Consider the following 57,671-nt stretch of genomic DNA (forward strand, 5'->3'; position numbering starts at 1 on the left):
CCAGGTCATGACGATTCAGGAAAGAAACCGCATTCACGTCACCCACTCCGCCTTGTGCATAAAAAGCATCACGAATCACTTTCAGCAGGCGCCGACCCTTGAGTCCGGATATTGCCGAACGTTCTTCCTGAGCCATATAGCCCGAAGCCATTACTTCTTCAGAGCCAGAGAGTTCCGAGCCCTTCAACGTGAACTCATCTGTCTGAGATAAAAGCGGCATTCCAACATCCGGAGGCGGCGTCATGGTCATTTCTGGATGATTACCGGTAATCAGTACCGGCCGCCCGGCATCCTGAACAGGCAGCCCATCGGCTGCAACATAGCGATAAGCCAAGTCCATAAATCGTTGCTTTTGGGGCAGATAAATCAGAAAATGATCGAAGGCAAAGGGATCCACACCCGGATACTCCTTGAAACGGGCGCTCTGTGAAATCATGGCAGGCACAGCCGCTATCCCCAAGGAGTGCAACATGGCACACATCAGCGCTACTTTGGCATTGCTGTCGCCTACGCCGCGCTGCAACGTCTCCTCTGCAGGAAGAGGTTTAAAGCCCGCCGTTTCATAATTCACCGACACTCCGTGGATATTTTGCTGAATCCAATGGTAGATATTCGTGATGGCCTGCTCGCCGTCATGCCCTTCCGCAATTTTTAAAGCAGTCTTATGAATAGTCGGTGTCACCTCGGTGGAAGACGCGGCAAGCTGATTATAGGCATCCGCCAATGCCTTCCAGCTATCCGCCGTAGATAACACCGCCACCCCTGCATATTGAGAAGGTGCAGGGGTTCCCAACGGGGGGACCGCCACATGAGTCATAGCACCGCGGAATTCAGATGCTCCCGACTGCCAGCCATTTCCTGACCTGCCTTCATAGACTTTCAAGTGCTCGTTTCCAGCATGATCCATAGCGATGATGGCCTTGTTAACCAGCATACTCGGATCAAGTACTGCACTGAGAGCATAAATCCCTGGCAAATAGGGATGTGCGTACGTCAGATCATATTGGATGTGGATAGTATCTCCAGGGGAGACCGCCGGGAAAATGATACTTTCATTCACGCCATCACTCAAAAACGGTGCGGCAATAGCACTATGAGTGGATTGTTTAAAGATCTCGGAGGCTACCACCGTATGGCGTGTCCCATCAGGATCTTCCGTATACGCCTTGATGACTTTCAGTTTTGCAAAATTGCCGGGATAGGCGATATTCACCTGGGACAGATTTTGTACTCCGGTGGCATTGAGCGGTTCCACCACGCGCACCACCTGCATGGTGTAGCTACCGTTTCTGTGAATGATCAACGAATTGTGGGCCAACAAAACACGGTAATTGACCTGTGACGGCAGGTTATTCGCTGCGTGGGCGTGGTTGACGGCAAAGAAGCTACAGAAGACGGCTAGTGCAATACCGACTTTAATCATTATATGCGTTCCTCTCTTTTTTGCGGGCGAAAATCAGCTGGCTTTTCTGAGCGGACAGATCTGCCAAAAGTAATGCGCGCAAAGCGGGATATTGTTCTGGATTATAAACCACGCGATTCAGCTTCAGATGGTAATGCACCAGAAGCATATCATGATGATATTGAATTTTATAAGAAAAACTACCTCCCGCATTCCGAATATCCTGATTGGGAGGTAAGAATACCGCCTCGTAACTCGAAGGAATATGTATTTTAGTCGTCCAGATCAGGCCGCCCAGATAAGTCTCTACGCTATGCCTGCGCGCGTTCGGCCCGGCAACTTCCGCCAGATAGGCAATGGGGTTGGGCGCAGCCGACAAGCCGGGCACCAGGAAAGGCCCTGGCGGAACAGGAAAACTCAGATGCCGACCGACCTTCGCAAAATCCGGCGTGGACCATTTCGCGTCAACCTTGAACGGCTTATCCAAAATAGTAGGATCACCAGGGAAGAAGGTACCACTGCCTCCCCCACTCGGAGCAAGAAGCATACTCATTACAGTGGCGTAGTGTGATGGCGGAACGGAAGCAAAAATCTCACGGTACGCCCACGCCCACCATCCTTTGCTGGTCATTTCCCCAGACCCTCTCAAAGTACCATTGCTATGCAGACGGAGGTTGGCCGTGTATACAAACTGATTTTGTTCCGGCTCAGCACCAGGGGTCATCACAATTCGTGGATGAGGTCCGGTCACCACCGTAGGTTTATCCCTCTCTCCGACGGCCAGTTGTCCCGGCGTTTCATATTGACCGGTGCTATCCAGAAACATATGTCTTTTAGGAGCATAATCAATAGCATGGTTAAACCAGAAAGGAGTCGGTAACGGCGGGAGATTGTACACATTGTTCCAATTCATCATGACTGGATATAGCTTGAATCCCTTGGCATTGAACAGGGCTTGTAACAATGTGGAATGCGCCTTGCAGTCTCCGTAACCGGTTTCCAGGGTTTTATTCGCAGCGATAGGCACAAAGCCTCCCACGCCCAGCTCCAGCCCCACATAACGGATGTTTGCAGAATCCCAAGAAAACAAGGCCTTCTGTGAGGTCCAACCGGTGCGTTTTCCAGAAGCCATATCCGCCACTTTCCGCACCAAAGGGGTCACTTTTGCCATTTTGTTCGCTCTGGCCCAATAGGCAGTACCCACCGCCGCCCAAGTTGGGAAACTGGTTACTTCAAAGATCGGGCTGAACTGACGTTCCCCCACCGTCTCCATGCCGGAATATTCTGCATGATGGATCGCCATGCGCGCGTGGATTATTTCCGTACCGCCTTCTATGGAATGACGAATCTCCCAACCACCACGCTGTGCTGCCCGAAGATGCATGGAAACCGGGGCTTCTATTTTTATGGTTTCATCTCGAACAGACCGGCTCTGGGGAATTTCCCAATAATTCGAATACGCATTGGGAAAATACGGTTTAAAAAAATGCTTTTCCGTAACAATATGCAGTACATCACCGACAGCGATCTTGGGCGGAACAATGCCTAGCACTTTGGAATGACTATACATCGGTGCGCCCTGTGCCACTGGAATCGGCCGCACAAATATATCGGCCGCGGGGATAAGGATTTGCTTTCCAGATGGAGTTGCCACCCATGCTTTGACCACCTTAAGGCTTGAAAGCGATGAAGAATAAGTCTCGCTGTAGGGGTTAATCTTGCTTTCACCCTTGAGGTTACGTAGCAGGATGCTTTGGCTGACCTGATCCGTGTAAGTTCCATTTGCGGCTACCTTAACCACCGCATGGTAAGACAATTGACGGGTCATGGCGCCGCTGGCGGCTGTATCAACCGGGACAAAACCTACAGGACTTGCCTCTGCAACAAGTCCGCTAGCGCTCAGCAGCAAGCCAAAAACACCTGAGATAACACCTTTTCGTAAACGATACCTATGCATTTAGGTTAGCAGCCTCTCAACATTGTCATGCGGGCGCCTTCATCGGCTTCGGATGAAAGCATTTTCCGGCAAACCTGGCACCAACTTTTGCCACCATCAGAGCAAGGACAACGGAAGCAATTTTTCTGCCACGGCGCCTCCTGAACTGACTGACATGTCTCCATGCCCAAACGCATAGTGTTTTCAACAGGATATATTTCTGATGCCGAAATCTGGCAGAACATCAGGGCCTAGGCGATAAAGCTTTGCGCTGGCAACGCCTGCCACATTCTGCCCCACTTTCACTGAATGCACCACGCCAGTGCAGCCCATTGCGATTATTCGATCATCCAGCCGATCCTCGAAGACGAGAAATAACTACCTTTCATTCAACAAGATGGATAGATCTCTCGGAAGAACGCCCGATATGAAACTGTCGACTTCGGCAACAGATGGTTTCAGGTACAAATCTTACTTCCCAGATTCTCAATAGATCACCATGAAGTCGAATTAGCATTTACTAATCAACGAACCAGAATAATCAATGATGGTTTTCCAGAATATCGCCACGGTTTGGTAGCAACAGATGCACCAAAATGGAAATCAAACCGATGGTGATGCACCAATAATGAGCAACAACATTGCTTGGCGACGCCATGACAGCAACATTAACAGCGGCCATGGGAAAAACAACATTCGCGAATAAATGATAACTTTCTCATTATTTTTCCGGTAGTTATTGTAACTTGGCCAGCAGACACCATCAGCAACGCCACGCAACTCTCCTGGCTTTCGTCGTATTGGCACAACAGTTGCTACTGTTGGCCCGATTGGAATTCTCTTGGCAAGGTGAAACAACCAATCGCGCTAGAACGTTCCCAAGAGAGACACTTGTACGTAATATAGTTTTATCGGAGATGAAATAATGCCTTCAAAGCCCAGCAATCCTCCCGTCACGGTGACACATGCAGACCATCGTGTGCCCAAGGTCAGCAGATTATTGTTTACGGCCATCCTGTTCGCTCTTTATCCGGCCCTCGACGCTGTTGCTTATGCATCTACCGCAAACAATTCTGACGTATCCAAAAGCACCCCCACTGAAAAAGTCGTCAAACTGCGGGAAATAAAAAAGAAATACGAGAAGATATTGGTCGGTGAGCGCAATATCGCCTCCGCCATGTCCGTCATTGGTCCCGACCAGATCAAACATTCCAGTTCGGCGGAAAGCATATACAGCCTTTTGAAACAAACCCCTTCGGTCAATGAATACCAACAGAATATTGGTCCGGGTACACCAGTGATGACCGTACGTGGGGTGCGCATGAGTCAACTTGCCCAAACCCTGGACGGGATTCCCATGACAGACCTGTTGTCTGGTGGACAAGGTGCTTATCTGAGCAATAATATCGGCACGGTCATCAGTAATGGACAGATATCTGGGATTCATGTATATCCCGGTGTTGCTCCTCCTGATCGTGGAGGCTTTGCGACTGTAGGAGGAACCGTTTCCTATACCACCAAAACCCCACCGAAGAAACGCTACGCCGACATATTCACCAAGGTGGGATCGTTTTCAACGGATACCTATGGTTTTGACGCCAGTTCCGGGAAAATTCCCGGCACGGATGGTCTTCGCGTGTATACCCGCTTGAGCCAGACCCAGACCGACGGCTACATTCAAAATACGCCCGCCCGTTATACGGATTTTCTGTTTACCGCTATCAAGCCTTATGACTACGGCCTCTCCAAAGTTACTGGTACAGTCATTTATAATACCGCACATGGCTATATGATTAGCGCTCCCAATGCAGTGGCGCAATTAGATAAGTACGGAATTTTTTATAACTATCCCTTGTCAGAAGCGAGTACTTTGCAGAGGAACCAGTACCTGACTGCGATATTAGGTGACAGCACCTATATCAATAGTCACCTGGTCATTGGCGCCAAGGCGTTTTATATTCACAAACATAGCTATTTGGCTGGCTATTTGGCGCCAAATTTGATTAGCGAGTCATATCCATATCAGGTGAATTTTAATAATCCTTATTCAGGATATGGGCCACTACCCCCAACTGCCGCGAGCCCTGGTGTCATTCCTCATACATATGATCCTGTGGCCATGTTTGGCAGTTATCCTGCCGGTGAAGCGGCGCAAATCAATATCAGTGGGAACACCACAATTGGCATAGCGCCAAAAGTAAACATCTTTATTCCACACAACGATATCACCATAGGCGGCCTGGTGGCTCAGGAAACTGCGGGTCCGGGAGGAGGTAACTATTTTTATGGAACATTGGATATGCCTAAAATTTATGGATATAATTCCTACGGGAACCCGTCAAGTCCAACCAATAACAAACAACAGCGAACCATTTATAGCGGGTACCTGTCAGACAAAATAAATCTGCTCAATAATAAGCTGCATATTGAACCCGGTGTAACTATAACCGGCGTAAGTACCAGCAACTACGTTCCCGTCAACCAGTATGGAACACCACCACAAGCCTATACTCTTTCTAATTATGATAAAGAGGTGCTCCCCTATTTAGGTCTATCCTATGATGTCACGAACAAGGTCATCGCTTATGCCAGTTATGGCAAGGGTGCTCGCTTTGCCCCGGTAGCTGACTATATTTTGGGTCCATCCGGAAGTACAACTCTTGCTCCTGGACCTGAAACCGTCAATGCGTATGAAACAGGACTGCGATATGTAGGCAAGCATCTTTATCTGAATTTCGATGGTTTTTTGCAAAATATGCACGGAATGTTCTCCTTTTATACAAACTACCTTACTGGTTACTCGCAGTACGCCAACATCGGCGAAGAGCAGATGAAAGGTCTGGAGTTTTCCGGCAAGTATGAGCTCAATCCCGAGTGGACGATTTCCGGTCATGTCTCCTATACAAACGCTCAATACATGAATAGTTTTTCCGCCACTGTAACGCCATTTGAAGGACAGTATGGTTATGTTTTTGCGGGGAATCCATTAGCGTCTGTTCCTAATTGGCTTGCGGGATTACGTCTGGGTTATCACAATCATAACTTCCATGCCGCTCTGATGGAGAGTTACACCGGGCCCCAGGTTACCACTTACGACTTACCACCGACAGAGTCCAATCCACTGCTGCAGGATGCGACCACGCCCAATCCCGGAGTAAAGCTCGCCCCTTACTTCCTGACGAACCTCCAGGCCAGTTACAGGGTTCCTATTCATCAGGATCATTTGTCCTCCATAACCGTCAGCCTGAATATCGATAACCTTTTGGATAATCACTACTATCTGCATTACTACCAGGCCTATAAAGAGTACGCCTTTGCCGGTGTTGGCAATCCTTACGCGGAAGCTTACCCCGGCATGCCCCGCTTTATTGAAGTTGGTCTGTCCGGACGCTTTTCCTAACATAAGTTGTTAGTGCACCATATTCATGGACCCGGGCGATTGCCCGGGTTACATTTCAGAATACCCGATGATGAGATTTTTTTGAATTCCAGCAATATAGAAATATTCATACAAACTCTGGTGACCCTGCTTGTTCTGATGGATCCCATCGGCATTGTTCCTATATTTGTGTCACTTACCAGGGAGCAAAGCACTGATCAACAAAAGACGACCGCAAAGTACATTTCTATTGTCGTCGCTTTGGTGCTTATTATTAGCACGTTATTTGGCAATGATATTCTTCGCTATTTTTATATTGGCATTGCCGAATTCAACGTCAGCGGCGGGCTATTGCTTTTACTCATGTCCATCCAAATGTTGACTACCGATAATATCAGCACCACTTTTGGGCAAGGCCAAGCCAGCGCTTACCACGGCGGGCGACTGGTAACACCGCTAGGCATCCCTTTTCTGGCTGGACCAGGAGCTATTGGCACTGTCATTATTTATGGACAACACGCCCACACCATCTTGAGTTACGGGCTTATACTGATTGACGTGCTTATCGCTTCCTTTGCCGCTTACATCGCCATGCACAATGCGCATCATATTTCCCGGTTTTTTGGTGAAATAGGCATTGAAATCATTACTAAAGTTGCCGGCCTCATTCTGGGCGCAATAGCTGTTCGTTTTATCTGTCAGGGTCTGATCCGTTTATTGCCTGGCCTTAACTAACTGCGAGATCAATAACATATGGATGTATCCATCATTGGCGCCAATGGCAGCACCGGGAAGCACATCGCCAGCCGGATTTTGCTGGAGCGCCTTCTGTTGCCTACAGATCGCCTGCAATTGGTAGGAAGACGCGACGGCAGCAGCGGCAATGCGCTGTATGGATTTCGCCAGGATCTCAAAGACGCTTTCGCCGAGCACTGTCCTATTATTGATATCGCCCTGCAGCCCGAAGAGGTCGTCGCCGATATCATTGTCATGGCTGCCGGGAAAACTATCCAAGCGCATAGCGATCCGGGTAAAGCTCCACCCAGCCGCGATGAATTAGCCATATACAACCAGCAGATTGCCATACCGTACGCAGATGCGTTGGTGCAATATGGTCATGGCCACGAGGTGGTGATTGTGGTGACCAATCCCGTCGAGTTGATTGTGGAAATCTTTTCCCAGCGTTATGACCGGCATAGGATCGTCGGAATGGGTGCTTATCAGGACAGCCTGCGCTTTCGTCGGGAAGTGGCGCGTTCCATCAACGTATCCCGGGAAGCGGTACGCGCCATGGTGCTTGGCGAACACGGTGACGGGATTGTGCCACTCTGGAGCAGCGTCACCATACAGGGTTTTTCGGACAACGAAACGGCGCGCGCCATTAGCAACGTTCGCAGCAGCACCAGCAGTCGCGAATTTCCCGGAACCCTGATTCGGATGCGTAATGAGATTATCAAGATCGCACAACGTGGCGACATAGCCGAAGCTTTCCGGCGTTTTGATACGCTACCCCCCGATGTCAGAATCATGGTAGGACCATTTTTGACGTTGTTTGCTGGCGCCAAGACCGACATAGCAACGGCGAATGCCACCGTGGATCTATTCAAATGCATGTTGAGTGGCAAAGATACGGTGATTGCCGCTCAAGTGTCGCTCGTCAACGAGTTCCTGCAGGTAAGAGGTCCGATTGGGGCCCCGGTGGTCATCAGTCCCAAAGGATGGGATGCCGTTTACCCCATGACACTATCTGATGGGGAACAGCAACTTTTCCTACAGTCGGCTCAGTCCATACAGGAGAAAGTAAACCGATGGATCGTCTAGAAAGTGATGCTTTACCTGAGCAGATCATCACGCTGACAGTAAGAGATGAACCCGGGACACTGTTTCTGATTTCCTCCATATTCTCCAATCGGGGTATTTCCATGCGCAGTATTCAACTCCGTGAAGAGCCTGTGCTGTGTAATGGCATACTCTGTACTCAGTTGGTCATACGCTTCTTCGGTGAGGAAGGTCGCAAAAAAGTCATCCAACGCTTACTTTCAAGACTCGACTGTGTGTTGGAATCCAGAGAGTCTGGATGATTCACAGACATTCATATGGTGTCATGGTTCGTAACTGTTAATATATCAAACAAAATAATAGAGGTGATTTAGTGGGTGACTCTACCCCTCCTGAGGTTCCTGATAAGCCGTCCCGCTGGAGCTATCAGGGTCAATCAAAAAGTTTTCGTTATGCCATTATCAGTGCGTTGGCCGTGGAAATTTCTCTGGTGGCTGGTCTCATCTTGATTACGCATGATCATCCAACACCTAAGAAAACTCCCGAGGTGATCAGCGTAAAAATTGTTCACCTACCGCCACCGCCACCACCACCGCCACCGCCTAAGGTGAAACCGGTGCCGCATCCACCCAAACCGGTAAAAATACCGGTTCCAGTGGTGCATCGTCCTGCACCATTGCCGGTAAAGCCTCCGACGCCTCCGCCACCCCCTAAACAAGTGGTGAAGACGCCACCTCCGCCGGTTAAAACACCTCCACCTCCACCAACACCCGCTCCGGTATATAGCGGAGTCGGAGCTTATGGTTCAGGTGCCAGATCGCAGGTGCGAAACCATGTTCATGTCTCAGCCATTATTAAACGACTGGGTTTGCAAGGTACTGTGGTTGTCAGCTTCCAATTAGGCCCAGCAGGTGGGAAAGCGAAAGACGTGCATGTGGTGGGTGGTTCACATAATCCCCTGCTTCGCAAGGCTGCTCTGGCTGCCGTGTCCAACAGCACGTTTCCGGCATTTACCAGTCACATGCCCCCTCACACTTTATCGTTCACGGTGCCAATAGATATTTCGTGAACTCAATTAATATCGCCATCAAGAGGAACTTGATTTCATGTCATTCCAATATATCATTCATCTCGCCAACTACTCGGATGGCGTGCTTTATGTCTTAGCCCTCCTGTTTCTGATTGAACTGGCGGTCATTTTTGATCGTGCGTGGTTCATGCGCTCGGCCTTACGCAAGGGTAAGACCATCATTCATAAACTCTCAGAGGTGGGCAAACTGACCAGTGAACAACTGGAAGAATTGATGCAAGAGGCAAAAGGTCAACCCGAAGAGCAAATCATCACTGCAGCATATCGTCACATGGATCTGGTTCACCATTATGGCAGTGCCCGTGGAGAAGCCTTTGATAATCGGCTTGACGAAGCTATTTTCCTGACAACGCCTTTCCTGGACAAGCGTTTGTGGATTCTTGATACTACGGTGACTTTGGCGCCTCTTTTAGGGCTGTTCGGAACGATTCTCGGTATGTTCCACGCTTTTTCCATTTTGGCGACCCCAGGGCATGCACCTACTCAGGTTACGGGTGGTGTGGCGGATGCCCTCATTGCTACCGCATCCGGTTTGTTTATTGCCATGGTTGGTCTGATTACTTTCAATGCATTTAACAACGCCATTGATAAAACTATACAACAGCTCGAATCGATCAAGTTGCTGCTGATCAATCGTCTGGACGGGGCACCCAACAAGATTTGATTCTCATTTCAAAGATACTCAGGAGCGCATTATGATTCCGCGTCGAAGAAGCAGCAAAAAGGGTCGCGTCGAAATCATTCCGATGATTGACGTAATGTTATTCTTGCTTGTTTTTTTTATTATGATCACTTTGCAAATGATCACCGATAAAGGCATCAAACTGCAACTGCCCACTTCCAGCACGGCCAAAGAACTGCCTCATCCGCATTTCGTCATCAATATCGAAAAATCCGGCAAGGTCATTGTCAAAGGCAAACAAATGACCCTGGACGAGTTACAGGGTTTTCTCAGTGCCGACGGTGATGTGGAACATACACAAGTGACTATCGCAGCAGATAAAGTGGTTCCATTCCAACAATTCGTGCATGTTATGGACACCTGTCAAAAAGCCGGAGTCACTCAAATTGGTATAGCCACCAAGGCGACCTGACGAAGCATGTCCATGATTGAAAGGAATCACCCATGATTGAAGCCTACCAGGCGGATTACCAAAACGCAGATCATCGTCTATCCATTCTCGAGCTCATTGATTTATATGCAAGAGACAAAATGGGCCAGGGGAGCCCCCTCCGCCGAGAGGTTTGTGAAAGGCTGGTAGATGACCTCATGCGTCGTCCGTGGATTCGTATTTATTTTGCCGCAAATAAGCAAGAAATGATTGGCATTGCTGTTTGTATGGAAGGGTTTTCCACTTTTAACAGCGCGCCACTGGCGAATATTCACGACGTTTACGTCAAGCCAGGCTTTCGCAGACAGGGGGTTGCCCATAAACTCTTTGCCTTTATTGAGCACCATGCACGTGGGATGGGCTTCTGTAAACTGACTCTGGAAGTGCTGGAGGGCAACCTTCCTGCCCAGGAAACTTATCGCAAAATGGGTTTTGAGCCATATACTATCAACGATGATGCAGGTGTGGCACAGTTCTGGCAGAAGCATCTGACCTGAAACCGCTCGAGGACTTGTCATAAACGCCTTCCATGCCCCGGAATCGAAACCTATGATGAAAATTCCCATGAATCCGTCGTTAGGTACATTGCAGGCTTATCCTTTTGCACGACTATGGCAATACCTACCGGGAACGCGCCGCCGGGCAGGGAGCTGATGGATTTTTTTCATCGGTGAGGCGATTACCGCACATCCGGTTGCGGTAAAGACAGTAGTCACCATTGCTCTCCGCACAGATCCGTACGAGAGGAATTATCACATACGGCCCCAACCTCAGGTCATGACGCGAAGACCTTTGCGATTTGAACAGGAATACAGCCTCACGCTGGCAGCCTTGGCGGCGAACCACGAAGCGGATTTACGGGCGGAGTTCTTGCGCGAGCCGAGCCTCCGCGCAAAAGGGCGGCAGGCACTGCCCCCAAAAAATAATAGAGGATCGTGACGGCCATCGAAGGGGCTGATAAACTTCGCCACTATGGATAATGCGAACAACAATCTCCGTGTTCTCATGGAAATGCGCCCTGCCCTGGATGGCTTTTATGGTATCCCGCAGGAAACCCGCCTGCTTTATGGGGTGCTTTCCACCTTGCCGGATTTGGAGCTATCCGGCCTGCTCCAGATGTCCAAACGCAGCGTGCGCGGCGGGGTGTATGGCCGTGTGTCGCTTTCCGAGGCAGAGCGGGTGCATCGCTTTGCGCGGGTGGTGGTATCCCTCAAGGGCCGCAGCGCATTGGACTGGAAAAGCGATGTCGCCGAGTGGCTCGATAACTACTGGCAGACCTGGCGCTTGCGCTGGGGTGCCTGGACCGGGCTGGGGCGGATTCCCTTAGGGCACTTTGAGACCCGGCATTTCCGCGATTTCGTCTGGCAGGAGCTTTATGGCCGGAGCCTGCCCGCTGCCGATCGTGAACAGGTATTGCAAAGCGATTACCGGGTTTGTGCCTATCCGTGGCGGCGCATGCATCTGGTGGGTATCGAGCGGGCGCAGGTCTTGTCCCATTCCCGCTATCCGGTGCTGGATACGCGGGGGCTGGATGTTTTCGTGGCGCAGACGCCTTTCCCTGGACGGGTAAGCGCGGGCACGACGCTGGTGGTGCATTACCACGATGCCATCCCGGTGCTCATGCCCCATACCATCTCCGACCGCGCCTTTCATCAAAGCAGTCATTTTCAGGCCATGGCCGCCAATGTGCGCTCCGGCGCGCACTTCGTTTGCGTGTCCGACGCCACCCGGCGCGATCTGCTGAGTCTCTTCCCCGAGGCGGAGGCGCGGGCCCACACCATCCACAATATGCTGCCCGCCCACTACTATCCCGCAGAGCCTGAGCCCGAGCGGATACCCGACATCGTCCGCCGTCATTTGCATGGCGAGTATGAGGGGAAGGTGCGGGGTACGGTGAAGGATAAGACCAGAATCTATCCGCTGGCCCGCGTCTTCAATAACGAAGAGGAGAAAACCGCCTTTTATGCCCGTGCCCTGGGGCCGGGAACGCGCTTCGTGCTCATGGTCTCCACCATCGAGCCGCGCAAAAACCACGCCCGTCTGCTGGCCGCATGGGAAGCCTTGCGCGGTACGCTGGATCCGGAGCTGAAGCTGATTCTGGTGGGGCATATCGGCTGGGATTACCAGACTGCGCTGGAGGACTTCCTGCCGTGGATCGAGCAGGGTAGCCTCTTCCTGCTGCATGGTATCCCCGCCGACGCCCTGCGTCTGCTCTACCGGCAGGCGGTGGTGACCGTCTGTCCCAGCGTGGGGGAAGGCTTTGATTTCTCCGGCGCGGAGGCCATGCGCTGCGGCGGTGTGGTAGCCGCCTCCGACATTCCGGTGCATCGCGAGGTCTATGGCGAAGCGGCCCGATACTTCGACCCTTACGATACCGCCAGCCTGGCAGGAACCCTGCGTCAGATCATCTACAGTCCCGACGCCGATGCCCTGCAAGGCCAACTCCGCGCCAGTGGCGCCGTCCAAAGCGCCCGCTACCTGCCCGAACGCATCCTGCCCCGGTGGGAAGCGTTTTTGCGGGGAGCGAAACAGGGACAGACCTCATAATCCGCGTCTATCGGACCTTACCATGCAAATCACACATTCCTGCCTGTTTGCAGCGATTGTTGGGTTTGCGCCATAAGCATGGCGCTGACTTGGCCAGCGGCTTCCTGTATTCTTGATAAACTGGTTGAATGGACAAAGTTCCCGGGGCTGAGTCATGCAGATTGTGTATCCAATGGATGGACTGGCCATCTCTCTGAATTTGAAAACTTCGTGAACCGCCTATGAGAAACCAAAAAATTGCCGTCATCGGCTACGCCTCACGCTTGCCGCAAACGTCTGACGCCACTTTCTGGGAGGACTTGCTGGCGAGGCGGGATCTGGTGACTCGGGTCGCAGAGGACCGCTGGGCCACGGCGAATCTGGAGCATCCCCAGCGCACCCATCCGGGGACTTCGGTGACTTTCGCGGCGGGTTCGCTGGGGGACGTAGCGGGCTTCGACGCGGGGTTTTTTCGCATTTCGCCGCGCGAGGCGGCGGCCATGGATCCGCAGCAGCGCCTGTTGCTGGAGATGAGTTGGGAAGCCTTTGCCCATGCCGGAATCGCGCCTTCCTCTTTGCGCGGGAGTCGTTGCGGCGTCTTTATGGGTTTGGCCAGTACCGACTACGCGTATAGGTTGGCCGATGATCTGGCGGCTATCGGGTCTAACTCGGCTACGGGTTCGACGGCGAGTATTGCCGCAAACCGGCTGTCTTACTTTTATGATCTGCGGGGGCCGAGTCTGGTGGTGGATACGGCCTGCTCATCGGCGCTGGTAGCCTTTCATCAGGCCTGCCAGTCGCTGCTGCGCGGTGAGAGCGAGTTGGCGCTGACCGGAGCCATCAGCCTGCATCTGCATCCTTATGGCTTTCTGATTTTTTCCAGGGCATCCATGCTCTCGGCGAGCGGCCGCTGCCGACCCTTTGACGCTGCGGCCGATGGCTATGCGCGTGCGGAAGGCGGCGGGGTCTTCGTGCTCAAGGGCTATGATAAGGCCCTGCGCGATGGCGACCGGATCCTGGCGGTGGTGACCCATACCGCCATCAACACCGATGGCCACAAAGGCGGACTGACGATTCCCAACGTCGACGCCCAGGCCCAGCTTTTGGAAGAGGCCTATGCTGCGGCGGGTATCCACCCTGAGGCGATCGACTACGTTGAGGCCCATGGTACGGGAACCACGGTGGGCGATCCCATCGAGGTGGCGGCCATTGGACGGGCGCTGGGCCGCCATCGCGACCCTCGGCACCCGCTGCCCGTTGGTTCGGTAAAGAGCAATCTGGGCCACCTGGAGACCGCTTCCGGCGTGCCCAGCCTGATCAAGGCCATTCATTGCCTGCAGAAACGCCGGGTGCCCGCCACCATCGGCGTGGAGCGTCTCAACCCACGGCTGGAATTGACGGAAAACCGCCTGGAGGTGGTGACGGAGAACCTCGCCCTGAAAGGGGAGGGACGGCTGGTGATCGGCGTGAATTCGTTCGGTTTTGGCGGCGCCAATGCCCATGTGATCCTCGAAAGCGCTGAGTCGGTACAGGCGGAAGAAGACACTCCTGCGCCCGACGCCCCCCGCCCCCTACCCCTGGTACTGACGGCGGCGACCCCTGCGGCGCTCCAGCAGGTGGCGGGGGATCTGGCCCGGGTTTTGGCGGCGCAACCGGAGACCTCCTGGTACGCCACGCTGTATCAGGCCACTTTTCGCCGGGACTGGCTGCGTCACCGAGCGATTTTTTGGCACGAGGGCCACCATGGCCTTGTGGACCATCTGGCTGCCTTCGCCGCCCATGACGACAAAAGCGGGGGGATCGTCATGGACACCGCCCTGGCAGATCCCCAGGGTCCGGTTTTTGCGTATTCCGGAAACGGCTGCCAATGGTTCGGCATGGGTCGTTCGTTGCTGTCCGAGCCGATATTCCGACAGGCCATCGAAGAGATCGATGCCTTTTTCTTCCCTCTGGCGGGGTATCGTCTCGTCGATGATCTGGCGGGGTCTTTGGGCGAGGATCGCTATGCCCTGACCGGGCATGCCCAGCCGGCCCTTTTTGCCCTGCAGGTCGGCATCACCCAAATGCTGCGCTCCTGGGAGGTGCGGCCGGTGGCGGTAACTGGTCATAGCGTGGGAGAAGTGGCGGCGGCATGGGCCTGTGGCGCCTTGGACCTGGAGGATGCGGTTCGGGTGATTTTCCATCGCAGCCGTTTGCAGGAGCAGAGCCGGGGGCAGGGGCAGATGACGGCGGTGGCTTTGGCTGCCGACGCGACGCGGAAGCTGCTGCGGGAATGGGATCTGGCGGAAGTGTTGCACATTGCGGCCTGGAACAGCCCGCGCGGCGCTACCGTCGTCGGCCCCACGGTGGCCTTGAGCGAGATGGAGGCTCGCCTGCGCGCGCAAGGGACTGCGTGTAAGCGTCTGGACATCGAGTATCCCTTTCATAGTCCCGTGATGGAAAATGTCCGGGAAGAACTTTTCGGTGCTTTGTCCGGATTGCGACCGGGCAGGGCCCATATCCCTTTCTACTCTTCGGTCAGCGGTGCCAGCCTACCGGGGGAAACCCTCACCGCGGACTATTGGTGGGCCAACATCCGCGACCCCATCCGTTTTCAACAGGCCACGGAACAGATGCTGGCCGGCGGCTTCAATGTCTTTGTAGAGCTGGGAGGGCATCCGGTTCTGCGCGGCTATCTACAGGATGGCTTGACCCAGGGCGAACGGGAGGGGCGTATCATCGCCACGTTGCGGCGCGGCGATGATCATCCGCAACGGATTTTGGCGGCGGTCCAACAGGTATTCATTACCGGGGTTCCGGTGGAATGGCCACGTTTTTACCCCAAGCCTGGTCCTTTTGTGGATTTGCCTCATTATCCATGGGAGCGGGAACGCTACTGGCACCCGGTCACCGCAGAATCTGCCGGGACGCTCTATCGATACCCGGTGCATCCCCTCCTGGGGCATCCCGTGCCCCAGCATGACCATGAGTGGGAGCAAGACATCGATACGGCCCGCTTGCCTTTTCTGGCGGATCATCGGGTTGGGGAGGGTGTGATTTTCCCTGGCGCGGGTTATGTGGAGCTGTTTCTTGCGGCGGCCCGTCAGCGGGGCGATGAAAGCGCGCTCCTGGTGCTGGAAGATTTGGAGATATGGGCGCCTCTATCGTTGAACGAGGAAAGTGGCAAGGTTTTGCGGGTGACTTTGGATGCGGCCAGTGGCGAGGTCCAGGCCCTCTCCCGCGACCGCCTCGCCCAGGACTGGACGCTGCACGCCAAGGCCCGCATCGTTGCGGAGCGGACGGATCTGCGCCTGCGTCGGCCGGCCATGGAGAGGCCCGAGGGCGCACCGGACTTTGATGGAGAACAACACTATCGCCTCGCGGAATCCGTTGGGCTTCTCTACGGGCCGAACTTCCGGACGGTGACCCAAGGCTGGGTCCGTGGTGATGCGGTGTGGGCGGCGATGGCCTTGCCCTCGGACATCGCCGCCTTCGAGTCCGGCTTTCACCTGCATCCGGCGCTCCTGGACGGCGCTTTTCAGCTTGTCATCGACCTCTTGCGCGACAATATCGTCGACCATCCGGGAGTGGCGTTCGTACCCATTCGCATGGGCAGGATCACGCTACGGCAACCGCTGACCCAAGTGGCCTGGGCCGGCGCGCGATTGCTCCGCCGTTCGCCCCAATCCATCCTGGCGGAATTCACCCTGATGGATGCCGCGGGAACGGTGGTCGCGCTGTGCGAAGGGGTACGCATGCGGCAGGTGAAGTTGCTGCGTACTCCGGATGAGCCATTGAGACTCATCGGCACGGAACTCGTCGCCATGCCGCGCCGGGAAGCGCTGCAAAAGGCACCCCCCTTGCCCGTCGCGGCGCTGGCGGAGGCATTGCAGGCGGCTCTGGGGAGGGGGGACGTTCAGCATGCCCTGGGCCGCTATCGGGACGAATATGCACCCCTTCTGGACGCGCTGCTCCAGGCATTTCTGCGCGAGAGCTGGGGCGAGGCCGTAGCAGAGACCATGCCTGCATTTGCTGACGAAGAGCCCATTTCCGCCGGGCAGATTTGGGTGACCTTGATTCGGGACTATCCGGAATTCTCTGCCCTCACCCTACAGGTGGGGCGCGCGGGCATGGCGCTTGCCGCCTCTTCCGCGAACGATGGGGACGATGATCGCGCGGCTGCACCGCCCCTGGATCCCGACCTTTGGGTCAGGACTATCCTGCAAACCATCGATGGCCCCATCCACGCGGCAGTCACGCGTTTTATGCAGGAACGATGCGCCCAACTAGCCCCCTCCTCCCGCCTGGGGATCATGGAGATCAACGCCCATGGGCCTGATTGGATAGTGCAGGTGGCGGAGGCCCTTTCCGGGGAAAATCGCTGCGACCTGTACTACGCGGGTCCCGGCGCAGAGATTCTGGAGTCCCAGGCGGAGATGGCCCGCGAGGCCCAATGGCAATCCCTGGCCATTCCCGCGGCGGGCACCTTATCCGCGCCAGACCCACGGCCCACCGTGCATTTCGCCTGGATGCAGGTGGACGGGGATGCGGATACCACCGCACAAATGATCCATATGGCCCAGGACTGCCTTGCGCCCCAGGGGTTGCTGTTTTTGTTGGGCGTGCATCCTGAGCCCTGGATGTCGGCCCTGGCGGAGTGTCGGGATGCCGACGCCGGACAGTCTCTGACCGAAGCCCAACTGCAGGCGAATTTGCAGCAGATGGGCTTCGTGGACGCTCGATCATTGGACCAGGATAATGCGCTGCGCACGGGTCCCTACCTGCTTCTCGCCAGGAAAAGTGAGGATGCCCTTCCGACTGCCCAGACCGAGCCGGGCGGCAAGGGCCGGTGGCTATTGGTGGGGGACAAGGCGTGCGGCGATGACCACCAGTCCCCCTGGATGGCGGCGTTGAAATGGGGATTTGCCCAGCAAGGCTTCAGAACGATCACGCTGGAGGCGGCGAGCGTGCAGGAACTGGAAGATTCCCTGCGCGTTCTGTTCAGGGAAGAGGTGGGTGCTTGGGAGGGTGTCCTGTATTTCCCCGGACTCTTTCCGGCCCCGGACGAGATGTCCGTGGGCCGCTTGCTGGGGGAGCAATGCCAGAGTCTGCGCACCCTCAGCCAGTGGGCCTTGGGCCAGGAGGAGCCACCCCCGGTATGGGTGCTCACCCGTCATGGCCTATCGACACTGTACCCTTCTCCCCTGCCGCCCGCCATGACGGATGGGATGGTGCAACCCCTCCACGGAGCGGGCCTCACCGGCTTTGCGCGAACCCTGCAAAACGAACTGCCGGAGCTCGCCCTGCGCGTGCTGGACCTGACCGAGAGCGGGCCCACCCCCCCATTGCTGGAACATCTCGTGCGGGAATGCGTCTGTCCCGATAGCGAGACGGAAATCGTTCTGGACGGACATGGGGGCAGGTACGCACCGCGGGTGCGGGAGAAACCCGCCCTGGAGATCACGACCAGAGCGCCTCGGCAACTGCGTTTTGCCGCGCCGGGGCAGTTACGCAATCTTCATTGGGCACGTTTTAACCCTCCGGACCTGGCGGAAGACGATGTGGAGGTGCTGGTCGGCGCCACGGGCTTGAATTTTCGGGACGTGATGTACGCCTTGGGGATGCTGTCGGATGAAGCCTTGGAAAACGGCTTTTCAGGGCCGGGCCTGGGACTGGAGTTCGCCGGGACGGTCGGTCGAGTGGGAAAAGGAGTCTCCCATGTAGCGCCGGGCGATAGAGTGGTGGGCTTTGCTCCCGCCAGCTTCGCCACCCATGTGGTCACCAAGGGCTATGCGGTCACGCGGCTGCCCGAGCATCTGGGTGTGGAGGCCGCGGCCACGATCCCGACGGCCTTTCTCACCGCCTGGTATGCCTTGATGGAACTGGCTCGCTTGCAGCCGGGGGAGCGGGTCTTGGTCCATGGCGGCGCGGGTGGCGTGGGTATCGCTGCGATTCAGATGGCCCAGTGGCGGGGCGCCGAAGTATATGCCACGGTGGGCTCGCCCGAGAAGCGGGATTTTCTACGCCTCTTGGGGGTGAGCCATCTGTACCATTCCCGGTCTTACGACTTTGCCGAGGAGATCTGGCGAGACACGAACCAGGAAGGAGTAGACGTGGTGCTCAATAGTCTCTCCGGTGAGGCCATTCGCCGCAATCTGCAGATATTGCGTCCCTTCGGGCGATTTCTGGAACTGGGCAAACGCGACTTCTACGAAAACACGGCCATGGCTTTGCGCCCTTTCCGCAATAACCTCAGTTACTTCGGGATCGACGCGGATCAGTTGATGCAGCTACGCCCCACGCTGACCCAGGAAATGTTTGGCCGGGTCATGGAGCGTTTTGCCGCTGGGGATTTTTTTCCGCTGCCCTATACCTGCTTTCCGGCCCGCTCGGTCGTCCCGGCCTTCCGTCATATGCAGCAGGCACGCCAGATCGGCAAGATCGTGGTGACCATGGAGGAGCCCCTGCTCCCTGTGGTGAATGATAACCGCCTCCGTGGCGAACCGCTGCAGCTTGCCGCGGATGGGGTCTATCTGGTGACCGGGGGGCTTTCCGGTTTTGGTCTGGAAACGGCACGACGCCTGGCGGAGCGCGGCGCCCGCAAGCTCGTGCTGATCTCGCGATCCGGCCGGATGGATGGGCATGCCCAGGAGGCGATGACCCTCATGCGCTCATGGGGCGTGGAGATCCTGGCGTTGCGCTGCGATGTCACCGATCCCACCCAGTTGGCCGATCTTTTTGCGCGCATAGCGCTGGAATTGGGTTCATTGCGGGGGGTCATCCATGCCGCGGCAGTCATCGACGACGCGTTGGCGCAGAACCTCAGCGAGGAACAAATCCAGCGGGTCTTGGCCCCCAAGGTACAGGGCGCGCTCCATCTGCACCACCTCACCCAAACCCTACCCCTGGATTTTTTCGTGCTCTATTCTTCGGTGACGACGATTCTGGGGAACCCAGGGCAGGCCCATTACGTGGCCGCGAACACCTGGATGGAAGCCCTGGCCCGGCAGCGGCGCGCCCAGGGTTTGCCGGCCACCGCCATATTATGGGGCGCCATTGGCGATGTGGGTTTTTTGGCGCGCAACAACAAGACCAAGGAGGCCCTGCAGCAACGTCTGGGCAGCGCCCCCATGTCGTCGCGGGCGGCCCTGGATTGGCTCGAGGAGATCCTGGCCAGGGACGTGAGCGGCGATGCGGTGGTGGATTGGGATTGGCGTGCGATTCGCCGTTTTCTGCCCATCGCGCAGTCCCCCAAGTTCTCCCCGTGGAATCTGGACATGGGTCATGACGAGTCGGCGGATTCCACCGACGAGGATCTGTGCGGATACCTGCTCTCTCTGCCGGATGACGAGGCGGTCTCCGCCATCACGGATCTCCTCCGTCGGGAAGTCGCGGAGATTTTGCGCCTGCCCATGGAAAAGATCGAAGCTGCCCAGAGCCTGTCCCAAATCGGTCTGGACTCCCTCATGGGCGTGGAACTGGCCTTGGCGCTGGAACAGCGCCTGGGCGTCAAGCTCCCCTCCCTGCTGCTCGCCGAAGGACCAACGCCGGCCAGACTCGCCGATCGCGTGCTTCAGGAGTTGCGCAAGAGACAAGGCTCAGGTGAAGATCCGCAGGTCGCGGCGATGGACGAGGAAGATGTGCGCCGACTGGCGGGGCTGCACGGCGTCGAGGCCCAGGCACCAGCCCTGGATGGATGGGTCATGAATGGGGAGGGGCGCTGAGATGGGGCAGGGGGCCAGGGGGTTGACGGCACAGATCAAGGATCGGCTGATCCAGAAAACTTTGGAGAGGCGCCTGACGCAGTTGGAGCAAACGCCGGTACGTACTGTCGTGGAGAGCGGTATTCCGGAACGGTTTTACCGCTGGGATCTGCACCCGGGCTACCAGCAGGTGCGCCTGCTGCAGGAAGGTGCTGCGCGTTTCGGTGTAGAAAACCCGTTTTTCAAGGTGCATGAGGGCACCGCTTCGGCCCACAGCCGGATAGTGGAAAAAACCGTGGTCAATTACGCCAGTTACAATTACCTGGGTCTGTCTGGGCATCCGCTGGTCAACGCCGCGGCTAAGGAGGCCATCGACCGTTATGGAACTTCCGTGTCCGCGAGCCGCATTGTCTCTGGAGAGCGGCCCTTGCACGCGCAGTTGGAGCGGGCCATTGCCCAGGCCTATGGCGTAGACGACGCCATTGTGATGGTGAGCGGGCATGCCACCAATGTCACCAGCATCGGTTATCTTTTTGGGCCGAACGATCTCGTTCTTCATGATGAATACGCCCATAACAGCATTATCCAGGGCATCAGCCTGGCGGGTGCCAAGCGCCTGTGCTTTCCCCATAACGATCTGGAGGCCTTGGAGCAGATCCTGACGCAACAGCGTCGTCAGGCGGAGCGCGTCCTGGTCGTTGTCGAGGGTATCTACAGCATGGATGGGGATTACCCCGACCTGCCCCGGTTTATCGAGATCAAGCATCGGCATCGGGCCTTGCTGATGGTCGACGAGGCCCATTCCTTCGGCGTGTTGGGCCGCCACGGGATGGGGATCCGTGAGCACTTTGACCTGGACCCGAAGGACGTCGATATCTGGATGGGCACCCTCAGCAAGGCGCTGGCGGCCTGTGGCGGCTATATTGCGGGGGCATCGGCCCTCGTCGAAAACCTGCGTTATCTGGCCCCCGGATTTTTGTATAGCGTCGGTATGGCGCCACCCGTGGCGGCGGCCGCCTTGTCGGCCTTGCAGGTGCTTCAGGCGGAACCACAAAGGGTGAGCACCTTGCAGCAGCGAAGCCGGTATTTTTTGGAGAAGGCACGCGGCGTTGGCCTGCAAACAGGCGCCAGCACCGGCAACGCCATTGTGCCGGTCATAACCGGCAGTTCCCTGCGCGCGGTGCGCCTTTCCAATTGGCTGCTGGAGCGAGGGATTCATGTGCAGCCCATCCTGTATCCAGCCGTCCCGGAGCGGCAGGCACGCCTGCGCTTTTTTCTGAGTTCCGAGCATACGCTGGAAGATATTGATGAGACGATGACGATTCTGGCCGAAGACTTGCGTGCCTGACCCGATTGCCGAAGGGGAAGACCGCCGTTTTTTTGAAATGGCTCTGATAGCCCATGCAGGAGCAGCGAATGGATAACCTGCAAGACCACGAAATGCCGTCGATACTGTATGCGGTAGGGTTCTCGCCTTGGAAAAGGCGGAGTCTGCGGGCCTTTTTACCAGGAACCCGGCTCCACTTCATAGAACACATCGAAAGCGCGCCTCCGCACAGCAATCTCTTGCTCTGGGGCAATAGCGATATGGGGGGGCAGGACGAGCGCAAGGTCATCCGGGTAGAGGATGGGTTTCTCCGCTCGGTGGGATTGGGGGCAGACCTGATTCCTCCGATTTCCTATGTCTTTGACCATTCCGGGCTATATTACGACGCCCGTCGCCCCTCGGATCTGGAAACTCTGCTGCAACATTTTGAAATGAATTCCGATCTTTTGGCACGGGCGCAGTGGCTTCGAAAGCACATCGTGACCAGGGGTCTCACCAAATATAATGTTGGGGGCATCACCTGGCGTCGACCGCCTCATGCGCGCCATGTCATCCTGGTGCCGGGGCAGGTGGAGAGCGACGCATCCATCCTTCTGGGGTGTGCTTCCATTCGCACCAACATGCAACTCTTGCGGCAGGTGCGTGCGCAGCATCCCGACAGTTATCTGGTGTACAAACCCCACCCCGACGTGGTGGCGCGCTTGCGCCGCCCGGGCGCGGATGAGGGGGAGGCATCCGGTTATTGCGACGAAGTGGTGACGGATGTATCCATGCATGCGTTGCTGGAGGCAGTGGATGCCGTGCACGTGCTGACCTCTTCCACGGGCTTCGAAGCCCTTTTGCGCGCCAAACCGGTGACTTGCCATGGAGTGCCTTTCTACAGTGGTTGGGGGTTGACCGATGACCGCATTCCGGTGGCGCGGCGTCGCCGCCGGCGATCCCTGGATGAACTGGTGGCCGCAGTGCTGATACTCTATCCACGCTATCTGCATCCCCTGACCAAAACCCTGTGCAGACCCGAGGAGGCCATCGCGGGGTTGGGTGCGCTGCGGGAACACGCCCCTGACCGCCGCACCCCCTTGTGGCGAAAAGGGTTTCGCATGGTCCTGCGCCATGTCGTAGGCGTGAGATGAAAAATTTTCTCTTTCTGCAAGGCGTCGCCAGCCCCTTTTTCGCACTGCTCTCCGATCGCTTGCGCGAACGTGGCCGGAACGTGTTCCGGATCAACTTCTGCGCGGGAGATGTGGCCTACTGGTGGCCTCGGCCAGCAGTAGCGTTTCGCGGCAAGGTGGATCAGCTGGGGCCTTTTCTGAACCGGTATCTTGGGGATCATCACATTACCGATATCGTTCTCTTCGGCGACCGCCGGCCTATCCATCAAACCGCAATCGCCCTTGCGCAGGAACGCGGCATCACCGTCCATGTCTTCGAGGAGGGCTATCTACGCCCCTACTGGATCACCATGGAGCGTGGCGGGGTCAATAAGCACTCCCAGCTTCCCAAAGATCCCCACTGGTACCGCCAAGTGGTGGCGCAAGCGCCCTTGGGCCCGGAGGGAAGGGAGTTCCCCGGTAATTTTCGACTGCGCGCGATGCGTGATGTTTTTTATCACGCGGGAGATATCTTCAATCCCATTGCTTTTCGGGGTTATCGGCACCATGCGCCCGTCCATCCCATACGCGAATATTACTGGTATATCCGGCGCTTCCCGCGCATCAAAAAAAGATTGAAGACAGATTTGGCTGCGACTTATGACTTTGTGCGGCAAGGCAAACCCTATTTTCTGTTACCACTTCAACTCTATAGTGACAGCCAGATCACCTGTCATTCCAGCTTTTGCGATATGTATGAGTTTATCACCACGACGTTGACCTCTTTTGCCTCCCATGGGGATCGGGATCTGCATCTGGTGGTAAAAAATCATCCCCTCGATCCCGGCATGCAGGCCTATGAGCCATTCGTTGCGGAGCTCGCCGCCAAACTGGGCATCGCCCGTCGCGTGCACTATTACGATTACGGTGATCTGCTACTGCTGCTGGAGCACAGCAAGGGGGTCGTCACCATCAATAGCACGGTGGGTACCTGGGCCCTCAATTTAGGAAAACCCGTATTGGCGCTGGCCGACCCCGTTTATCATCTGCCAGGTCTGACGAGTGAAATGCCCTTGGATCTGTTCTGGAATGCCCCTGACGCGCCAGACCCGGAGTTATGGAGCGCTTTCAGGCGCGTGCTCATCCATACCACACAAATCAATGGCGGATTTTATTGCCGTGCCGGAATGGACCTGGCTCTGGATACTGCAGTGGATCGCCTGGAACTTGTTCAGTCCCCACTAGAGGAACTCTTATGCCGCATCGACATCCCAAAAGCATCCTTATCACCGGCGCAACCAGCGCCATCGGCTCCGCCCTCGCCCTGGCCTACGCCACACCCGGTATAACCCTTCATTTGCACGGCCGGAATACGCAAAAACTAGAAGCCGTTGCGGGCCAGTGCCGGGACCGTGGCGCCCGAGTCACGCAATGTTCCTTTGACATTCGCGATAGCGGCATCCTGAGAGACTGGGTGTCCGATAGCGGAATGACGGATCCGCTGGATGTGGTCATCTCCAATGCCGGCATGAATACCAATATCGGCCGCAACGGAGATGGCGAGCGCTGGGAGGACAGCGCGGCACTCATGGACATCAACCTGCGCGCCACGATGGTGTTGGTGGATGCCGCACTGCCGGCCATGCGCCAGAGGGGACAGGGGCAGATTGCCTTGTTGAGCTCTTTGGCGGGTTACTTTGGGTTGCCGGTCACGCCCAGTTATTGTGCCTCGAAGGCAGCTATCAAGGCCTATGGAGAGGCACTACGGGGCTGGCTTGCCCCGCAGGGAGTTGCCGTGAATGTCATCATGCCCGGCTACGTGGATTCCGCCATGTGTCGTGCCATGCCAGGGCCAAAACCCTTTTTATGGACGCCGGAACGCGCCGCGCGTCTCATCAAGCGGCAGTTGGCCGCCAATCGGGGGCGCATCAGCTTTCCTTTTCCCCTGAACTTTGGCACATGGTGGCTCGCCGTGCTGCCGGAAGCGATCTCCCAACGCATCGTCCGCGGGATGGGCTATCATGGATGAGCGGCAGCTTTTATGGCTTGCTTTGCCCCTGCTCCTTGGCTACATACTGTCCTATGCCCTGGAGTGGATCCTCCGGCCTCGCATACGGGTTTTTTGGCGGCGCCCATTTTTTACCCATGTGCTGCAAGGGGGCATTTATTTGGCGCTCTATGGGCTCATCCTGGCCATAGTGGAAAGGCCATGGTTCGCGCTCACGATTACCACGGCCTTGCTTTTTCTGGTGGTTATGGTCAACAACGCCAAATACGAATCGTTGCGTGAACCCTTTACCTATCAGGACTTCGACTACTTTACCGATGCCATCCGGCACCCGCGTTTATACCTGCCCTTTCTGGGCCTTACCCGGGGCATCGCCGCAATCTTGGTCTTTGCCCTTGCGCTTTATGTTGGTTTTACCTTTGAGCACCCTCTGCCCGAAAGCTTGGGCTGGATGGATTTCGGGGAGTATGTGGGCGCACTTTTCCTGCTTGCGGCAGCATTGATTTTTTGGGGGGGCAGGAGAAAACAGACGCTGAGCTATGATCCGATGGTGGACATGAATGCGCTTGGCTTCTATGGCAGCATCTGGTTCTATGCCAAGGAAGAACATGGTCCCTGTCATATCAGCACCCCCTTCGCAGATCTACGGGTACCAACAATCGATCCGCCCACGCTACCCAATATCGTTGTCGTGCAGAGTGAATCGTTCTTTCGTGCCGATCGTTTTTATGATCAGGTCCGCCAGGATCTCTTCCCAGGATTCGCGCAGATCGAGCGGGAGGCCATTTGGGCCGGGAAGGTGCAGGTGCCTGCATGGGGCGCCAACACAGTGCGTACGGAGTTTGGTTTTCTGTCGGGATTGGCCGAATCGGATATCGGCGTTCACCGCTTTAACCCTTACCGAAAGCTCGCCCTACGCGGCTTTACGTCCCTGGCAAGCCATCTGCAAGATTTGGGTTATGAAACCATCTGCGTTCATCCATATCCGGCAAGCTTCTATAACCGCCACAATATCTATCCACAGATCGGATTCAGCCGATTTATCGATATTCGTGAGTTTTCACCTGGCGATAAGGATGGCCAATATACAGGCGATATCGCGATCGCCAATAAAGTCCGGGATATTATTTCGTCGGTGATAGAAAAACCACTATTCATCTTTTGCATAACCATGGAGAATCACGGCCCCTTGCATCTGGAGTCGCCACGTGACGGTGATGAGGACCTGTTCTACGCCACGGGCATCCCCGATTCGTGCCGGGATCTCACGGTCTATATGCGCCATCTGATGAACGCCGACCACATGGCCGGGATGATCCGGGATACCTTGGGCCGTGGACCGCGCGGCGGGATATTTGCCTGGTACGGCGATCATGTCCCCATCATGCCGTCTGTGTACCGGCAAATGGGCACCCCGGAAAGTCTCACGGATGGCTTCATCTGGCGCACGCAGGCAAGTGCGGATACCTGTTCCATTGCGCGTTCTGCCCGGATCACCTCTATGGGGGTAGAGTGTCTGGGGGCTGAAATCATTCGTCTGTTACCTTCCGGGCGGGTGGCGGATCCGGAAATTCGAGCATCAGCGACCGCCGCCGAGATTCCGTAGAATCCGCCGAACGGGCGTGGGCAAACCTTGCTTCAGGGCGTCTGCGGGGCGATACCAGCGCAGAGTGGCGCCCGAATCCGCAACAGCGCCACCCAAAACGCGCGCATGCGCACAGCGAAAACGTAACTGGAAGTGGGTAAAAACATGTCGCTGTTCTTCCCCCAGCGCCGTCAACCGGAGATCCAGCCGCAAACGGCGCGACCATGCCTCCTGCAAAGATTGTCGTATGGCGGGGGTGTCTTCCAGCGGAGAAGGGGGTTCGTTGCAAAGGATGGAAAGTTCGCCGCTGTCGGGCGTCGCCTGCGGTAGGCACCAGAGGCCGCCCCAGATACCGGAATCCGGCCGTTTTTCCAGCAATATCCGTCCTTCCATATCCGCGGCCAAGAGAAAAAAGGCACGGCGCTGTGGTTTTGTAGGCCTGTGAACCGTCACGGGCAGGGCATGACTGCGTCCTTGGGCATGGGCCTTGCAGCGGCTGGCCAAAGGGCAATCCGGGCAGCGCGGCTGGCGGGGGGTGCAGATCATGGCACCAAGGTCTTGAATGGCCTGATTGTAGCCATGGGCATCCTCAGGAGTAAGGGCGCTGGCCAGTGTCCAGAGCCACTGCTGAGTCGCAGCGGCCTTCGGATCCGCATCTATGGCATGGCTACGGATGAGCACGCGCCGGGCATTGGCGTCGAGGATCGCCTGTCTGTGCCCAAAGGCGCTGGCCAGCACCGCCGCTGCGGTGCTACGCCCCACTCCCGGCAGGGTGATGGCCTTTTCCAGTGTGTCGGGAAAGTGGCCGGCAAAGCCGGTCATCACCGTCTGTGCGGCGCGCTGGGCGTTGCGGGCACGGGCGTAATAACCGAGCCCGCTCCACAGGGCGAGCACCCGATCCTGGGGTGCCGCTGCCAGTGCCTGCCAGTTCGGCAAGGCCTGCAGAAAGCGGACGTAATACGGCTTGGCGCTTTCCACCTGGGTTTGCTGGAGCATGATTTCTGCGAGCCAGAGACGATAGGGATCGCGGGTCTGCCGCCATGGCAGATCATGGCGGCCGTGGCGGGTGTACCAGGCCAGCAGGGGTTCCGCGATAGGGATCACGGCTGCGCCGCCGAGGCGGCACTGCGGATGACCAGATTTTGGGCGCGGAACTTTCCCCAGCGCAGTTGGGCGATGCGGACTTCGCCCGTTACCGGCCACTGTTGCGGCAACGCCGGCAAGATCACTGCCTTGCCCGGCCGGGGAGCGGGCAGGTAATGACCCAGATCGAGTTGCGCCACGCTCAGGTGGACCTGAATCGCCAGCGGTTTCCAGGTCCCGGATATTTTGCCCTTCCAGGCGCTGTTGTCCAGATCACCCTGAGCGACGGTCCACTGAAAGTGGGGGCTGTCCAGCCGGATGGCGCCGGTCGACGTCAATCGCTGCAACGCACCGGGATCGGTCAACTTCGGCAGGGACAGCCCGCAGCGCGCGGCTATCCGGGGCAAGTGTCGGATGGCCACCTGATAGGCCAGGTGGCCCTGCAACTTCTTCCAGTTGAGGGCCACCGCGCGGATCTGGAGCGACAGGTCATTCCCCACGGTCAGTGCGCCTTGCTGCATCGCGAGCCGGCCTTGCGCCATATTCAGATGCAACGCCTGCACATCCAGCCGCGCACTGCCTTGCTTCTGCTCCTGCCAGCGGGCGCGCATCGTCGGCAGGACCAGCTCGCCGGAGACGCTTTGGAGTGTCGGAATGCCCACCTGTAACAGCGCTGGATCACGGGCTGTACCCACCAGCAAAGAAATGCGGCGCGCCTGCAACGTCGGTGCGGACGTCATCCCCGCCGCAAAATGCCAGCGTCCCGTTTTATCCCGCCAGTGCCAGTCACCGACCAAACGGCTGGGTCCGTCTGCCAACACCTGGCCATGCACAGCGGTCAAAGACAGTGTATGTCCCGCCACACCGGACCAGCGTAGTGTGCCATCGCGCACCACCACCCTTCCCGGCAGGGAGAGTGCCGCACCGCTCGCGTTGGCGGCGCCGGTCCAAGGCGCGTTCAATACGGGTGTATCCAACTCGATCCGCTGCAGCTGCACCCGCCCGTGCAGGAGGGCACGCCAGGGCAACGCAACGGTGATCCGGCTTGCGCTGAACAGGGGGAGATCCGTCGGGCCAAGGCGCAGGCCCGGCAACACGATCCGCAGTTCCTGCTTTCCCCAATGCCATCCAGGATTGGCGGCAAGATACACCGGTTGCCGCAGGCGCCCCGCCAAAAACTCCTCGACAGCGTAGCGCGGACCACCCGCGAACCAGAAAAACACCCCACCCAGGACGACGAGCATCAGCAGAATGAAAACCGCCGCCATCCTCCGATGCAAGGTCGGCCTAGCTATGTCTGACCCCCATCGACACCGGCCATTCCCCGGAAAGCGCGCGTGCGGCCAGGGCTTCGGCATCCGCGATGGTCGTCTGTCGGATCACCTCCTTGACCTCGGGAATGGCACCGGGATACATGCTGAATTCACGCAAGCCCAAGCCCAGCAGCAACACCGTAAAGGCCGGGTTTGCCGCCATTTCACCACACATCGCTACGGGGATACCCCGGGCGTGACCGGCGGCAATGGTGTACTGAATCATCGCCAGCACCCCAGCGTGCAGCGGGTCGAAAAGATCGTTGACGTCGTCATCGCCGCGATCCACTGCCAACGCGTACTGAATCAGATCATTGGTGCCGATGGAAAAAAAATCGGCCTGCCCGGCAAAATAGTGCGCAGCCATCGCCACAGCCGGCACTTCCACCATGATACCCAGCGGCATCTCCTCGTCACAGGCGTGCCCTTCGGTGCGCAATTCGGCCTGCAACTCGCTGACCAGCGCCCGGGTCTGCAGCAATTGTCCCATGCTGCTGAGCATGGGGAGCATGAGCCGCACCGGTCCCAGTGCCGAGGCGCGAAGAATGGCGCGCAGATGCGGACGGAACCATTCCGGGCGCCGCAGACAAAACCGCAGTCCGCGCAAGCCCAGAGCCGGATTGAGCGCGGCGTGGACTCCTGCATCATCACTGCGCAGCCCCTTGTCGGCACCGATGTCGAGAGAGCGGATGGTCACCGGCGCACCCCCCATCTGTTCGACTACCCGGGCAAAGGCAAGGAACTGCTCCTCCTCATCCGGAATGTCCGGACGATTCATGAAGAGAAACTCGCTGCGGTAAAGGCCCACACCATCCGCATTGATGCGCCGCACCATATCCGTATCATCCGGTAACTCGATATTGGCGCGCAGATGGATGAACACCCCGTCTGCGGTTATGGCGGGCAGATCGCGCTGCTCCTCCAGCAGCCGCCGGCGCCGCTGCCGCTGTTCCTGCAAAGCCTGATACTGCCGTAAAATCAGGGCGTCCGGCGCAACCAGCAGGATACCCTGATCGCCATCGACGATCACCACGTCGCCGCTACGCAGCAGGCGCGTCGCCGAGTGCATACCCACCACGGCCGGCAGGCCAAGACTGCGGGCAAGAATGGCGGAATGGGAGTTTGCGGCGCCGAAGTCGGTTACCCAGGCAAGCACCTTGTCTTTCTTCATCAAGACCGTATCGGCGGGCGTCAGATCTTCCGCGATGATGATCTGCCCCTCGGCGCTCTGCAGGGTGGGTGTCTTTACGCCGATCAGATAGCGTAACACCCGGTTGGTTACCTGAATGATATCCTCCCGCTTGGCACGCAGATAAGGATCTTCCATACGGTCAAAAATCTCCAGCAGCCGCTCTCGCTCCAACTGGATAGCCCAGGCGGCGTTGCGATGTTCATCACGGATGGAGCGCAGGGGTCGTTCGCGCAGGGCGGGATCGTCCAGCATCAGAAGATGCGCATCGATAAAAAGGCGGGTGTCCTGCGGGGCGTCAGCCGGGATGGCGTCGCGTACGGCCAACAACTCGTCCCGGGCGCTGCTCAGGGCGGCGCGGAGGCGCAGCACTTCCGGCTCTATGGCCTCAGGCGGCAACAGGTGCTCGGGAATATCGAGGGTGGTGGGCTCGAGCACCAGCGCCGTACCGATGGCGATGCCTCCGGAGGCACCAACTCCCGCCAGTTCAAAGCTCATGATTCTTCACCAAAACGATCCGCCGCGAGGGCAAGCAGGGCATCGGCACAGGCCTGTTCTCCCTCACCATCGGTTTCCAAGGTCAGAATGGTCCCCTGTGCCGCGGCAAGGGTCATCAGCCCCATGATGCTCTTACCATTGACTCTCTGGCCATCCCGCTCCAGCCAGACCGCACAGGGACAACGTGCCGAGAGGCTGACGAATTTAGCCGACGGTCGCGCATGCAGACCGAGCCGATTGATAATAGGATAGTCTACACGCAGTGTCACAGGCCCCCCGCCTTGCTTCCCTCGGTGAATGAAAATAAAGCGGCCACGCTGAAAGCATAGCGCGCGACGCCAGCCCGGACCACAAGGCGGTTGCCGCAGATGGACACTCAGCCCTCCCGCAATTCTGGTGTATTCCGGCGCGCGAGGATATCGACGACACCGCGGACCCCACCCTCCAGGGCGCCCTGGCGCGCTGCCGCCAATCCTTCACTGCGCCGCGACAAGGCACGCAGAAGCATGGCGAGATTCAGGCCGCTCACCGCCGCCACCCGATCTTCCGGGAGAATGGCTGGAATGAGGTTGGCGGGAGTGGCTCCGTAAAGATCATTCAAGATCAGCATGGCATCGCCCTCGGGCATTTTCTCCAGCAAGCTCCACAAGCGCCGCCGACCTTCCTCAGGCGGCTGATCAGGCAGAATTTCCAGCACTTCCAGCGCCGGCGGCATGGTCCCGAAAATATGCCGGAGCGCGGTTGCAAAGGCCTGACCCATACCGGCATGGGTCAGGAGCACGATGGTAATCATGTCAGCGTCTCCGTAATGCCCAGTTCCCGATGCTGGATCAGGACGCGCTGCCCTTCTCCGGCCAGCAGGCGGGCCAATGCCTCCACCATATATACGCTGCGGTGCTGTCCCCCGGTACAACCCAGAGAAACCGTCACATAGTTACGGTGCTCCTGTGCAAAAGGCGCCAGCCACGTCTGCAGGAACGTGCGCAGGGAGACGAAGGAACGGGCCACTTCGGGAGATTTTTCCAGGAAATCCCGCACCGGCGCGTCACGACCGGTCAGGGCCCGGAGTTCGGGATCGTAATGTGGATTGGGCAGCGCGCGCAGATCAAAAACAAAATCGGAATCCAGGGGAAGGCCTTTCTTGAAGGCAAAAGACTGCAGCAGCAAAACCAGCCCGCTGTAATGGCGTGACGCCAGACTCCATGCCTGCACCCGCAAACGCAACTGGTGGGTGTTGATCTGGGAGGTATCGAGGCGCTTATCCGCCACATCGGCAAGGGGTTGGACCATCTCGCGTTCACGCCGCAACACCGTGAGCAGCGATTCGCCCAAGGCTGCCGCGAGGTCATCGGTGAGAGGATGACGACGGCGGGTTTCACTGAAACGGCGCAGCAACGTACCCTCATCCGCTTCCAGGAAAAGGATGCGCGGGCACAGAGCGTAACGCTGGCGCAGATCGGCCAATGCTTGTGGCAGAGCCGCGAGAAACTCGCGGTTACGCACGTCGATACTCACCGCTGCGAGCATGGAACTGGCGTCCCGCCGCGCCAGTTGGGCTCCGAAATCCACCAGCAAGGTGGCCGGCAGATTATCGACGCAATAATAGCCCTGATCCTCCAGGGCCTGCAGAACCGTGGATTTTCCAGAGCCGGACAGGCCGCTGACAATGATAAAGTCCCGCTCCGCCATCATTCTTCTCCGACATTCTGCAGTACCTGCGCCTCGAAGTCCGCCAGCATATCGCCGCCGGACTCCTTCACGTACTGGCTGCGTGCTGCCGCTTCCACCAGCACCGCCAGATTGCGCACCGCAGAAACCGGCAGGCACAAACGCGGCAACCGAATTCCAAGAATATCCAGGTGATCCACCTTACCCTGCAGCCGATCGATATTCGCCATTTCCGTATCGCTCATATCCCGGATTTCGACAACCAGCCGAATCCGTTTGGAGCGCACAATGGCGGCGGCACCGAAGAATTCACGAATATTGACAATGCCCAAACCGCGCACTTCCAGGAAATTCTGCAGCGCCGCCGGACAGTGCCCCGTCAGGATATTCGGGGCTTCTCGGATACAAAGCACGCTATCGTCGGCCACCAGGCGATGGCCACGGCTCACCAGCTCCAGCGCCAACTCGCTCTTGCCAATTCCCACCTCGCCCTGCAAGAGCAGTCCGACCCCGAGCACATCGACCAGCACTCCGTGCACCTGCTGGCGGGCCGCCAGCTCCCGATGCAGGTAGTGTTGCACCCGTGCCAGCACCCCCTTGGCGGCCGCGGGCGTCGTCATCGCCGCGATATGGCGGGCGTTCAGATCGCCATAAAAATGCTCATCCAGCGTCTGGCCCTCACAAATAATGAGCAGACGCAAATTGGGGGACAAAAACTGCTCCATAGCCTGCGGATGGGCGCGCAGATAGGCCAGCTCGCAATCCCCGGCGATCTGTACCGGGTACGGTCGGATAAAATTGAAAAACCCGACCAGTGCCGCCCCACCCGCATCGCCTTCCGCCAGCAGATCGCCGCCGAGGTAATTCTCTTCACCCGGTTGACACAGACATTGCCATTGCAGTTCGCCGCGCAGATCCTCAAAGAGCCGACGCAGGCTGATTTGTCGTTCCATATCTCCGCCTTACCTGGCACTCACGGCTGCCCGTAGTCTGATTGGTGGTACCAATTACGCAGGATTGGTCAACAAGCGAAAAAACTCTGCGGAATTCCGGGCTTTCAGCAGCCCTTCGCGCACGTCGTCCACGGCGAGGCGGGCGGCCAGCGCGGAAAGTGTCTCCAGATGTGCGGTCGCGGCCGCTTTGGGCACCACCACTGCGATAAAAAGATGCACGATGACCCCGTCCGGCGCCGAGAACGGGATACCCTGCGCCGTGCGCAACGCGGCGATGGCTGTCTGCTGCACGCCCTCTAGACGTGCATGGGGCAAAGCCACGCCGTGCCCGATACCGGTTGAACCCTGCGCCTCGCGGTTCTGCAGGGCCTCGGCAATCGTTTCGGCCGATAACCCGGTAGACCCTGCCAGGATTCCCGCCAGCGTCCGCAGCACATCACCGGCATCAGCCACGGGCGGATCCATACAAATATTTGCCGGAGCAAGAGGCAGAGTCGTCATGACGGCTCAGTCGGCTTCAACAATGGCCGCCAAACCGGCGGGTTGGTCATTACGTCGATCCTGCAGTTTTTCCTTGTAACTGCGCACCTGCGCCTCCAGCTTGTCGGCCACCAGATCTATGCCCGTGTACATATCGGCATCATGCACCTCCGCATGGAAGACGTGCCCCGGAGCATTGACCGTAATGTCCACGACGTTGCTCAGTTTTTCGTGGGGGAGGTGCTTTAGCACCACCTGAGCGTTGCTGACGTGATCGAAGTAACGGCCAAGGCGCCCGATCTTTTCATCGGCATAGTTTTTGATGGAATCCGTCAAATCCAGGTGCTGCCCGGTAATGGTAATCTGCATGGCGTTCTCCTATCCAGGTGATGATGCGCACCCGCGTCCCACGGTGCGCCCCGGCTTCAGTGTAACGCCAACGGCGCCAGCAAAAAACCCTGGCCCCACGCCCTCACAAACGACGGCGCTGGCTCGCCGGTGGGACATTGGCCGCTTCGCGGTACTTGGCCACCGTTCGCCGCGCGATCTGAATGCCCTGATCGGCCAGCACCCGGGCAATTTCCGCGTCGCTGAGGGGGTGTTGTGCGTCTTCCGCCTGCGTCATCTTGATGAGCAACGCGCGAATGGCAGTGGCCGACGCAGAGCCCCCGCTGTCGGTACCGACATGACTGGAAAAAAAATATTTGAACTCGTAGAGGCCGCGGGGTGTGATCATGTATTTCTGGTTGGTGACCCGCGACACCGTAGACTCATGCATTTCCACTGCATCGGCGATGTGACGCAGAACCATGGGCCGCATGGATTCGGGCCCGTTGGCAAAAAAATCCTTCTGCCGTTCGACAATGGCGCGCGCCACCTTCAATATGGTGTCTTGGCGGCTTTGCAGGCTTTTGATAAACCAGCGCGCTTCATTAAGCTGATCCTGGATGTATTTATGCGCCGCGTCTTTCCCGCCCGCCATGTCGGCATAGTGACGATTGATGCGTAATTTGGGCATGGCCTCGGGATTCAGATCGGTGCGCAGGCGGCTGCCGGCCCAGCGCACGATCACATCGGGGATCACATACTCGGTGCTCTCGGTGCCCACATCTTCACCGGGCTTGGGATTCAGTGCGGAAATCAGCGCCATCGCCGCACGCAATGCCGCTTCATCCACGCCCAGCACCGTGCACAGACGCGGGTAATCATGACGGCCCAAGGCTTGCAGATGGTCCTTCACAATCCGCTGGGCCAGCAACACGTGCGCGTCATCTTTTTCCACCATCTGCTTCAGCTGCAGCAGGAGGCACTCGCTGAGATTGCGCGCGCCAACACCCGGCGGGTCGAAGTCCTGCACACGGAGCAGCACGGCCAGCAGCGCATCCTCCTGCACATTCATTGTGGCGGCGAGGTCTTCCAGGCTGTCTGCGAGATAACCACGCTCATCAATGGCGTCGATGATCAACTCCGCCATGTTGCGTTCGTCAGCAGTGAAGTGCGTCATGTCGGCCTGCCAGCGGAGGTAGTCCTGCAGGCTCTGGGTGCGGCTGTTGCGCGATTCAAAATCCGGCAGATCCTCGTCGGAACCATTACCGGAGCCCGAGGTTCCCATGTCGAAGATGTCGTCCCACTGGCTGTCTACCGGCAACTCGTCGGGCAGGATATTCTCAGCCGCCAGATCCAACTGGCGCTCTTCGGAAGGAAGTTCCACGGTCTCCGGGATCGGCCCGCCACCGCCTTCGTCTCCGGTTTCTTCATCAAGCAGCGGGTTGCTCTCCAGCATACCTTGAACCTCTTGCTGCAGATCGACCGTAGACAACTGCAGCAGACGAATCGCCTGTTGCAGTTGCGGCGTCATGGCCAGATGCTGGCCGAGCTTGAGTTCTAAGCCTTGTTTCATAATATCCCAAAATCAGATTTGAAACTGATCTCCCAGGTAAACCTGCCGCACCATGGGATCATCAACGATTTCCTGCGGGCTGCCCGCCGTCAGCACTTTACCATCATGCAGTATATAGGCGCGCTCGCAAATGCCTAACGTCTCGCGCACGTTATGATCGGTTATCAGAACCCCGATGCCGCGCGCGCGCAGGTCCCGGATCAGGCGTTGAATTTCCAGCACGGAAATAGGATCGATACCAGCGAATGGCTCATCGAGCAGGATAAAACGCGGACTCATGGCCAGCGCCCGCGCAATTTCCACACGCCGCCGCTCACCACCGGAAAGGCTGTGTCCTTTGGTGTCACGCAATGCATGAAGATGTAACTCACTGAGCAGTTGTTCCTGACGCTCCTGCCGCTCGACGGGGCTCAGGGGCAAAGTTTCCAGCACCGCAAGGACGTTATCGGCGGCGCTCATCTGGCGGAAAACGGAAGGTTCCTGAGGGAGATAACCCAGACCCATACGGGCGCGTTCATGCATGGGCAGCGCGGTAATATCGCGCTGCTGCAAAAAAATATGACCGCGATCGGGACGCACCAGCCCGACCATCATGTAAAAGGTCGTGGTCTTGCCTGCCCCGTTGGGGCCGAGCAGCCCTACCACTTCGCCAGTGGCCACCTGCACCGAGACATCGCGCACCACGACGCGCCGCCGGTACGACTTGAACAGCGATTGCGCCTGGAGCAGTTCGCTCATGGCCTCCCACCGCCAGCGGAGCGGCCCGCCGCAGCGGGATAAAAGATCGATTGCACACGCTTACCGGGTGCCGCGGTGACGGCGGTTTGCTGAGTCTGCAGGAAATAAGTGACCTGCTGCCCACTGATCTCGTTCTTTTTCTGCCAGAGATGGGCGTTACCCGTGAGCACGATCTCGCCCTTGCCAGGCTTGTAGACCAGGGTGTCGCCATAGCCGTGGCGCTGCGCTGCGGACATGGTGAAGGTGACCGGGCTCCCCACCGCCGTAGCCTGATGCACCTTGCCGGCAATCGCGTCGACGGTGAGCTTATCGGCATGTACGACCACATCGCCCTGGGTCATGACCACGTTCCCGGTATAGACGGCCTGCTGCTGGGGTTTATTTTCTCCATGCAGCGCATCGGCACTGATCTGAATCGGGCCCTTGCCCAGTCCCTGCTCCGCAATAGGTGCGGCCAGGGCACTGGCCGAAAGGACTGCGAGCAGAAACGGCCAGTAGCGCTGGAATGAAAGTCGCTTAAGGAATATACGCACCGCGTACCTCATGCAAGATGTCCACCTCTTGGGTTTTTACCGAAGCCCGGAGCCCCACCCCGGTCATCCAGTCCCGCCCCCGCTCCAGGCGGACCGGCTCCGGCGACGTAATGATGCCCGTCTGCGGATCATAGTACACCCTTTCGGTGAGCAGTCGGGTGTCTGGTTGCAAGGTGCCAACCACATTCCCCCATAAGGTAATCCGCTGGCTGCGATCATCGACCAGACCCTGGTCGGCACGCAGATGCGTCTGCTGTCCGGGTTTGAACCGCTCGACGGCAACCTGGCTGAGCACGGTCTGATCGACGCCCGGCACATGATAGGCCGCCTGGGCAGTGGCCAGCAAATCCAGGTTTCCGGCCGCCGTGTACTGGCGCATCACCACATCTTCGGCGGCCTGGTCTCCCTTATGGATTTGTCCATGCCAGTCGATCTGCGGCAGGGATATGGGATGCTGCGGCCAGGACCACCACACCAGCGCCGTGAGAACCAGCAGCAGCAGAGAGATGCCCAGCCCCGGGGTACGGAGTCGCGGCATCACCTTGCGCGGCATGGCGTGGCCTCCGGTCGCCCGATGATCAAGGCTCAGCTCCGGCAGATCTGGCGAGGATTGCTGGCCAATGCCCTTGCGCCTGCAGAATCAGTTCGCAGAGTTCGCGCACCGCGCCACGTCCACCGCGCTGTGCGCTCTGCCAGTGTACCCGGCAACCGACCTCCGGGTGCGCGTCGGCCGGAGCCGTCGCCAGGCCGACGCGGGTGAGAATGGGCAGATCGATCAGATCGTCCCCCATATAGGCCACAACGGCATCATCCAGGCCAAGGGCGATTTTCAGTTCGGTGTAGGCCAGGTTTTTATCCGAACAGCCCTGGTAAATCCGCTTGATGCCCAGATCATGAGCGCGATAGGCGGCCGTCGGAGAGTAGCGTGCCGTTATGACGGCAACCTCGATGTGACATTCCTGCAAGAGTTTGATGCCGTAACCATCCCGCACATGAAAGGCCTTGCTTTCCCTGCCGTCATCGTCAAAAAACAGGCGGCCGTCCGTCAATACGCCATCCACATCGAGCATCAGCAGACGAACCTGCGCGGCGCGTTGCGACAATGCCGCATCCGGCAACATGCAGGTGTTCACACGATACCTGCGCGCAGCAAATCGTGCATATTCAGGGCGCCGATCAGCCGTGCCCCGCTATCAGTGACCAGCAGTGCGCCGATGCGATGATGTTCCATCAGTGCAAGGGCCTCGGCAGCAAGGGCTCCGGCGGCGATCGTGGCCGGTTGGGCATGCGCCAGCGCGGCCATGGGCTGCTCCCAAAGATTCTGACGCTGGGCAAAGGCGCGACGCAAATCGCCATCGGTAAAAATTCCTACCACTCGGTCTTCGGCATCGACCACCGCTGTCATTCCCAGCCCCTTGCTGCTGATTTCCAGGATCGCATCCTGCAACGGTGTCTCCAGCCCCACACGAGGTATTGCATCACCCCGGTGCATAACGTCCTGAACCCGCAGCAACAGGCGTTTGCCGAGGCTGCCGCCAGGATGGGACAGGGCAAAGTCGTCCGCCGAAAAGCCACGGGCCTGCAGGATCGCCATGGCCAGGGCATCACCCATGGCCAGGCTTGCCGTGGTCGAGGCCGTCGGTGCCAGATTGAGGGGGCAGGCCTCCCGCGCCACACTGCAGTTGAGATGGACAGCAGCGGTTCGCGCCAGGGTAGACTGCGGATTACCGGTCATGGCAAGCAGCGGCACCGCGAGGCGCTTGACTACCGGCAGAATAGCGAGGAGTTCGGCGGTCTCTCCGGAATTGGAGAGCGCGAGCAGACAATCCTGACGAGTCAGCATACCCAGATCACCATGGCTGCCTTCGGCGGGATGCAGGAAAAGAGCGGGGCTGCCGGTACTGGCCAAGGTCGCCGCGATTTTTTTGGCGATAATCCCGGACTTGCCCATGCCACTAACGACAATGCGGCCAGAGCAGTTCAGCAGAAGTTCACATGCTCCCACGAAATCTGCGTCGAGGCGCTCCTCCAGTGCCGCCACTGCCGCAGCTTCCAGGCGCAGCACATCGCGACCGGTCATGAGCAGAGTTTCCGGCGTCACGTTCAGGGCAGGCATGAGCAATCGTCAATCCACATGGGGTGGATCCTGGCTCTGGAGGGCTTCGTAGACCGCATGGCAGTGGGGATGCGCCGCCATGACCCTGTCCACGTCTGCAAAAGAGCTGTCCTGCAGCAGTTTCCAGCATTTCTGGTTTTCGGCAGCCAGCGCATCAGGATGCCGGGCGTACCAGCCCGTGCTGTCCCGGGGAGCGGCAGCGCCACCCACCTGACCGCGCGCCCACCACAGAAGCAGGGCAAAAAGCGCAAGCGCACCGATAACGACGAATGCATAAACAATCTTCATAAATATGCTGGCTAACCTGAATGAGGTTGGATCACACTTCTTCCTGATACTGCTGGTTCAATAACCGCACAAGCAGCTCTTCGCGAGCCACCATGTCCGCCATTAATGCAGCGCTCAATGCCTCCCACACCGTCCGGAAGGCGGCAATATCTGCACCATTACTGAACTGCCCCGCGATTTCGCTGACTTTTTCCAGGGACTCCCGAGTCTGCAGGCTGGTACTCAGGGCATTCTTGATCTGTTCGCGAGGATGCGGAATCCAGCTCCGGTCACTGCCGTACGAGCGCAGTCGTTCTCCGAATTCCAGCACTCGTTTACGCAGCTTGCCCGGCAAACCGATCTGGGTACTGCGCAGCTCCCCCCAGACCGCCAGGTCCATGAGCAAACCCCACTCCCGGCGCCAGCGATGGCACAACCCGGCATCCAGATGAACCGCAGCCTGCACTGCCGCCGGGTCAAAGTCCACCGGGGACCTCTGCGCAATCACGCTCAGCTATCCGCAACCGCTCCGGTGTGCCGACATCCGTCCACTTTCCCTGATACAAACTTCCCTCCACCAGACCCGCCGCAATCCACCGCCGCAGCCAAGGCGCCAGAGGGGCCGGCTGCTCGGGAAACTCCCGAAACAGCTCTGGGTCGAGACGGGCGATACCCGCGTAAGTATGACGCTCTTCGCCCGCCAAAGCCACCACGCTGGCGGACAACGCAAAATCTCCCTGCGGGTGCTGGACCGGGTTGGGCACCAGCACCAGATGCGCACGCGCGGAAGAAGGCTGACAGAGACGGGTCCAGGGAAAGTCCGTGCAAATATCACCGTTCACCAGCAAAAAAGGCGCGTCCCCCAATAAAGGCAAGGCACGGACAATGGCACCCCCCGTCTCCAGACGGCCCCCGCGCTCGTCGCTGTAATGGATCCGCAGTCCCCGCCAGTCCGTACCCAGAGCTTGCATGATGGCGTCGCCCAGATAACCGACGTTAATGATAACATCCTGAATGCCGGCCTCAAGCAATGACTCCAGGTGACGCACGATGAGCGGCTTACCCGCAACTTCCAGCAGGGGCTTGGGGACATGATCGGTGAGAGGCCGGAGCCGCTCACCCCGACCTGCGGCCAGTATCATCGCACGGGTGATGGGGGCTGCCATGGGGCGAAAATCTCCTGATAAGACCGCAACTGTGGGTCGGCGTCCAAGGCATCCATGACATAGGTCCAGAATCGCGGCAGGAAATCGAGATAACCCGATTTCCCGTCGCGGTACGCGAGGCGGCAGAAAATGCCGAGAATCTTCAGATTGCGCTGGAGCGCCATGCGCCGGACACTGAGCAGAAAGTCGGCCGGCGATGGCAAGGCGGCGCCATGCCGAAACATCGCCGCCAGAAAATCCAGTGACCAGGCATCCCGTCGCGCCCGTCCCCAGTCCCAGTAGCGATCCCAGAGCAGGGAGGCCAGGTCGTATGTCCACGGCCCGCGCACGGCATCCTGAAAATCGATCATGGCCAGCAACCCCGTGTCCTCCCGAACCATGAGATTGCGCGCGTGAAAATCCCGGTGGACCCAGACCTGCGGCTGCGCGGCTGCGCTCTCCCGCAATACGGCAAAAAGTGCCTGCAGAAAATCTGCCTGCGACCGGTCCAGAATCATGCCAAGATGCCTGCCCAGATACCAGTCCGTAAACAGGGTCGATTCGTCCTTCATACGGGCAGTCGAAAACGACGGCAATGGGGGCAGCGCCACCCGTCCCTGCCCGGCCCGCTGCAAACGGAGAATCAGGGCCATCGCCCGCTGCATCCACCGATCCGCATCCCCGCCCGCATCCAGGAGCGCCCTGAGATCGGTTTTGCCCAGATCTTCCAACAGCACAAAGCCGGGGTCTGTCCGGGCGGCCAACACCCTGGGCACCGGCAGGTTCGCGCGGGAGAATCGATGCTGTACCCGCAAAAAAGGCAGGATATCTTCGGGCGGCGGGGCGTACATGAAGATCAGACCCCGCGGCAGACGCCAGTAACGCCGCCCGCTGGCGTCGCCGGGGATGGCACACGCGGGCCCAGCCGCCCCCTGCCGGGCAAGCCAGTGTGCGGCGGCAGGGGGAAGGGTATCCCCGGTCACCGCGCGGTGAACATCCGATGCAAGGAAAGATTGCGACATAAAAGCATTCTGTGCGATTTTAAGCCCCTATGAAAAGAGCCCTGTACAATACCAAAAAATCCCGGCCCCGCCCCGGGAGACGCCCCCATCTCCCGCCCGGCATGGGCATGGCGCTGCTGGGCGCCCTGCTGCTGCCAGGAATGGCCATGGCCGCAGCCGTGGAGAGCCCGGTCACGCTCTACGCGGATCAGGTGCAGGGCCTGGGTAGCGGCCATTGGACAGCCACGGGTCATGTCGAAGTGCTCTATGGCGATCGCCGGATCTATGCCGATACCGTGCGCTATGACCAGACACGCGATGAGATCACCGCTGACGGCCACGTGCGTATGATCAGCCCCGGTCTGGAAACCGACGCCCCCAGGGCCACGATTCACCTCCAGGCTAACGAGGGAGTGATCGTCCATCCCCGCTATCTGCTCGAAGCACAGCAGGGTCATGGCCACGCCGAGAGCGGCAGGGAATTGAGCAAAGACCACTATCAGCTCAACGAAGCCTGCTATACCACCTGTCATGGTCAAAAACCGGCCTGGCAGCTCCGGAGCAGTCAGATCAATCTGAACCAGAATGACAACTACGTCTCCACCCGCAACACCACCCTCGACGTCTTTGGACTGCCGGTATTCTGGATGCCCTACCTGAGTTTCCCGCTCAAGCGGCACTCCGGATTCCTGGCCCCCAGTGTGGGCAGCTCTACCGTCAATGGCTTCTATCTCGGCATCCCTTACTATTTCGATATCGCCCGCAACCTGGATGACACGCTCACCGTCAACTATTTCACCAAGCGTGGCGTCATGCTGCAGAATGAATTCCGCTATCTGGAACCGAATTACAGCGGCAAGCTCTACCTGGATCTGCTCCCCTCCGATCAGTTGACCCACAGGAATGTCTGGGCGATCTCCTGGCAGCATAACCAGAATCTGGGCGACGGATTCAGCTTCAACGCCGATTACAACCACGTCAGTTACAAAAATTTCCTTTCGGATTTTGGTGGCGCGGCAGGTTTCGGCAGCAGTTTCGTGGGTGGCATAGGCAACGCGCCCTATATTTCCTCCTCGGGCGGACTCTACTACAACGACGCGCACATCAGTGCGGGCGCTACCCTGCAAGGCTACCAGGAACTCGCGCCCGGCGGCGCTGCACCCTACTCCCAGCTCCCGCGCTTGTTTGCCGATGGCTATTGGCGCGTAGGACGCAATGGTTATTTCGACTGGCACAGCAGCTTCAATTATTTCTCGGCTTCTACGGGCCCCACTGGCCAACGCCTCGACCTCACCCCCACCCTTGGCTGGCGCTTCAGCCGTGGCTGGGGCTTCCTGGAACCACGGGCCCGGCTCTACTACAGTCACTATCAGATTCAGCACAATGCGCCCTACGCGCGCGCCGTCAATCGCACCCTGCCGTCGCTCAGCCTCAAGGGCGGCCTCAATTTTGTCCGTTATGGCAGCAACGGCAGTACGGCATTGCTGCAACCCCTGTTCAAATACACCTACATTCCGCTGCAGTCACAGAGTAACATCCCCATTTTCGATGCCAGTCAGCCCTACCAGGATTTCCCGATGATTTTTGAGGATAACAGCCTCTATACCGGCGCCGACCGCATCAATGCCGCCAACCAGGTGGCGTTGGGACTGCGCGGCACCTGGCTCACCCCCAGTGGCCGCCAGCTCTGGCAGGCCGCCGTCGGCCAGATTCGCTACTTCAACCATCGCCAGATCAACCTCGCCGGAGATATCGTCCCCCAGAATCAGCAGTCCAACTATTTTTTGGAAGGACAGTACGCGCCCCTTCCAGACATCAACCTTATCGCCAATTCACAGACCAACGCCCTCTGGAGCCACCTCGAGCGGCTCAACCTGCGTGCCCAGTGGCTGCCCGGTCCGCAGCGCGTCATCAACCTCGATTATCGTTTCACCCGTGGTTTCGTGGATCAGACCGGCATTTCCGGAGCCTGGCCCATCTATCAGCGCTGGCAGGCGCTCGCCAGTTATCAGTACGATGTCACCGACCGCAAGCCTCTGGAGGAGCTCGTGGGGATCGGCTATGATGGCGGCTGCTGGGCGGCCCATATGATGGTTTATCATCAGATCCTTCTTGGCGGGCAGTCCAATAACGCGGTTTATCTGGAGATTGTGTTGCGTGGCCTGACCAGCCTCGGCAACGCCTCAAACGCTTTGCTCAGCCAGTATGTGCCGGGCGCCAGCATGGAGTTTTGATGTCCCTCAAACGCCGTCCTATCCTACTCGCCCTGGGTATCGCCCTGGGGGCCGCTCCGGTTCTGGCCTGGGCGACCACACCTTTTCTCAACCGCGACACGCTGCTGCCGGCCACGCCGGCGATGTCGCCCCTTACGACAACCCATACCTATTCGGAACGCTCTGCGGAAGCACCGGCGGTGGCACCGCTCCCCCAGAACACCCAGAATCTGGACAAGGTCGTTGCGGTGGTGAACGACAATATCATCACCTCCATGCAACTGGAGCAACGGGTTGGCGCCGTACGGGCCCGCCTGCAGACACAAAACCCAAACGCCATGCCCCCCGAAGACATCCTGCGCCGCCAGGTGCTGCAGCAGATGATCCTCCAGGATATCGAACTGCAGATTGCGCACCGCGCCGGAATCAAGGTGGACAAGGCCACGCTGGATCAGGCCATCAGCAACCTCGCCCAGGCCAACCACCTCACCCCTGACCAGTTACGCCAGGCGCTGGCCAACCAGGGACAGTCGTGGGAGCGCTTCACCCATGACCTCGAGGATCGCATTCTTGTAGATCGCCTCATGCAGCAGGAAGTGGAGAACCGGGTCCACATAGGACCCGATGAGGTGAAAACCTTCGCGCAACAGCTCAAGGAAATGGGTGGCGTGAGTTTCGACCTGCAGCAGATATTCATCCCGTTGCCGGACAACCCGACGCCGGACGCCGTTGGCGCAGCACGGCGTGATGCCGAACAGGCGCGCGATCATGTGCTGGCGGGCGAGAGATTTGGGCGCGTTGCCACACAGGTCAGCAGCGGCCGCGATGCCCTGCAAGGCGGCCGCCTCGGCTGGATCAAGGCGGGCGAACTGCCTCCGGCAGTGGCCCAGACACTCCTCCAGTTGAAGGTGGGCGAAATCAGTCCCGTCATCCCCGGACCCACCGGCTTTCATATTTTCAAGTTGCTGGATGTCAAACACGGTCAGCCGACGGTCACCGAGGTCAAGACCGCCATGATCGTCCTGCGTGCCGGCAACAGCCTGCAACTGCAGGAAGCCGAGGCGCGCGCTCAGGATATCCAGCAGGCATTGCAAAGCGGTACCCGCTTCTCTGAACTCGCGCGTAGCTATAGCCAGGACCCGCGCACCGCCGCCAACGGCGGCGAAATGGGCTGGGTCGCTCCCGGGCAGTTGCCGGACAGTCTTGAACGCACCCTGCTCACCCTGCAACCCGGCGGAGTCAGCAGCCCCATCCGCGTAGGGAATGCGATTTATATTCTGCACTCCCAGGCTCAGCGCCAGCAGGCGGTTGAAGAGAAACAGATCATGGCGGCCGCGCGTATGCAACTCTACAACCGCATCGTCCACGAGCGCATGGACGAGTGGCAGCGCCGCATCCGCGACGGAGCCTATGTCGAGGTACTCGAGCCCGGCCTGCGCAGCAGCGATGCCTGAGCCTTTCGGCGAATTACAGCCGGCGGTGACGGGCTGCGCCCACTTCGCGCCGACCTGGACCCTGTTTTACAAGGAATCGCTGCGCTTCAGCAAGGTCTGGCTGCAAACCATCGCCGCGCCCCTGATTACCACCATCCTCTACCTGGTGGTTTTCGGGAACGCCCTGGGCGGTCGCGTTTCCGTCTATCCGGGGGTCAGCTACACGGCGTTCATCGTCCCCGGCCTGATGATGATGTCGGTCCTGCAAAATGCCTTCGCCAACAGTTCTTCCAGCCTGATCCAGTCCAAGGTGACGGGCAATATCGTTTTTCTGCTGCTCAGTCCGCTCAGCCCCACCGAGATTTTCGTGGCCATGGTTGCCGCATCGGTGCTGCGGGGGGCATTGGTAGGTCTGGCTATTTTGGCCCTGGCGTTGATCTTCCTGCACATTCCATTGCTGCACCCCTTGTGGATCATCCTGTTTACTCTCCTGGGCGCTAGCGGTATGGGCGCGCTGGGTCTGGTCGCCGGGCTCTGGGCAGAAAAATTTGATCAGATTGCCGGTTTTCAGAATTTTGTCATCATGCCGCTGACCTTTCTCGCCGGGGTATTTTACTCGGTACAGTCCCTGCCCGGCGCATGGCGGCAGCTATCCCTGTTCAACCCGTTTTTTTATATCATCGATGGGTTTCGCTATGGTTTTTTTGCAGATTCCGACGTGAGCGTCTGGGCCTGCCTGGGCGTCGGCATCGCCTTCGCGGGCGGGACCGGTCTCCTTGCCTGGCGCCTGCTGGCGCGTGGTTACAAATTGCGCCAGTAGGCGCCCTTGAATGCCGTCCGCCCTGCGTGGCATGGCCGGGCGAAGTGGCCACATCACACGGCGGCTTTTTTACGTTACACTACACCTCATGAACCCCGATACGATCAAATCACTCATTCAGCAGCGGCTTCCCGATGCGCTTGTCGAAGTTCTGGGAGAGGACGGCACGCACTTCGAGGCGCTGATCGTTTCCCCGGCTTTTGTCGGGCTTTCCCTCATCAAGCAGCATCAAATGGTTTATGATGCGCTGGGCGACCGTATGCGCGAGGAAATTCACGCCCTCTCGCTGCGCACCCTGACTCCCGAGCAGGCACAACAGCTCCGTCACCCGGCAGCCCATTAGCCGCACTCCCCCTAATTCAGCGAGGATAACCATGGCAACGATTCAGGAACTTATTCAGGAACAGGTCCAGAAGCACCCGATAGTGCTTTACATGAAGGGCAGCCCGCGAGCACCGCAATGCGGTTTCTCTGCCCGTGCGGTGCAACTGCTGCAGCAGTCAGGTGTCAAGGAGCTCTTTACGGTGGACGTGCTGGCCGACCCGCAGATTCGCGACGGCATCAAGCAGTATTCCAACTGGCCGACCATTCCTCAGCTCTACATTCAGGGTGAGTTTGTCGGTGGCTCGGACATCATGTCCGATCTCTATCAGCAGGGCGAATTGCAGAAACTGGTCAGCAGCGCCCAAGCTGCCAGCGCGGGCTGATTCTGGCCCATGGATAAGCTGCTGCTGCGTGGCAATGGCCCCCTGCGTGGTGAGTTGCGGATTTCCGGGGCCAAAAACGCGGCCTTGCCCTGTCTCGCTGCCACCCTGCTGGCGCGGGAGCCGGTGCGGCTGTGCAATATTCCGCATCTGCGGGACATCACCACGACCCTGGAGTTGTTGAGCACGCTCGGTGCAAGGGTACTGGTGGACGGCCAGCTCGGGATCGAAGTCGATCCACGCCCGGTACATTCGGTGGTCGCTCCTTATGAACTGGTGAAGACCATGCGGGCCTCGATACTGGTTCTCGGGCCATTGCTGGCCCGACACGGATCGGCAGAAGTGAGCCTGCCCGGTGGCTGTGCCATCGGCAGCCGCCCGGTGAGTGTCCATCTCAGCGGCCTGCAGGCGTTGGGTGCCGAAATCACCGTAGAGGACGGTTTCGTTAAAGCGCAGGCAGCACGCCTGCGCGGCACGCGCATCGTTATGGAGATGGTCTCCGTCACCGGTACGGAAAACCTGCTCATGGCAGCCACCCTCGCCGAGGGGCGCACCATCCTGGAAAATGCCGCCCGCGAACCGGAAATCGTCGATCTCGCCCGTTGTCTGTCCGCCATGGGTGCGCGCATTTCCGGGGCCGGAACGTCGGTCATCGAGATCGAGGGCGTGGCGGAGCTGCATGGCGCCGAACACAGTGTTGTGCCCGACCGCATCGAGACCGGTACGTACCTGGTGGCTGCGGCCATGACTGGCGGCGACATCTGCCTCAAACGCACCGACGCGGGCCTGCTGGAGAGCGTCCTCCTCAAACTGAAGGAAGCAGGGGCCGAGGTCACGACCGGGGCAGACACGATCCGCATCCGCATGAAACGGCGGCCACGGGCAGTGGATGTCCGCACTGCGCCCTTTCCGGCCTTCCCCACGGACATGCAGGCGCAGTTCATGGCGATGAACTGCATTGCCGAAGGGAGCAGCGTCGTCACCGAAACCATCTTCGAGAATCGCTTCATGCACGTTTCCGAGTTGCAACGGCTGGGTGCCGACATCAATGCCGATGGCAAAACCGCCGTGGTGCGGGGGGTACAGCGTTTGCGCGGCGCCCCCGTGATGGCAACCGATCTGCGGGCATCGGCGTCGCTGGTCCTGGCCGGTCTGGTGGCGGAGGGCGAAACCCTCATCGACCGCATCTATCATCTGGATCGTGGCTACGAGGTCATCGAAGAGAAGCTCAGCGCCCTCGGTGCAGATATCCGCCGGATAAGCAACACCAGGAGTGTCGCATGAGTACAGGCATTACCATTGCGCTGTCCAAGGGACGGATTCTGCAGGAAGCCATTCCCCTCTTTGCGGGTGCCGGCATCCATCTGGCGGAAGATCCTGAAGAATCCCGCAAGCTGATCATCCCCAGCACCGATCCCACCGTGCGCTTTCTGGTGATCCGCGCCAGCGATGTGCCCACCTATGTGACCTGGGGCGCTGCCGACGTGGGTATCGCCGGTAAGGATGTGCTGCTGGAGCAGGAGGGCCTGGACCTTTACGAGCCCCTGGACCTGCGCATAGGAATCTGCCACATGGCGGTGGCCGAACCAGCCGCAATGGCCGCCGATGACGCGCCGCAAAGCTGGGAGCGGGTGCGTATCGCCACCAAATATCCGCACATCACCCGCCATTATTTCCACAGTCGCGGCGTGCAGACGGAAATCATCAAGCTGTACGGCAGCATGGAACTGGCTCCTCTGGTCGGATTGGCGGATCGTATCGTAGACTTGGTATCCAGCGGCCGAACGCTCAAGGAAAACGGGCTGGTGGAAGTGGAGGAAATCATGCCTATTTCCAGCCGTCTGGTGGTCAATCGCGCCGCCATGAAACTCAAACGCCGCGCCATCGAAACCCTCATCCGCCAACTGGAGGCGCAAGTCACGCCATGAACCGTCTGGACACCAGCGACCCTGATTTCGCCCAGCAGTTTCACGCGCTGCATGATTGGGATGCCAACCTCGATCCGCAGATCGAAGTGCGGGTACGAGAGATCGTCACCACCGTCCGTGATCGGGGCGATGCGGCGCTACGCGAGTACACGGAGCGCTTTGATGGGGTGACGACGGCTTCCGCCGCTGAGCTGGAGATCCCCCGCAGTGCCTGGGATGCGGCGCTCCACGGTCTGGAGCCCACCCAGCGAGTTGCCCTGGAAGAGGCGGCGCAACGTATCCGCAGTTACCACGAGCACCAGCGCAGTGTAGGCTGGACCTTTACCGAGGCCGACGGCACGATGCTCGGACAGCGCATCCTGCCCTTGGCCCGGGTGGGGATTTACGTACCCGGCGGCAAGGCGGCTTATCCCAGCTCCGTGCTGATGAATGCCATTCCCGCGCACGTGGCGGGCGTGAAGGAAATCATCATGACCGTACCCACCCCGCAGGGGCAGGTGAATCCCTGGGTGCTGGCCGCAGCCGCCATTGCCGGGGTGGACCGGGTGTTCTGTATCGGCGGTGCGCAGGCAGTGGCGGCGCTCGCCTACGGTACGGAGAGCGTCCCCGCGGTAGACAAGATTGTCGGCCCCGGCAATATCTATGTGGCTACCGCCAAGCGCATGGTCTTTGGCCGGGTAGGCATCGATATGATTGCCGGACCCAGCGAAATCCTCGTGATCAGCGATGGCTCGGCACCGGCGGAATGGTTGGCCTGGGACCTGCTCTCACAGGCGGAGCATGATGAGATTGCCCAGAGTATTTTCATCAGTTGGGACGATGCCCACATCGAGTCGGTGGTGAACGCGGTGGATGCCGCCCTCGATGTGCTCGATCGCGCACCCATCGCCCGCAAGAGCTGGGCAGACCGGGGGGCGGTGATTCGTGTGCGGGACCGTGCCGAGGCCTGCGCCATTGCCGACCGTATCGCGCCGGAACATCTGGAACTAGCGGTGCAGAATCCCGAAGACTGGCTGGCGGACATTCACAATGCCGGGGCCATCTTCATGGGCATCCATAGTTGTGAGGCCCTCGGCGACTATGTGGCCGGCCCCAACCATGTGCTGCCCACGGGGGGCAGCGCACGTTTTTCCTCGCCCCTCGGCGTCTATGATTTCGTCAAGCGGAGCAGCCTCATTCACAGCAGCCCCGCCGGCGCCGCGCGACTGGGACAGATCGCCGAACGTCTCGCCCTGGGCGAGGGCCTGACCGCCCATGCCCGTTCAGCAGCCTGCCGCATCCCCGAAGCCGGATCATGAGCGACAGCGCTACGACCGCCCTGATGCAGGGCCTGCTCCGCCCGGAATTGCTGGCCAGCAAGGCCTATGCGGTGGCAGACGGCGAGGGGCTCATCAAACTGGATGCCATGGAGAACCCCTATGGCTTACCGGCGGCCTTGCGTGAGCAATGGCTGGAGAGCCTGACCGACGCGCCCCTCAATCGCTATCCCGACGCACACCCGACCCTCCTCATGGAGGGGCTCAAGGCCCACATCGGCCTGCCTGCCGGAATAGAACTCATGCTCGGTAACGGCTCCGATGAGCTGATCCAGATTCTGGTGACCGCAGTAGCAGGCAGCCGACGCCCCATCATGGCGGTAGACCCCAGTTTCGTCATGTACCGGCTGCTGGCGCAGCAGCTTGGTCTGCCTTTTGTGGGTATTCCCCTGGATGCGGACTTCCAGCTCGACCTTCCGGCCATGCTGGCGGCCATCGCCGCGCAACAACCCGCCATCATTTTTCTCGACTGGCCCAACAATCCCAGTGGCAGCCTTTTCCCCGAGACCGATCTGGAGGCCATTGTCGCTGCAGCGCCGGGCCTGGTGGTGGTGGATGAGGCCTATCACGCCTTCAGTCAGAAGACCTTTGCCGATCACCTGGGACGCACCCCCAACCTCCTCTTGCTGCGCACCATGTCCAAGGAGGGGCTGGCGGGGATGCGGCTGGGAATGCTGGCGGGGCCCGCCGCATGGATTCAGGAACTGGACAAGCTGCGCCTGCCTTACAATATCAATGTACTCACCCAGCGCAGCGCGTCCTTCTACCTGCGTCACACCGAAGTACTGAATGCCCAGGCCGAAATTCTGCGTGTCGAGAGGGAACGGCTCTTCAAGGCCATCCGTGCCTGCGGCCTTTCGGTCTGGCCCAGCGCCGCCAATTTCCTGCTCTTTCATGCCCCGGGGCGGGCAGCGGTGCTGTTCTCAGGCCTGCGCGCGGGTGGAGTGCTCATCAAAGCCTTTACAGGCCACCCCCGCCTCGGCGAATATCTACGGGTCAGTGTCGGCACTCCCGCTGAAAATGACCGCTTTCTGGCCGTATTGGAGTCCTTACTGTGAATCCGCGCCAAGCCGAGGTGGAAAGAAACACCCTCGAAACCCAGATCCGTGTCACCCTGAATCTCGATGGTTCCGGGCAGGCCGACCTGCACACCGGATTACCCTTTCTTGACCACATGATCCACCAGATCGTCCGTCATGGTCTTTTCGACATGCACATTCAGGCTCAGGGCGATCTCGATATCGACGCTCACCACACGGTAGAAGACATCGGCATCGCCCTCGGTCAGGCCTTTGCCCGCGCCGTGGGGGACAAGGCCGGCATCCAGCGCTATGGCCATGCCTACGTGCCCCTTGACGAGGCGTTGTCGCGGGTGGTGGTGGACCTTTCCGGTCGTCCCGGACTGATCTTCGCGGTCGAATTCCCACGCGCCCAGGTCGGGGACTTTGATGTCGATCTCTTTCATGAGTTTTTCCAGGGCTTCGTCAACCACGCTCAGGTAACCCTGCATCTGGATACCCTGCGCGGCAGCAATACCCACCACATCGCCGAGACCCTCTTCAAGGCCTGTGGACGTGCCCTGCGCATGGCGGTCGCCCCTGACCCGCGCATGGCGGGCGCCGTGCCCAGCACCAAAGGCACCCTGACCCTATGAGCGCAGCGGCGACACGCGTCGGTATCGTCGACTACGGTATGGGCAACCTCTACTCGGTGGCCAAGGCCGTAGAGCATCTGGGCGGCAAACCGATCGTCAGCGGCCGGGGCAGCGAACTGGCCGCTACGGACCGCATCATCTTCCCGGGCGTCGGCGCCTTCGGTGACTGCATGGCGGCGCTGGAGGCGCGGGAGCTCGGCGACTTCATCCGCACCGCCGCGCAGACCCGGCCATTTCTCGGCATCTGCCTCGGGATGCAGATGCTCATGGACAGCAGTACGGAGCATGGCGAACATGCCGGACTCGGTCTGCTGCCGGGGCGGGTGATTGCTTTCCCGGAAGAGGCTCTGCGTACGGCCGACGGCCGACGCCTGAAGATCCCACACATGGGCTGGAATGAACTGCATCAACAGATGCAACATCCGCTGTTTGCCGGCGTTCCCCAGAACGCCTGGTTTTATTTCGTCCACTCCTTCTACGTGGAGCCCTCTGCCCCCGGCATACTCGCGGCCTCCAGCGATTATGTCCTTCCTTTCTGTGCGGCGGTCGCTGCGGACAACCTTTTCGCCCTGCAATGCCATCCGGAAAAGAGTGGCATAGCGGGTCTGCGCCTGATCGGGAATTTTCTCGACTGGGATGGCGATCGCGGAGCCGACCATGCCATTTAAACCCGTTTTCTGGAATATCTCTTTGTGGAGGAAGCTGTCATGCTGTTGATTCCGGCCATCGACCTCAAGGGCGGGAACTGTGTGCGTTTACGGCAAGGCCGGATGGAGGACGACACGGTATTCTCGGATGATCCGGTCGCCACGGCACAGCGCTGGGTAGAGGCGGGCGCCAAACGGCTGCACATCGTCGATCTCGACGGCGCTGTCCAAGGAGAACCGGTCAATGCGCACGCCATAGCCGCCATCTGTGCGGGTTTCCCTGACCTTGAAATTCAGGTCGGCGGTGGTATCCGCAGCGAAGAACAGATCGAAACCTATATCCAGGCCGGGGTTCGCTACGTGATCATCGGCACCCAGGCGGTCAAGGCCCCCGGTTTCGTCGCCGATGCCACCGTAAGTTTTCCTGGCCATATCATGGTGGGTATCGACGCCCGTGACGGCAAAGTGGCTACTGAAGGCTGGTCCAAGCTATCCCGTCACGACCCCATCGATCTCGCACAACGCTTCGCCGCCGACGGCATAGAAGCCATCATCTACACCGACATCAGCCGCGACGGCATGCTCAGCGGCCCCAATATTTCTGCGACGGTTGCGCTGGCTCAGGCGGTGCCCGTGCCGGTCATCGCCTCGGGCGGTATTGCCAATCTGGAACAGGTACTGGCGCTCAAGGCCCATGAGAGTGACGGTATCACCGGCGCCATTACCGGGCGCGCCATTTATGAAGGGACCCTGGACTTTTCTCAGGCCCGCGCCCAGGCCGAGGCCTGAGCAGGTGCTCGCCAGTCGCGTCATACCCTGCCTCGATATCGACCATGGGCGCGTGGTGAAAGGCGTTCAGTTCGTCGCCCTGCGCGATGCCGGTGATCCGGTGGAAGTCGCCAAACGCTACAACGACGAGGGTGCCGACGAAATCACCTTTCTGGACATCTCCGCCAGTTATGAAGAGCGCGGCACCCTGGCCGATATGGTGTCCGCCGTGGCGGCGCAGGTCTTTATCCCACTGACCGTAGGTGGTGGCGTGCGTTGCGTCGAAGATATCCGCACCCTGCTCCTCGCCGGTGCCGACAAGGTCAGCATCAACAGCGCCGCCGTGAATGACCCGGAACTGGTACGCGCCGCCGCCCGGCGTTTCGGCAACTCCTGCATCGTCGTCGCCATCGACGCCAAGCGGGTAGAGGATCACTGGGAGGTCTTCACCCATGGCGGCCGGCGCGGTACCGGTCTGGACGCGGTGGCCTGGGCGCAGCGTATGGCGGCATATGGTGCCGGCGAAATCTTGCTCACCAGCATGGACCGCGACGGAACGGGCATCGGTTTCGACCTCGCCCTCACCCGCGCCATCAGCGACGCCGTACCAGTACCCGTGATCGCCTCCGGTGGGGTGGGAGAGATCCGGCACTTTGTCGAAGGCATCCAGCAGGGGCGTGCTGATGCGGTGTTGGCCGCCAGCGTCTTCCACTTCGGCCAGTTTCGCATCTCCGAGGTCAAGGCACGGATGGCTGCCGCGGGGATTCCGGTGCGCACAACCCGCTAAAGCACGCAGTCCATCTGTCGGGTGCAACCTGGGTATTATTCGTATTATTTGAGTAGAAGGACATCAACGAGGGGTTTCTGACCATCATGAGCGAACCGGAAGCGCAGCACGCCGCCATACTCGCCGCCGTGCGCTGGAATGCAGACGGCCTGGTGCCTGCCATCGCCCAGGATGCCCGCAGCGGCAGGGTGCTCATGCTGGCCTGGATGAACGCCGACGCATTGCTGGCGACACTCCGTGACGGCCTTGGCACCTACTGGTCGCGCTCCCGGCAGGCACTCTGGCGTAAAGGCGAGACCTCCGGCCATATTCAACATCTGGTGGATCTGCGCCTGGACTGCGATGGCGATACACTCCTCCTGCGAGTCATTCAGGAAGGTCCTGCCTGCCATACCGGGGAGCAAACCTGCTTCTTCCTCGGCCAACCCGGCGAGCAGGGCTGGCAGCATCAGGCCCCGCCTCCTGGCAGCATCCTCGACAGCCTGCAGGTCACCCTGCACAATCGGCGAACGGCTGATCCCGGCCAATCCTATGTGGCGCAACTGCTCCACGGCGGTCAGGACCGGATCCTGAAAAAAGTCGGGGAGGAAGCTACCGAATTTGTCATCGCTTGCAAGAATCATGAGTCGAAGCATATCGTTGCAGAGGCGGCGGACCTCGTATTCCATTTGATGGTAGCCCTGGAGGAAAGGGATTTACACATTGATGACGTCCTCGGAGAACTGGCGCGACGTGAAGGAATGTCCGGCCTGGAAGAAAAAGCGGCAAGGCGTCTATAAGCTTGACGCAACCACTTTATTTTCTTATGGTCCAAAGTGAGTCGTAGCGCGTAACCCCTGCGGGGGAAGGAGAGCTGTCATGGGCGCTTTTAGTATCTGGCATTTGATCATCATTCTGCTCATCGTGGTTGCCCTGTTTGGTACCACGAAGCTGCGCAACGTGGGTTCCGACCTCGGTTCCGCCATCAAGAGCTTCCGGTCCGCCGTCAAGGAGGAGGAGGAAAAGAAGGAAAGCATCGGCCGCACTATTGATGCCGAGGTCCAGCCCAGCAAAGAACACGAAACCGTCAACCGCTGATCGCTTATGTTCGACTTCAGCTTTGGCGAACTCGCGCTGCTCGGAATCATCGCGCTGCTCGTGGTCGGGCCGGAGAAAATGCCCCAAATCGCGCGCACCGCGGGGAAGTGGTACGGCGCCATGCGGCGTACCATGACGAGTCTGCGCTCCGAGGTTGAGCAGCAGTTGTTGCTGGATGATCTGCGCCAGGAAGCCAACAAACTGCGTGACTATGCCCACGAGGAGTTGCTGCCTGCCGACATCACCGCTTCAGACACCCCGAAAACAACCGGTGAGAAGCCCGAAATGAAGGACGCTCACCAGCAGGGTGAACTCGATATCATGCCGGCAACGCAACACGCAGACCTGCCGGGACCGGAAGACCGCGTACATTGATTCCGATGCCCACCTGATGCTCCCACCGAGGTTCGTCATCATTATGGATGCGCACCACGGCTTGCGCATCCAGAGGCTTTGCCGCTTGCCACCCACCAGATTCGCGCGCCTCGACACTGCCCAAGGATATTTTTGAGCATGGACAAATTGGCGGAAAACACCTTTATCGGCCATTTGCTGGAGTTGCGCCGCCGCGTGTTATTTGCAGTGATCGCTATTTTTGTTGGCTTTCTGATCTCCTATCCTTTCTCCAAAACGATTTATAACATTCTCGCGGCCCCGCTTATTGATATATTACCAAAGGGCAGTCATTTAATTTATACCAGTTTACCCGAAGTATTTTTGACCTACGTGCAGCTTTCTTTGTTGTCCGGATTTATTCTGGCGCTACCTGTCGTGCTCTATCAATTCTGGGCCTTCATAGCGCCCGGCCTCTATGAGCATGAGCGCAAGGCCTTTTTTCCGCTGATCTTTGCCTCCATTTTTCTGTTCATCGGCGGCATGCTCTTTGCGTACTTTATCGTATTTCCCAATGCCTTCCGGTTTTTCGTGAGCTTTTCTGGCGGTGATATCACCGCCATGCCCAAAGTGGATAGTTACCTCTCGCTCATCGTCAAGTTCTCCCTGGCCTTCGGTCTGGCCTTCCAGATCCCCATTCTCATTATTGTACTGGTACGCGTCGGGGTGCTGCAGGTGGCCACACTGCAGCACGGTCGCCGCTATGCCTTCCTGATTTGCGCCATCGCCTCTGCATTGCTCAGTCCTCCCGACGTGTTATCCATGGTCATGCTCCTCATCCCCATGTATATGCTTTTTGAACTCGGATTATTTTTCGCCGCAAGATTGCCCGGGCCTCGGCCTGCGGAAGAAGACACCGGGGATAATGATATTGCTCCGTCATCCCACAGCATTGACGAGAAGGATAGTGATACATCACGAAGCTGAGCAAGCTGAAATGGATGCCAACCATACCATGACATAGCAGGCCTGTTTATTGGGTCAATCCGACTCGTCCTTGCGGAGCCCACGCCCCGCCGCCGTACGACGGCGGCAAGCACCGCCAACCACCGAACATCAGACGCGTAGTCACAAACCACCATCACATCAGTGATACGTTATTGAAAAAATAATAACTACTTATTAGCGCTTATGATTCACCCGCACTATAGTTCGATCATCGCTGCAGACGCAGCGATTGCGCCGGGGGCACCGGCGTCGGGCAACTGCATGGAGGTGGCATATGGCCGTCAAGACCTATAACGCGGGTGTGAAGGATTACCGGAACACCTATTGGGAACCGGATTACAGCGTCAAGGATACCGATATCCTTGCCGTGTTCAAGATTACTCCCCAGGCGGGCGTGGATCGTGAGGAGGCCGCTGCTGCGGTTGCCGCCGAATCCTCTACCGGCACCTGGACCACGGTGTGGACGGACCTTCTCACCGACCTTGACTACTACAAGGGGCGCGCATACAGGATTGAAGACGTTCCGGGCGATGATACCTGTTTCTATGCGTTCATTGCCTACCCCATCGATCTCTTCGAAGAAGGTTCCGTGGTCAACGTCTTCACCTCGCTGGTTGGTAACGTCTTCGGCTTCAAGGCGGTACGTGCCCTGCGCCTGGAAGACGTCCGTTTCCCCATCGCCTACGTCAAGACCTGCGGTGGGCCACCCCACGGGATTCAGGTCGAACGCGACATCATGAACAAGTATGGTCGCCCATTGCTGGGCTGCACCATCAAACCCAAGCTGGGTTTGTCGGCCAAGAACTATGGTCGCGCCTGCTATGAAGGTCTGCGTGGTGGACTCGACTTCACTAAAGATGACGAAAACGTCAATAGCCAGCCTTTCATGCGCTGGAGGCAGCGTTTCGACTTCGTCATGGAGGCCATCCAGAAGGCCGAGGCCGAGACCGGAGAGCGTAAGGGGCACTACCTGAACGTTACCGCCCCGACTCCGGAGGAAATGTACAAGCGTGCGGAGTACGCCAAGGAAATCGGCGCACCCATCATCATGCACGATTACATCACCGGCGGCTTCTGCGCCAACACGGGTCTGGCCAACTGGTGCCGCGACAACGGCATGCTCCTGCACATTCACCGCGCCATGCATGCGGTGCTGGACCGCAACCCTCACCACGGCATCCA

Annotated in this window: 55 protein-coding genes (2 of these 55 running past the window's edge); 33 read left to right on the top strand and 22 right to left on the bottom strand. The window is 58.7% G+C overall.

The window, feature by feature from the left end; all coding sequences use genetic code 11:
• The 3 genes from AFE_RS13735 to AFE_RS16430 all read right to left on the bottom strand — a co-directional run.
• Positions 1–1,423: the 5' portion of a DUF3857 domain-containing transglutaminase family protein gene (locus AFE_RS13735; RefSeq protein ID WP_012537530.1), read on the bottom strand. 419 nt of this gene lie to the left of the window's left edge; only the first 1,423 of its 1,842 coding nucleotides appear in the window; the start codon lies at positions 1,421–1,423; the stop codon falls past the left edge of the window.
• Positions 1,416–3,359: a DUF3857 domain-containing protein gene (locus AFE_RS13740; RefSeq protein ID WP_012537531.1), complete on the bottom strand. Its 1,944-nt coding sequence runs from the start codon at positions 3,357–3,359 to the stop codon at positions 1,416–1,418. Before AFE_RS13740 ends, AFE_RS13735 begins: the two co-directional genes overlap by 8 nt.
• A gap of 520 nt (positions 3,360–3,879) precedes the next feature.
• Positions 3,880–4,020: a hypothetical protein gene (locus AFE_RS16430; protein WP_012607599.1), complete on the bottom strand. Its 141-nt coding sequence runs from the start codon at positions 4,018–4,020 to the stop codon at positions 3,880–3,882.
• Between the two features lie 243 nt (positions 4,021–4,263).
• Between AFE_RS16430 and AFE_RS13745 the strand changes: the two genes are divergently transcribed.
• The 15 genes from AFE_RS13745 to AFE_RS13810 all read left to right on the top strand — a co-directional run bounded on the left by AFE_RS13745 (position 4,264) and on the right by AFE_RS13810 (position 26,938).
• Complete coding sequence (locus AFE_RS13745) at positions 4,264–6,738, top strand: TonB-dependent receptor (protein WP_012537532.1); 2,475 nt, start codon at positions 4,264–4,266, stop codon at positions 6,736–6,738.
• A gap of 81 nt (positions 6,739–6,819) precedes the next feature.
• Positions 6,820–7,452, top strand: a complete 633-nt coding sequence (locus tag AFE_RS13750; RefSeq protein ID WP_012607602.1) for a MarC family protein — start codon at positions 6,820–6,822, stop codon at positions 7,450–7,452.
• Positions 7,453–7,470: 18 nt separating this feature from the next.
• A complete protein-coding gene (locus AFE_RS13755) occupies positions 7,471–8,538 on the top strand; it encodes a malate dehydrogenase (RefSeq protein WP_012537534.1) in 1,068 nt (355 codons plus the stop codon).
• Entirely contained in the window at positions 8,526–8,798 is a 273-nt protein-coding gene (locus AFE_RS13760) for an ACT domain-containing protein (protein ID WP_012537535.1), read from the top strand. Before AFE_RS13755 ends, AFE_RS13760 begins: the two co-directional genes overlap by 13 nt.
• Positions 8,799–8,869: 71 nt before the next feature.
• Positions 8,870–9,565 carry an energy transducer TonB gene (locus tag AFE_RS15865; RefSeq protein ID WP_012537536.1) on the top strand — a complete coding sequence of 232 codons (696 nt, stop codon included), beginning with the start codon at positions 8,870–8,872 and terminating at the stop codon, positions 9,563–9,565.
• A gap of 37 nt (positions 9,566–9,602) precedes the next feature.
• Entirely contained in the window at positions 9,603–10,250 is a 648-nt protein-coding gene (locus AFE_RS13765) for a MotA/TolQ/ExbB proton channel family protein (protein ID WP_009569278.1), read from the top strand.
• Positions 10,251–10,281: 31 nt separating this feature from the next.
• Positions 10,282–10,680 carry an ExbD/TolR family protein gene (locus tag AFE_RS13770; RefSeq protein WP_012537537.1) on the top strand — a complete coding sequence of 133 codons (399 nt, stop codon included), beginning with the start codon at positions 10,282–10,284 and terminating at the stop codon, positions 10,678–10,680.
• Positions 10,681–10,712: 32 nt separating this feature from the next.
• Positions 10,713–11,195: a GNAT family N-acetyltransferase gene (locus tag AFE_RS13775; RefSeq protein WP_009568478.1), complete on the top strand. Its 483-nt coding sequence runs from the start codon at positions 10,713–10,715 to the stop codon at positions 11,193–11,195.
• 475 nt (positions 11,196–11,670) lie between these two features.
• Positions 11,671–13,245, top strand: coding sequence for a glycosyltransferase family 4 protein (locus AFE_RS13780; protein WP_012537538.1), 1,575 nt, complete (start codon positions 11,671–11,673; stop codon positions 13,243–13,245).
• A 221-nt stretch (positions 13,246–13,466) separates the two neighbouring features.
• Complete coding sequence (locus tag AFE_RS13785) at positions 13,467–20,927, top strand: type I polyketide synthase (RefSeq protein WP_012537539.1); 7,461 nt, start codon at positions 13,467–13,469, stop codon at positions 20,925–20,927.
• Positions 20,911–22,254: an aminotransferase class I/II-fold pyridoxal phosphate-dependent enzyme gene (locus AFE_RS13790; protein ID WP_226833941.1), complete on the top strand. Its 1,344-nt coding sequence runs from the start codon at positions 20,911–20,913 to the stop codon at positions 22,252–22,254. The genes AFE_RS13785 and AFE_RS13790 overlap by 17 nt, the downstream gene beginning before the upstream one ends.
• 68 nt (positions 22,255–22,322) lie before the next feature.
• Positions 22,323–23,366 carry a capsular polysaccharide export protein, LipB/KpsS family gene (locus AFE_RS13795; RefSeq protein WP_012537541.1) on the top strand — a complete coding sequence of 348 codons (1,044 nt, stop codon included), beginning with the start codon at positions 22,323–22,325 and terminating at the stop codon, positions 23,364–23,366.
• Positions 23,363–24,673: a capsule biosynthesis protein gene (locus AFE_RS13800; protein ID WP_012537542.1), complete on the top strand. Its 1,311-nt coding sequence runs from the start codon at positions 23,363–23,365 to the stop codon at positions 24,671–24,673. The genes AFE_RS13795 and AFE_RS13800 overlap by 4 nt, the downstream gene beginning before the upstream one ends.
• Entirely contained in the window at positions 24,580–25,353 is a 774-nt protein-coding gene (locus AFE_RS13805) for an SDR family NAD(P)-dependent oxidoreductase (protein ID WP_012607606.1), read from the top strand. The genes AFE_RS13800 and AFE_RS13805 overlap by 94 nt, the downstream gene beginning before the upstream one ends.
• Entirely contained in the window at positions 25,346–26,938 is a 1,593-nt protein-coding gene (locus AFE_RS13810) for an LTA synthase family protein (protein ID WP_009563016.1), read from the top strand. Before AFE_RS13805 ends, AFE_RS13810 begins: the two co-directional genes overlap by 8 nt.
• Here the strand turns inward: AFE_RS13810 and mutY are convergent.
• The 19 genes from mutY to AFE_RS13905 form a co-directional block, all read right to left on the bottom strand.
• On the bottom strand, positions 26,912–28,021 hold the full coding sequence (gene mutY / locus AFE_RS13815) for an A/G-specific adenine glycosylase (protein ID WP_012537544.1): 1,110 nt from the start codon (positions 28,019–28,021) through the stop codon (positions 26,912–26,914). The genes AFE_RS13810 and mutY overlap by 27 nt on opposite strands.
• Entirely contained in the window at positions 28,018–29,268 is a 1,251-nt protein-coding gene (locus AFE_RS13820; protein WP_012537545.1) for an AsmA family protein, read from the bottom strand. The genes mutY and AFE_RS13820 overlap by 4 nt, the downstream gene beginning before the upstream one ends.
• A gap of 19 nt (positions 29,269–29,287) precedes the next feature.
• Positions 29,288–31,000, bottom strand: coding sequence for a phosphoenolpyruvate--protein phosphotransferase (ptsP, locus tag AFE_RS13825; RefSeq protein ID WP_012537546.1), 1,713 nt, complete (start codon positions 30,998–31,000; stop codon positions 29,288–29,290).
• Entirely contained in the window at positions 30,997–31,269 is a 273-nt protein-coding gene (locus tag AFE_RS13830; RefSeq protein ID WP_012537547.1) for an HPr family phosphocarrier protein, read from the bottom strand. Before AFE_RS13830 ends, ptsP begins: the two co-directional genes overlap by 4 nt.
• Before the next feature lie 107 nt (positions 31,270–31,376).
• Positions 31,377–31,793, bottom strand: coding sequence for a PTS sugar transporter subunit IIA (locus AFE_RS13835; RefSeq protein ID WP_012537549.1), 417 nt, complete (start codon positions 31,791–31,793; stop codon positions 31,377–31,379).
• A complete protein-coding gene (rapZ, locus tag AFE_RS13840; RefSeq protein WP_012537550.1) occupies positions 31,790–32,689 on the bottom strand; it encodes an RNase adapter RapZ in 900 nt (299 codons plus the stop codon). The genes AFE_RS13835 and rapZ overlap by 4 nt, the downstream gene beginning before the upstream one ends.
• Positions 32,689–33,621 carry an HPr(Ser) kinase/phosphatase gene (hprK, locus tag AFE_RS13845; protein WP_009561157.1) on the bottom strand — a complete coding sequence of 311 codons (933 nt, stop codon included), beginning with the start codon at positions 33,619–33,621 and terminating at the stop codon, positions 32,689–32,691. The genes rapZ and hprK overlap by 1 nt, the downstream gene beginning before the upstream one ends.
• 54 nt (positions 33,622–33,675) lie before the next feature.
• Positions 33,676–34,122 carry a PTS sugar transporter subunit IIA gene (locus AFE_RS13850; protein ID WP_012537551.1) on the bottom strand — a complete coding sequence of 149 codons (447 nt, stop codon included), beginning with the start codon at positions 34,120–34,122 and terminating at the stop codon, positions 33,676–33,678.
• Positions 34,123–34,128: 6 nt separating this feature from the next.
• Positions 34,129–34,470, bottom strand: coding sequence for a ribosome hibernation-promoting factor, HPF/YfiA family (gene hpf, locus AFE_RS13855; RefSeq protein WP_009561155.1), 342 nt, complete (start codon positions 34,468–34,470; stop codon positions 34,129–34,131).
• A 103-nt stretch (positions 34,471–34,573) separates the two neighbouring features.
• On the bottom strand, positions 34,574–36,001 hold the full coding sequence (locus AFE_RS13860; protein ID WP_012537552.1) for an RNA polymerase factor sigma-54: 1,428 nt from the start codon (positions 35,999–36,001) through the stop codon (positions 34,574–34,576).
• A gap of 12 nt (positions 36,002–36,013) precedes the next feature.
• The gene (lptB, locus tag AFE_RS13865) at positions 36,014–36,739 is read right to left on the bottom strand and encodes an LPS export ABC transporter ATP-binding protein (RefSeq protein WP_012537553.1); all 726 of its coding nucleotides are present in this window, start codon (positions 36,737–36,739) and stop codon (positions 36,014–36,016) included.
• Positions 36,736–37,272, bottom strand: a complete 537-nt coding sequence (gene lptA, locus AFE_RS13870; protein ID WP_009560683.1) for a lipopolysaccharide transport periplasmic protein LptA — start codon at positions 37,270–37,272, stop codon at positions 36,736–36,738. The genes lptB and lptA overlap by 4 nt, the downstream gene beginning before the upstream one ends.
• Positions 37,256–37,825 carry an LPS export ABC transporter periplasmic protein LptC gene (gene lptC / locus AFE_RS13875; protein ID WP_009560684.1) on the bottom strand — a complete coding sequence of 190 codons (570 nt, stop codon included), beginning with the start codon at positions 37,823–37,825 and terminating at the stop codon, positions 37,256–37,258. Before lptC ends, lptA begins: the two co-directional genes overlap by 17 nt.
• Positions 37,826–37,850: 25 nt before the next feature.
• Positions 37,851–38,393, bottom strand: coding sequence for a KdsC family phosphatase (locus AFE_RS13880; RefSeq protein WP_012537555.1), 543 nt, complete (start codon positions 38,391–38,393; stop codon positions 37,851–37,853).
• 8 nt (positions 38,394–38,401) lie between these two features.
• Positions 38,402–39,388 (bottom strand): KpsF/GutQ family sugar-phosphate isomerase, encoded by a 987-nt coding sequence (locus AFE_RS13885; protein WP_012537556.1) that lies wholly within the window; start codon positions 39,386–39,388, stop codon positions 38,402–38,404.
• 9 nt (positions 39,389–39,397) lie between these two features.
• Positions 39,398–39,676, bottom strand: a complete 279-nt coding sequence (locus tag AFE_RS13890; RefSeq protein ID WP_012537557.1) for a hypothetical protein — start codon at positions 39,674–39,676, stop codon at positions 39,398–39,400.
• A 31-nt stretch (positions 39,677–39,707) separates the two neighbouring features.
• Positions 39,708–40,163, bottom strand: a complete 456-nt coding sequence (locus tag AFE_RS13895) for a hypothetical protein (protein ID WP_229129747.1) — start codon at positions 40,161–40,163, stop codon at positions 39,708–39,710.
• Positions 40,132–40,821: an N-acetylmuramate alpha-1-phosphate uridylyltransferase MurU gene (gene murU / locus AFE_RS13900; RefSeq protein ID WP_012537558.1), complete on the bottom strand. Its 690-nt coding sequence runs from the start codon at positions 40,819–40,821 to the stop codon at positions 40,132–40,134. The genes AFE_RS13895 and murU overlap by 32 nt, the downstream gene beginning before the upstream one ends.
• Positions 40,794–41,822, bottom strand: coding sequence for an aminoglycoside phosphotransferase family protein (locus AFE_RS13905; RefSeq protein ID WP_009562825.1), 1,029 nt, complete (start codon positions 41,820–41,822; stop codon positions 40,794–40,796). Before AFE_RS13905 ends, murU begins: the two co-directional genes overlap by 28 nt.
• 29 nt (positions 41,823–41,851) lie before the next feature.
• On the opposite strand from AFE_RS13905, the gene AFE_RS13910 reads away from it, so the two are divergent.
• The 18 genes from AFE_RS13910 to AFE_RS13995 form a co-directional block, all read left to right on the top strand.
• A complete protein-coding gene (locus AFE_RS13910) occupies positions 41,852–44,035 on the top strand; it encodes an LPS-assembly protein LptD (RefSeq protein WP_009562824.1) in 2,184 nt (727 codons plus the stop codon).
• Complete coding sequence (locus AFE_RS13915) at positions 44,035–45,468, top strand: peptidylprolyl isomerase (RefSeq protein ID WP_009562823.1); 1,434 nt, start codon at positions 44,035–44,037, stop codon at positions 45,466–45,468. The genes AFE_RS13910 and AFE_RS13915 overlap by 1 nt, the downstream gene beginning before the upstream one ends.
• Positions 45,461–46,267 carry an ABC transporter permease gene (locus AFE_RS13920; protein WP_012537559.1) on the top strand — a complete coding sequence of 269 codons (807 nt, stop codon included), beginning with the start codon at positions 45,461–45,463 and terminating at the stop codon, positions 46,265–46,267. The genes AFE_RS13915 and AFE_RS13920 overlap by 8 nt, the downstream gene beginning before the upstream one ends.
• Positions 46,268–46,277: 10 nt before the next feature.
• Positions 46,278–46,610 carry a BolA family protein gene (locus tag AFE_RS13925; RefSeq protein ID WP_012537560.1) on the top strand — a complete coding sequence of 111 codons (333 nt, stop codon included), beginning with the start codon at positions 46,278–46,280 and terminating at the stop codon, positions 46,608–46,610.
• Positions 46,611–46,641: 31 nt separating this feature from the next.
• The gene (grxD, locus tag AFE_RS13930) at positions 46,642–46,974 is read left to right on the top strand and encodes a Grx4 family monothiol glutaredoxin (RefSeq protein ID WP_012537561.1); all 333 of its coding nucleotides are present in this window, start codon (positions 46,642–46,644) and stop codon (positions 46,972–46,974) included.
• Between the two features lie 9 nt (positions 46,975–46,983).
• Positions 46,984–48,255, top strand: a complete 1,272-nt coding sequence (gene murA / locus AFE_RS13935) for a UDP-N-acetylglucosamine 1-carboxyvinyltransferase (protein WP_009565749.1) — start codon at positions 46,984–46,986, stop codon at positions 48,253–48,255.
• Complete coding sequence (gene hisG, locus AFE_RS13940) at positions 48,252–48,899, top strand: ATP phosphoribosyltransferase (protein WP_012537562.1); 648 nt, start codon at positions 48,252–48,254, stop codon at positions 48,897–48,899. The genes murA and hisG overlap by 4 nt, the downstream gene beginning before the upstream one ends.
• Positions 48,896–50,197, top strand: coding sequence for a histidinol dehydrogenase (gene hisD, locus AFE_RS13945; protein ID WP_012537563.1), 1,302 nt, complete (start codon positions 48,896–48,898; stop codon positions 50,195–50,197). Before hisG ends, hisD begins: the two co-directional genes overlap by 4 nt.
• Positions 50,194–51,273, top strand: coding sequence for a histidinol-phosphate transaminase (gene hisC, locus AFE_RS13950; RefSeq protein ID WP_012537564.1), 1,080 nt, complete (start codon positions 50,194–50,196; stop codon positions 51,271–51,273). Before hisD ends, hisC begins: the two co-directional genes overlap by 4 nt.
• Positions 51,270–51,869, top strand: a complete 600-nt coding sequence (hisB, locus tag AFE_RS13955) for an imidazoleglycerol-phosphate dehydratase HisB (protein WP_012537565.1) — start codon at positions 51,270–51,272, stop codon at positions 51,867–51,869. The genes hisC and hisB overlap by 4 nt, the downstream gene beginning before the upstream one ends.
• Positions 51,866–52,537, top strand: a complete 672-nt coding sequence (gene hisH / locus AFE_RS13960) for an imidazole glycerol phosphate synthase subunit HisH (RefSeq protein WP_012537566.1) — start codon at positions 51,866–51,868, stop codon at positions 52,535–52,537. Before hisB ends, hisH begins: the two co-directional genes overlap by 4 nt.
• A 39-nt stretch (positions 52,538–52,576) precedes the next feature.
• Positions 52,577–53,305 (top strand): 1-(5-phosphoribosyl)-5-[(5-phosphoribosylamino)methylideneamino]imidazole-4-carboxamide isomerase, encoded by a 729-nt coding sequence (gene hisA, locus AFE_RS13965; RefSeq protein ID WP_012537567.1) that lies wholly within the window; start codon positions 52,577–52,579, stop codon positions 53,303–53,305.
• Entirely contained in the window at positions 53,256–54,071 is an 816-nt protein-coding gene (hisF, locus tag AFE_RS13970; protein WP_201763901.1) for an imidazole glycerol phosphate synthase subunit HisF, read from the top strand. The genes hisA and hisF overlap by 50 nt, the downstream gene beginning before the upstream one ends.
• An 86-nt stretch (positions 54,072–54,157) precedes the next feature.
• Positions 54,158–54,850, top strand: a complete 693-nt coding sequence (gene hisIE / locus AFE_RS13975; protein WP_012537569.1) for a bifunctional phosphoribosyl-AMP cyclohydrolase/phosphoribosyl-ATP diphosphatase HisIE — start codon at positions 54,158–54,160, stop codon at positions 54,848–54,850.
• A gap of 79 nt (positions 54,851–54,929) precedes the next feature.
• A complete protein-coding gene (tatA, locus tag AFE_RS13980) occupies positions 54,930–55,148 on the top strand; it encodes a Sec-independent protein translocase subunit TatA (RefSeq protein ID WP_009566921.1) in 219 nt (72 codons plus the stop codon).
• 6 nt (positions 55,149–55,154) lie between these two features.
• Positions 55,155–55,523 carry a Sec-independent protein translocase protein TatB gene (gene tatB, locus AFE_RS13985; RefSeq protein WP_009566923.1) on the top strand — a complete coding sequence of 123 codons (369 nt, stop codon included), beginning with the start codon at positions 55,155–55,157 and terminating at the stop codon, positions 55,521–55,523.
• Between the two features lie 138 nt (positions 55,524–55,661).
• Positions 55,662–56,468: a twin-arginine translocase subunit TatC gene (gene tatC / locus AFE_RS13990; protein WP_009566924.1), complete on the top strand. Its 807-nt coding sequence runs from the start codon at positions 55,662–55,664 to the stop codon at positions 56,466–56,468.
• A 295-nt stretch (positions 56,469–56,763) separates the two neighbouring features.
• Positions 56,764–57,671, top strand: the 5' portion of a protein-coding gene (locus AFE_RS13995; protein ID WP_009566926.1) for a form I ribulose bisphosphate carboxylase large subunit. 514 nt of this gene lie beyond the right edge of the window; the window shows 908 of its 1,422 coding nt (coding positions 1–908); the start codon lies at positions 56,764–56,766; the stop codon falls past the right edge of the window.

It is taken from the genome of Acidithiobacillus ferrooxidans ATCC 23270, assembly GCF_000021485.1.
Taxonomy (GTDB): Bacteria; Pseudomonadota; Gammaproteobacteria; order Acidithiobacillales; family Acidithiobacillaceae; genus Acidithiobacillus; species Acidithiobacillus ferrooxidans.

Coding starts and splice junctions, on each gene's coding strand:
- AFE_RS13740 (WP_012537531.1), bottom strand. CDS start 3,359: ATGCATAGGTATCGTTTACGAAAAGGTGTTATCTCAGGTGTTTTTGGC.
- AFE_RS16430 (WP_012607599.1), bottom strand. CDS start 4,020: ATGGCCGCTGTTAATGTTGCTGTCATGGCGTCGCCAAGCAATGTTGTT.
- AFE_RS13745 (WP_012537532.1), top strand. CDS start 4,264: ATGCCTTCAAAGCCCAGCAATCCTCCCGTCACGGTGACACATGCAGAC.
- AFE_RS13755 (WP_012537534.1), top strand. CDS start 7,471: ATGGATGTATCCATCATTGGCGCCAATGGCAGCACCGGGAAGCACATC.
- AFE_RS13760 (WP_012537535.1), top strand. CDS start 8,526: ATGGATCGTCTAGAAAGTGATGCTTTACCTGAGCAGATCATCACGCTG.
- AFE_RS13765 (WP_009569278.1), top strand. CDS start 9,603: ATGTCATTCCAATATATCATTCATCTCGCCAACTACTCGGATGGCGTG.
- AFE_RS13770 (WP_012537537.1), top strand. CDS start 10,282: ATGATTCCGCGTCGAAGAAGCAGCAAAAAGGGTCGCGTCGAAATCATT.
- AFE_RS13775 (WP_009568478.1), top strand. CDS start 10,713: ATGATTGAAGCCTACCAGGCGGATTACCAAAACGCAGATCATCGTCTA.
- AFE_RS13780 (WP_012537538.1), top strand. CDS start 11,671: ATGGATAATGCGAACAACAATCTCCGTGTTCTCATGGAAATGCGCCCT.
- AFE_RS13785 (WP_012537539.1), top strand. CDS start 13,467: ATGAGAAACCAAAAAATTGCCGTCATCGGCTACGCCTCACGCTTGCCG.
- AFE_RS13790 (WP_226833941.1), top strand. CDS start 20,911: ATGGGGAGGGGCGCTGAGATGGGGCAGGGGGCCAGGGGGTTGACGGCA.
- AFE_RS13795 (WP_012537541.1), top strand. CDS start 22,323: ATGGATAACCTGCAAGACCACGAAATGCCGTCGATACTGTATGCGGTA.
- AFE_RS13800 (WP_012537542.1), top strand. CDS start 23,363: ATGAAAAATTTTCTCTTTCTGCAAGGCGTCGCCAGCCCCTTTTTCGCA.
- AFE_RS13805 (WP_012607606.1), top strand. CDS start 24,580: ATGCCGCATCGACATCCCAAAAGCATCCTTATCACCGGCGCAACCAGC.
- AFE_RS13810 (WP_009563016.1), top strand. CDS start 25,346: ATGGATGAGCGGCAGCTTTTATGGCTTGCTTTGCCCCTGCTCCTTGGC.
- AFE_RS13820 (WP_012537545.1), bottom strand. CDS start 29,268: ATGGCGGCGGTTTTCATTCTGCTGATGCTCGTCGTCCTGGGTGGGGTG.
- ptsP (WP_012537546.1), bottom strand. CDS start 31,000: ATGAGCTTTGAACTGGCGGGAGTTGGTGCCTCCGGAGGCATCGCCATC.
- AFE_RS13835 (WP_012537549.1), bottom strand. CDS start 31,793: ATGATTACCATCGTGCTCCTGACCCATGCCGGTATGGGTCAGGCCTTT.
- rapZ (WP_012537550.1), bottom strand. CDS start 32,689: ATGGCGGAGCGGGACTTTATCATTGTCAGCGGCCTGTCCGGCTCTGGA.
- hprK (WP_009561157.1), bottom strand. CDS start 33,621: ATGGAACGACAAATCAGCCTGCGTCGGCTCTTTGAGGATCTGCGCGGC.
- AFE_RS13850 (WP_012537551.1), bottom strand. CDS start 34,122: ATGACGACTCTGCCTCTTGCTCCGGCAAATATTTGTATGGATCCGCCC.
- hpf (WP_009561155.1), bottom strand. CDS start 34,470: ATGCAGATTACCATTACCGGGCAGCACCTGGATTTGACGGATTCCATC.
- AFE_RS13860 (WP_012537552.1), bottom strand. CDS start 36,001: ATGAAACAAGGCTTAGAACTCAAGCTCGGCCAGCATCTGGCCATGACG.
- lptB (WP_012537553.1), bottom strand. CDS start 36,739: ATGAGCGAACTGCTCCAGGCGCAATCGCTGTTCAAGTCGTACCGGCGG.
- lptC (WP_009560684.1), bottom strand. CDS start 37,825: ATGCCGCGCAAGGTGATGCCGCGACTCCGTACCCCGGGGCTGGGCATC.
- AFE_RS13880 (WP_012537555.1), bottom strand. CDS start 38,393: ATGTTGCCGGATGCGGCATTGTCGCAACGCGCCGCGCAGGTTCGTCTG.
- AFE_RS13885 (WP_012537556.1), bottom strand. CDS start 39,388: ATGCCTGCCCTGAACGTGACGCCGGAAACTCTGCTCATGACCGGTCGC.
- AFE_RS13890 (WP_012537557.1), bottom strand. CDS start 39,676: ATGAAGATTGTTTATGCATTCGTCGTTATCGGTGCGCTTGCGCTTTTT.
- murU (WP_012537558.1), bottom strand. CDS start 40,821: ATGGCAGCCCCCATCACCCGTGCGATGATACTGGCCGCAGGTCGGGGT.
- AFE_RS13905 (WP_009562825.1), bottom strand. CDS start 41,822: ATGTCGCAATCTTTCCTTGCATCGGATGTTCACCGCGCGGTGACCGGG.
- AFE_RS13910 (WP_009562824.1), top strand. CDS start 41,852: ATGAAAAGAGCCCTGTACAATACCAAAAAATCCCGGCCCCGCCCCGGG.
- AFE_RS13915 (WP_009562823.1), top strand. CDS start 44,035: ATGTCCCTCAAACGCCGTCCTATCCTACTCGCCCTGGGTATCGCCCTG.
- AFE_RS13920 (WP_012537559.1), top strand. CDS start 45,461: ATGCCTGAGCCTTTCGGCGAATTACAGCCGGCGGTGACGGGCTGCGCC.
- AFE_RS13925 (WP_012537560.1), top strand. CDS start 46,278: ATGCCGTCCGCCCTGCGTGGCATGGCCGGGCGAAGTGGCCACATCACA.
- grxD (WP_012537561.1), top strand. CDS start 46,642: ATGGCAACGATTCAGGAACTTATTCAGGAACAGGTCCAGAAGCACCCG.
- murA (WP_009565749.1), top strand. CDS start 46,984: ATGGATAAGCTGCTGCTGCGTGGCAATGGCCCCCTGCGTGGTGAGTTG.
- hisG (WP_012537562.1), top strand. CDS start 48,252: ATGAGTACAGGCATTACCATTGCGCTGTCCAAGGGACGGATTCTGCAG.
- hisD (WP_012537563.1), top strand. CDS start 48,896: ATGAACCGTCTGGACACCAGCGACCCTGATTTCGCCCAGCAGTTTCAC.
- hisC (WP_012537564.1), top strand. CDS start 50,194: ATGAGCGACAGCGCTACGACCGCCCTGATGCAGGGCCTGCTCCGCCCG.
- hisH (WP_012537566.1), top strand. CDS start 51,866: ATGAGCGCAGCGGCGACACGCGTCGGTATCGTCGACTACGGTATGGGC.
- hisA (WP_012537567.1), top strand. CDS start 52,577: ATGCTGTTGATTCCGGCCATCGACCTCAAGGGCGGGAACTGTGTGCGT.
- hisF (WP_201763901.1), top strand. CDS start 53,256: ATGAAGGGACCCTGGACTTTTCTCAGGCCCGCGCCCAGGCCGAGGCCT.
- hisIE (WP_012537569.1), top strand. CDS start 54,158: ATGAGCGAACCGGAAGCGCAGCACGCCGCCATACTCGCCGCCGTGCGC.
- tatA (WP_009566921.1), top strand. CDS start 54,930: ATGGGCGCTTTTAGTATCTGGCATTTGATCATCATTCTGCTCATCGTG.
- tatB (WP_009566923.1), top strand. CDS start 55,155: ATGTTCGACTTCAGCTTTGGCGAACTCGCGCTGCTCGGAATCATCGCG.
- tatC (WP_009566924.1), top strand. CDS start 55,662: ATGGACAAATTGGCGGAAAACACCTTTATCGGCCATTTGCTGGAGTTG.